The sequence below is a fragment of the Alloalcanivorax balearicus MACL04 genome (genome assembly GCF_025532145.1).
Classification (GTDB): Bacteria; Pseudomonadota; Gammaproteobacteria; order Pseudomonadales; family Alcanivoracaceae; genus Alloalcanivorax; species Alloalcanivorax balearicus.
Genome location: NZ_ARXS01000001.1, coordinates 287,805 through 345,475 on the forward strand (window position 1 = coordinate 287,805; position 57,671 = coordinate 345,475).

At 59.1% G+C, this 57,671-nt stretch carries 44 protein-coding genes (2 of these 44 cut by a window edge); 17 read left to right on the top strand and 27 right to left on the bottom strand.

Annotated features, from left to right (window positions below; translation table 11 throughout):
* On the bottom strand, nt 1-28 hold the 5' end (the start) of the coding sequence (gene rsmG / locus MA04_RS01350) for a 16S rRNA (guanine(527)-N(7))-methyltransferase RsmG (RefSeq protein ID WP_262459195.1). 590 nt of this gene lie to the left of the window's left edge; only the first 28 of its 618 coding nucleotides appear in the window; its start codon is at nt 26-28; its stop codon lies off the left edge, out of view.
* Nucleotides 25-1,911, bottom strand: a complete 1,887-nt coding sequence (gene mnmG, locus MA04_RS01355) for a tRNA uridine-5-carboxymethylaminomethyl(34) synthesis enzyme MnmG (RefSeq protein ID WP_163124888.1) — start codon at nt 1,909-1,911, stop codon at nt 25-27. The genes rsmG and mnmG overlap by 4 nt, the downstream gene beginning before the upstream one ends.
* A gap of 153 nt (nt 1,912-2,064) precedes the next feature.
* Between mnmG and MA04_RS01360 the strand changes: the two genes are divergently transcribed.
* The 3 genes from MA04_RS01360 to MA04_RS01370 all read left to right on the top strand — a co-directional run bounded on the left by MA04_RS01360 (nt 2,065) and on the right by MA04_RS01370 (nt 6,796).
* The gene (locus tag MA04_RS01360; RefSeq protein WP_240342711.1) at nt 2,065-3,771 is read left to right on the top strand and encodes a potassium/proton antiporter; all 1,707 of its coding nucleotides are present in this window, start codon (nt 2,065-2,067) and stop codon (nt 3,769-3,771) included.
* A 70-nt stretch (nt 3,772-3,841) separates the two neighbouring features.
* Entirely contained in the window at nt 3,842-4,651 is an 810-nt protein-coding gene (locus tag MA04_RS01365; protein ID WP_262459196.1) for an SDR family NAD(P)-dependent oxidoreductase, read from the top strand.
* Between the two features lie 330 nt (nt 4,652-4,981).
* Nucleotides 4,982-6,796, top strand: coding sequence for an acyl-CoA dehydrogenase C-terminal domain-containing protein (locus MA04_RS01370; protein ID WP_262459197.1), 1,815 nt, complete (start codon nt 4,982-4,984; stop codon nt 6,794-6,796).
* A 143-nt stretch (nt 6,797-6,939) separates the two neighbouring features.
* Here MA04_RS01370 and MA04_RS01375 read toward each other — a convergent pair whose 3' ends face one another.
* Together MA04_RS01375 and MA04_RS01380 are read right to left on the bottom strand one after the other, a co-directional pair.
* Nucleotides 6,940-7,521: an HAD family hydrolase gene (locus MA04_RS01375; protein WP_163124880.1), complete on the bottom strand. Its 582-nt coding sequence runs from the start codon at nt 7,519-7,521 to the stop codon at nt 6,940-6,942.
* 107 nt (nt 7,522-7,628) lie between these two features.
* On the bottom strand, nt 7,629-10,043 hold the full coding sequence (locus MA04_RS01380; RefSeq protein WP_262459198.1) for an ExeM/NucH family extracellular endonuclease: 2,415 nt from the start codon (nt 10,041-10,043) through the stop codon (nt 7,629-7,631).
* Between the two features lie 234 nt (nt 10,044-10,277).
* On the opposite strand from MA04_RS01380, the gene MA04_RS01385 reads away from it, so the two are divergent.
* From MA04_RS01385 to MA04_RS01395, 3 genes are all read left to right on the top strand, one after another.
* Nucleotides 10,278-11,651, top strand: a complete 1,374-nt coding sequence (locus MA04_RS01385; RefSeq protein ID WP_163124876.1) for a WS/DGAT/MGAT family O-acyltransferase — start codon at nt 10,278-10,280, stop codon at nt 11,649-11,651.
* A gap of 230 nt (nt 11,652-11,881) precedes the next feature.
* A complete protein-coding gene (cspE, locus tag MA04_RS01390; RefSeq protein WP_014996745.1) occupies nt 11,882-12,085 on the top strand; it encodes a transcription antiterminator/RNA stability regulator CspE in 204 nt (67 codons plus the stop codon).
* Between the two features lie 205 nt (nt 12,086-12,290).
* Nucleotides 12,291-13,388 carry a glutathione S-transferase N-terminal domain-containing protein gene (locus MA04_RS01395; protein WP_262459199.1) on the top strand — a complete coding sequence of 366 codons (1,098 nt, stop codon included), beginning with the start codon at nt 12,291-12,293 and terminating at the stop codon, nt 13,386-13,388.
* Between the two features lie 13 nt (nt 13,389-13,401).
* On the opposite strand, the gene gdhA is transcribed toward MA04_RS01395, so the two are convergent.
* From gdhA to MA04_RS01430, 7 genes are all read right to left on the bottom strand, one after another.
* The gene (gdhA, locus tag MA04_RS01400; protein ID WP_216636260.1) at nt 13,402-14,736 is read right to left on the bottom strand and encodes an NADP-specific glutamate dehydrogenase; all 1,335 of its coding nucleotides are present in this window, start codon (nt 14,734-14,736) and stop codon (nt 13,402-13,404) included.
* Between the two features lie 18 nt (nt 14,737-14,754).
* Nucleotides 14,755-15,417: a M48 family metallopeptidase gene (locus tag MA04_RS01405; RefSeq protein ID WP_262459200.1), complete on the bottom strand. Its 663-nt coding sequence runs from the start codon at nt 15,415-15,417 to the stop codon at nt 14,755-14,757.
* Between the two features lie 35 nt (nt 15,418-15,452).
* Nucleotides 15,453-18,554 (bottom strand): efflux RND transporter permease subunit, encoded by a 3,102-nt coding sequence (locus tag MA04_RS01410; protein ID WP_262459201.1) that lies wholly within the window; start codon nt 18,552-18,554, stop codon nt 15,453-15,455.
* Complete coding sequence (locus MA04_RS01415; protein ID WP_262459202.1) at nt 18,554-19,642, bottom strand: efflux RND transporter periplasmic adaptor subunit; 1,089 nt, start codon at nt 19,640-19,642, stop codon at nt 18,554-18,556. Before MA04_RS01415 ends, MA04_RS01410 begins: the two co-directional genes overlap by 1 nt.
* A gap of 310 nt (nt 19,643-19,952) precedes the next feature.
* A complete protein-coding gene (locus MA04_RS01420; protein ID WP_262459203.1) occupies nt 19,953-21,587 on the bottom strand; it encodes a fatty acid--CoA ligase in 1,635 nt (544 codons plus the stop codon).
* Nucleotides 21,588-21,793: 206 nt separating this feature from the next.
* Nucleotides 21,794-23,176: a class II fumarate hydratase gene (locus tag MA04_RS01425; RefSeq protein WP_262459204.1), complete on the bottom strand. Its 1,383-nt coding sequence runs from the start codon at nt 23,174-23,176 to the stop codon at nt 21,794-21,796.
* 105 nt (nt 23,177-23,281) lie between these two features.
* Complete coding sequence (locus MA04_RS01430; RefSeq protein WP_262459205.1) at nt 23,282-23,758, bottom strand: MaoC family dehydratase; 477 nt, start codon at nt 23,756-23,758, stop codon at nt 23,282-23,284.
* 120 nt (nt 23,759-23,878) lie between these two features.
* On the opposite strand from MA04_RS01430, the gene MA04_RS01435 reads away from it, so the two are divergent.
* The 4 genes from MA04_RS01435 to MA04_RS01450 all read left to right on the top strand — a co-directional run bounded on the left by MA04_RS01435 (nt 23,879) and on the right by MA04_RS01450 (nt 28,246).
* The gene (locus MA04_RS01435) at nt 23,879-25,132 is read left to right on the top strand and encodes a DUF2254 domain-containing protein (protein ID WP_262459206.1); all 1,254 of its coding nucleotides are present in this window, start codon (nt 23,879-23,881) and stop codon (nt 25,130-25,132) included.
* A gap of 537 nt (nt 25,133-25,669) precedes the next feature.
* Nucleotides 25,670-26,230: a hypothetical protein gene (locus tag MA04_RS01440; RefSeq protein ID WP_262459207.1), complete on the top strand. Its 561-nt coding sequence runs from the start codon at nt 25,670-25,672 to the stop codon at nt 26,228-26,230.
* Nucleotides 26,231-26,345: 115 nt separating this feature from the next.
* Nucleotides 26,346-26,798 (top strand): hypothetical protein, encoded by a 453-nt coding sequence (locus tag MA04_RS01445; protein WP_262459208.1) that lies wholly within the window; start codon nt 26,346-26,348, stop codon nt 26,796-26,798.
* 584 nt (nt 26,799-27,382) lie between these two features.
* On the top strand, nt 27,383-28,246 hold the full coding sequence (locus tag MA04_RS01450; RefSeq protein WP_262459209.1) for a phage integrase N-terminal domain-containing protein: 864 nt from the start codon (nt 27,383-27,385) through the stop codon (nt 28,244-28,246).
* A 78-nt stretch (nt 28,247-28,324) separates the two neighbouring features.
* Here the strand turns inward: MA04_RS01450 and MA04_RS01455 are convergent, their stop codons facing one another.
* The 10 genes from MA04_RS01455 to rpmH all read right to left on the bottom strand — a co-directional run bounded on the left by MA04_RS01455 (nt 28,325) and on the right by rpmH (nt 44,142).
* Nucleotides 28,325-30,400 (bottom strand): UvrD-helicase domain-containing protein, encoded by a 2,076-nt coding sequence (locus MA04_RS01455; protein ID WP_262459210.1) that lies wholly within the window; start codon nt 30,398-30,400, stop codon nt 28,325-28,327.
* A gap of 2 nt (nt 30,401-30,402) precedes the next feature.
* Nucleotides 30,403-31,392: a hypothetical protein gene (locus tag MA04_RS01460; RefSeq protein ID WP_262459211.1), complete on the bottom strand. Its 990-nt coding sequence runs from the start codon at nt 31,390-31,392 to the stop codon at nt 30,403-30,405.
* Nucleotides 31,392-34,322, bottom strand: a complete 2,931-nt coding sequence (locus tag MA04_RS01465; protein WP_262459212.1) for a site-specific DNA-methyltransferase — start codon at nt 34,320-34,322, stop codon at nt 31,392-31,394. The genes MA04_RS01460 and MA04_RS01465 overlap by 1 nt, the downstream gene beginning before the upstream one ends.
* A 1-nt stretch (nt 34,323) precedes the next feature.
* Nucleotides 34,324-37,467 carry a BPTD_3080 family restriction endonuclease gene (locus tag MA04_RS01470; protein WP_262459213.1) on the bottom strand — a complete coding sequence of 1,048 codons (3,144 nt, stop codon included), beginning with the start codon at nt 37,465-37,467 and terminating at the stop codon, nt 34,324-34,326.
* 136 nt (nt 37,468-37,603) lie between these two features.
* On the bottom strand, nt 37,604-38,662 hold the full coding sequence (locus MA04_RS01475; protein ID WP_262459214.1) for a Fic family protein: 1,059 nt from the start codon (nt 38,660-38,662) through the stop codon (nt 37,604-37,606).
* Nucleotides 38,663-38,967: 305 nt separating this feature from the next.
* Complete coding sequence (locus tag MA04_RS01480) at nt 38,968-40,173, bottom strand: tyrosine-type recombinase/integrase (RefSeq protein WP_262459215.1); 1,206 nt, start codon at nt 40,171-40,173, stop codon at nt 38,968-38,970.
* Nucleotides 40,174-40,357: 184 nt separating this feature from the next.
* Entirely contained in the window at nt 40,358-41,734 is a 1,377-nt protein-coding gene (gene mnmE, locus MA04_RS01485) for a tRNA uridine-5-carboxymethylaminomethyl(34) synthesis GTPase MnmE (RefSeq protein WP_262459216.1), read from the bottom strand.
* A gap of 54 nt (nt 41,735-41,788) precedes the next feature.
* Nucleotides 41,789-43,528 carry a membrane protein insertase YidC gene (gene yidC / locus MA04_RS01490; RefSeq protein ID WP_163124855.1) on the bottom strand — a complete coding sequence of 580 codons (1,740 nt, stop codon included), beginning with the start codon at nt 43,526-43,528 and terminating at the stop codon, nt 41,789-41,791.
* 40 nt (nt 43,529-43,568) lie between these two features.
* Nucleotides 43,569-43,961 carry a ribonuclease P protein component gene (gene rnpA, locus MA04_RS01495; protein ID WP_163124853.1) on the bottom strand — a complete coding sequence of 131 codons (393 nt, stop codon included), beginning with the start codon at nt 43,959-43,961 and terminating at the stop codon, nt 43,569-43,571.
* Between the two features lie 46 nt (nt 43,962-44,007).
* The gene (rpmH, locus tag MA04_RS01500; RefSeq protein WP_081586937.1) at nt 44,008-44,142 is read right to left on the bottom strand and encodes a 50S ribosomal protein L34; all 135 of its coding nucleotides are present in this window, start codon (nt 44,140-44,142) and stop codon (nt 44,008-44,010) included.
* Nucleotides 44,143-44,594: 452 nt separating this feature from the next.
* On the opposite strand from rpmH, the gene dnaA reads away from it, so the two are divergent.
* The 4 genes from dnaA to gyrB are packed head-to-tail and all read left to right on the top strand — an operon-like array spanning nt 44,595 to nt 50,709.
* Entirely contained in the window at nt 44,595-45,989 is a 1,395-nt protein-coding gene (dnaA, locus tag MA04_RS01505; RefSeq protein ID WP_163124851.1) for a chromosomal replication initiator protein DnaA, read from the top strand.
* Nucleotides 45,990-46,027: 38 nt separating this feature from the next.
* Complete coding sequence (gene dnaN, locus MA04_RS01510) at nt 46,028-47,128, top strand: DNA polymerase III subunit beta (protein ID WP_262459217.1); 1,101 nt, start codon at nt 46,028-46,030, stop codon at nt 47,126-47,128.
* 53 nt (nt 47,129-47,181) lie between these two features.
* Nucleotides 47,182-48,285, top strand: a complete 1,104-nt coding sequence (gene recF, locus MA04_RS01515) for a DNA replication/repair protein RecF (RefSeq protein ID WP_163124847.1) — start codon at nt 47,182-47,184, stop codon at nt 48,283-48,285.
* Nucleotides 48,286-48,294: 9 nt separating this feature from the next.
* Entirely contained in the window at nt 48,295-50,709 is a 2,415-nt protein-coding gene (gyrB, locus tag MA04_RS01520) for a DNA topoisomerase (ATP-hydrolyzing) subunit B (RefSeq protein ID WP_262459218.1), read from the top strand.
* A 100-nt stretch (nt 50,710-50,809) separates the two neighbouring features.
* Here gyrB and MA04_RS01525 read toward each other — a convergent pair whose 3' ends face one another.
* The 6 genes from MA04_RS01525 to MA04_RS01550 all read right to left on the bottom strand — a co-directional run bounded on the left by MA04_RS01525 (nt 50,810) and on the right by MA04_RS01550 (nt 54,765).
* Nucleotides 50,810-51,172, bottom strand: a complete 363-nt coding sequence (locus MA04_RS01525; RefSeq protein WP_063141337.1) for an H-NS histone family protein — start codon at nt 51,170-51,172, stop codon at nt 50,810-50,812.
* A 67-nt stretch (nt 51,173-51,239) separates the two neighbouring features.
* Complete coding sequence (locus tag MA04_RS01530; protein ID WP_262459219.1) at nt 51,240-51,947, bottom strand: lysophospholipid acyltransferase family protein; 708 nt, start codon at nt 51,945-51,947, stop codon at nt 51,240-51,242.
* A gap of 50 nt (nt 51,948-51,997) precedes the next feature.
* Nucleotides 51,998-52,549 (bottom strand): D-glycero-beta-D-manno-heptose 1,7-bisphosphate 7-phosphatase, encoded by a 552-nt coding sequence (gmhB, locus tag MA04_RS01535; protein WP_262459220.1) that lies wholly within the window; start codon nt 52,547-52,549, stop codon nt 51,998-52,000.
* A gap of 70 nt (nt 52,550-52,619) precedes the next feature.
* The gene (locus MA04_RS01540; RefSeq protein ID WP_163124839.1) at nt 52,620-53,387 is read right to left on the bottom strand and encodes a GntR family transcriptional regulator; all 768 of its coding nucleotides are present in this window, start codon (nt 53,385-53,387) and stop codon (nt 52,620-52,622) included.
* Nucleotides 53,384-54,307, bottom strand: coding sequence for a polysaccharide deacetylase family protein (locus MA04_RS01545; protein ID WP_262459221.1), 924 nt, complete (start codon nt 54,305-54,307; stop codon nt 53,384-53,386). Before MA04_RS01545 ends, MA04_RS01540 begins: the two co-directional genes overlap by 4 nt.
* Before the next feature lie 14 nt (nt 54,308-54,321).
* Nucleotides 54,322-54,765 (bottom strand): nuclear transport factor 2-like protein, encoded by a 444-nt coding sequence (locus MA04_RS01550; RefSeq protein WP_163124835.1) that lies wholly within the window; start codon nt 54,763-54,765, stop codon nt 54,322-54,324.
* Nucleotides 54,766-55,023: 258 nt separating this feature from the next.
* On the opposite strand from MA04_RS01550, the gene MA04_RS01555 reads away from it, so the two are divergent.
* The 3 genes in view from MA04_RS01555 to MA04_RS21825 are tightly spaced (at most 13 nt apart) and all read left to right on the top strand, a layout consistent with a single transcriptional unit that may run on beyond the window.
* Nucleotides 55,024-56,193, top strand: coding sequence for an ABC transporter substrate-binding protein (locus MA04_RS01555; RefSeq protein WP_262459222.1), 1,170 nt, complete (start codon nt 55,024-55,026; stop codon nt 56,191-56,193).
* A gap of 13 nt (nt 56,194-56,206) precedes the next feature.
* Nucleotides 56,207-57,091, top strand: coding sequence for a branched-chain amino acid ABC transporter permease (locus tag MA04_RS01560; RefSeq protein ID WP_205475388.1), 885 nt, complete (start codon nt 56,207-56,209; stop codon nt 57,089-57,091).
* On the top strand, nt 57,088-57,671 hold the 5' end (the start) of the coding sequence (locus MA04_RS21825; RefSeq protein WP_262459223.1) for an ATP-binding cassette domain-containing protein. The gene runs 1,915 nt beyond the window's last position; 584 of the gene's 2,499 nt are visible here — the first part of the coding sequence; the start codon lies at nt 57,088-57,090; its stop codon lies off the right edge, out of view. Before MA04_RS01560 ends, MA04_RS21825 begins: the two co-directional genes overlap by 4 nt.

Sequence of the window (57,671 nt, forward strand, 5' to 3'; positions counted from 1 at the left end):
GCGCCAGCCGCTGTTGATCTTCGGTCATGCCTGGCGGGCCGCCCGATGCTGGTGCTTTTTCAGATAGATCAGCAACAGGGAAATGGCCGCCGGCGTCACGCCGGGAATACGGCCGGCCTGGCCGATGGTCTCCGGGCGGACCTCGGCGAGCTTCTGCTTGACCTCATTGGACAGCCCCTGCACCTGGCCGAAGTCGAAGTCCGCCGGCAAACGCTGATGCTCGGCGGCGCGCAGCCGGGCAATCTCCGCCTCCTGACGGTCGATGTAACCCGCGTATTTGGCGAGGATTTCCATCTGTTCCACCACCGGCGGGGCCTCCGGTTCCAGCCCCATCGCCCCGATCAGGGCGTGGTAGTCGATTTCCGGGCGCTTGAGCAGATCCAGCAGGTTGTACTCGTGGGGCAGCGGCTTATCCACCAGGGCATTGATGCTGTCCGCCGCCGCCGTCCCCGGGCGCACCCAGGTGGCGCTCAGGCGCGTCTGTTCGCGCGCCATCCCTTCACGTTTGTCGTTGTAGGCAGCCCAGCGCTCATCGTCCACCAGCCCCAGCTCGCGGCCTTTTTCGGTCAGACGCAGGTCGGCGTTATCCTCACGCAGTAACAGGCGGTATTCGGCGCGGCTGGTGAACATACGGTACGGCTCGCGGGTGCCCATGGTGATCAGATCGTCCACCAGCACGCCCAGGTAGGCTTCGTCCCGGCGCGGCGTCCACGGCGCTTTCTCCTGGCTTATCAGGGCCGCGTTCAGACCCGCCAGCAAGCCCTGGGCACCGGCTTCTTCATAACCGGTGGTGCCGTTGATCTGGCCGGCGAAGAACAACCCCGGCATGTGCTTGGTCTCAAGGCTGTGCCGAAGATCCTGGGGATTGAAGAAATCGTACTCGATGGCGTAGCCCGGCCGGGTGATGTGCGCGTTCTCGAACCCGCGGATGGAACGTACCGCTGCCAGCTGGATATCGAACGGCAAACTGGTGGAAATGCCGTTGGGGTACAGCTCATGAGTGTTCAGCCCTTCCGGCTCCACGAACACCTGGTGGCTGGTCTTGTCCGGATAGCGGTTGACCTTGTCTTCCACGGACGGGCAATAGCGCGGCCCCACACCTTCGATGACCCCCGCGAACATCGGGCTGCGGTCAAAGCCGGAACGAATGATCTCGTGGGTGCGCTCGTTGGTATGGGTGACATGACAACACACCTGGCGCGGATGGTCCTCCACCCGGCCCAGGTAGCTCATCACCGGGGTCGGGCTGTCGCCCCACTGTTCCTCCATCACGGAGAAATCCACGCTTCTGCCGTCAATACGCGGCGGCGTGCCGGTTTTCAGCCGGTCGACACGAAACGGCAACTCACGCAGTCGGCGGGCCAGAGCATTGGAGGGCTGATCACCGGCCCGGCCACCCTGATGGTTTTCCATCCCCACATGGATGACCCCGCCGAGAAAAGTCCCCGCGGTCAGCACCACGGCATCAGCGTGGAAACGCAATCCCATGTTGGTCACCACCCCCACACAGCGGCCCTGCTCGACGATCAGATCATCGGCGGCCTGCTGGAACAGTGTGAGATGCGGCTGATTTTCCAGGACATGACGGATAGCGGCTTTATAAAGGATGCGATCGGCCTGGGCCCGAGTGGCGCGCACCGCCGGTCCCTTGCGGGCATTGAGTACCCGGAACTGGATGCCGGCCTGATCGGTGGCGCGGGCCATGGCCCCGCCCAGGGCATCGATCTCCCGCACCAGATGGCTCTTACCGATGCCGCCGATGGCCGGATTGCAACTCATCTGACCCAGAGTCTCGATATTATGAGTGAGCAACAGGGTTTCCACGCCCATGCGCGCCGCCGCCAGGGCGGCTTCGGTGCCGGCGTGGCCACCGCCAATCACGATCACGCCAAATCGCTGGGGAAAGTCCATGGAAATGTCTCGCTCAGAGTGCTGTACCCGATCAGGGCTGTGCAAAATATGATCAGTCCGGGCGCGCTAGTATAGTGCCATGGGAATTAAAAGAAAGGCCCGGCGGTCTGTTATGATGATCCTTGTCTTTATCCTCCCCCCGATATTCCAGGAGTGCATTTGGATTCGTTGAATCTGTTTCTGCTGATCGGCACCGGATTGATGTTCATCGGGCTGCTTTTGGGCTCCCTGAGCACCCGCATCGGCGTACCGTCCCTGTTGATGTTCCTGCTGGTGGGGATGGCCGCCGGCGAGGATGGCATCGGCGGTATTGAGTTCGACGATCTTTCCACCGCTTACGTCATCAGCAACATCGCCCTGGCGGTCATCCTCATGGATGGCGGCCTGCGCACCCGTATGGACACCTTTCGCCTGGCCCTGAAGCCGGCGCTGTCCCTGGCCAGCCTGGGCGTGGCCATCTCCGCCGCCCTGGTCGGCGCCTTCACTACCTGGCTGATGGGGGTGGACTGGCGCCTGGGGCTGCTGCTGGGCGGCATTATCGGCTCCACCGACGCGGCGGCGGTATTCAGCGTGATCAAAGGCGCCGGGGTCAATATCAATGAGCGGGTGGCCAGCACTCTGGAAATCGAATCCGGCCTCAACGACCCGATGGCGATCTTCATCACCCTGATGCTGGTCGGCGTGCTGGTGGAGCCGGACGCCGCCTTTGGCTTCGGCATGATCCTGACTCTGGTCCAGCAGTTTGGCCTGGGGGCGATCATCGGCCTGGGGCTGGGCGCGGTGCTCAGTGAAATCCTGTTGCGGGTGCGCAGCAACGAAGGCCTGCACGCCTTATTACTGTGCAGCGGCGGTGCCATGGTCTTCGCCCTCACCAACCTTGCCGGCGGCAGCGGCTTCCTGGCGATCTATCTGACCGGCCTGGTCGCCGGTAACCGCCGTGGCGGTACCGGCGACAACGTGCTGCGTTCCATGGACAGCATGGCCTGGCTGGCCCAATCCGGCATGTTCCTGATGCTCGGTCTGCTGATCACACCATCGGAACTGGGCCAGCACCTGCTGCCGGCACTGCTGGTGGCCTTGTTCCTGATGCTGGTGGCGCGGCCGGCGGCAGTATGGGTGAGCCTGATTCCCTTTATCTTCACCTGGCGCGAAAAGCTGTTCATCGCCTGGACCGGCCTGCGCGGGGCGGTGCCCATTGTCCTGGCGGTGTTCCCGCTGTTGGCGGGCGTGGGCGAGACCCGCCTGTTGTTCGATATCACCCTGGTGGTGGTATTGATTTCACTGCTGGCCCAGGGGGCCAGCCTGCGTTACATGGCACGATTGTTGAAAGTCTCGGTACCCGCCACGGCGGCGCCGAAGCAGATGGTGCCCATGGCGCACTCCGCCAACCGCTATCTGATGCAGTTCGAGGTGGAGGAAGGCGCCAAAGCCCAGGGCCAGCGGCTTGGCACCATCACCACCCAGCGCATTACCCCGATATTGATCATTCGGGACAAGACATTCCTCAATCTGTCCGAGGATCCGCAGATTGAAGCCGGGGACATGGTCAGTTGGTTGGCGCCGCTGAGCGAACAGGACTATCTGTCGGACATGTGCCACAAGATCACCGTGGCGGAAAGACGCTATTTCGGCGACTTCATCGTGCGTGGCAGCGTGCCGGTGGATCAGTTGGTGGCGGTATACGGTATCCATGAACTGGAGGAGCACCTGAAAGGCATGACCGTGGAAGCCGCCTTCGAGGACCACTTCGGTCAACACGCGGTGGTGGGTGACACCCTTAAACTGGGCGGCCTGAGACTGCGCGCCCGCACCGTGGAAAAAGGGCGGGTGATCATGGCGGGTATCAAACTGCCGCAATAATCCACTGTAAAATCAGGGATCGCAGGCCGTGGTATTGCGTTTAAGCGAGCAAAAACCCAGGAGGGATTCGATGCGATATTCAGGACACCGGGTTTTGATCACCGGCGCCGGGGCCGGTATTGGCCGGCTGATGGCGGAACGGATGGCAGGCCGTGGAGCGGAGGTGATCGTCACCGCCCGCCGCATCGACGCCGCCCGCGAGGTGGTGAAGCATATCGCCAACGCTGGCGGCACGGCCCACGCGTATACCCTGGATGTGGGGAAAATCAGCTCAATCGCCACCTTGCGTGACAAGATCCATGAGGAAGTCGGGCCGCTGACCATGCTGATCAACAATGCCGGCGTGGTGTTCGGCGGCGAATTCGAGCAAGTCTCCCTGGATCAGCATTTGCAGACCTTCAAGGTCAACAGCGAAGGTCTGATGGCCTGCACTCATGCCTTTCTTGACGATCTGATACAGGCGCAGCACGGCCATCTGGTGAACATCGCCAGCGCCTCCGCCTTTATCGGCCTGCCCTATGGCAGCAGCTACGCCGCCAGCAAATGGGCGGTGGTGGGTTTCTCCGAATCGTTGCGTCTGGAACTGGCCGAACGCGGCCTGCGTAATGTGAAAGTCACCACGGTCTGCCCCAGTTACATCGCCACCGGTATGTTCAAAGGGGTAAAAACACCGTTGTTCTCCCCCATGCTGACACCGGACAAGGTGGTCTCCAGCATTCTTAAGGGTATTGCCGCCGGTGAGCCCTTCGTGATCGAGCCGCCCATGGCCCGCTCCGTGGAGCTGCTCAAAGGCGTACTGCCACGCCGCCTTTGGGATCAGGTAGCCAAATACACCGGCGTATCCACCTCCATGTACAGCTGGAAGGGCAAGCAGGACTGACACTTCGCAGTCCACGGACCACCGCTGTCCCACAACTTTGGGCGGCTCCGGCGCTTGACCGCTGAATCCACAGCCGTGGCCAGTTCATCGGTCATGGAGATATGAATTCGCGCCGATTCGCCGGCAAGCCAGCTCCCACAGCGGCTTCGTAGCCCCGTTCTGTGGGACAGCGATGCTCCACGGACCGCGATTTGGTGCATAAACGTTCCCTAAAGACTCCTCACCTATTTACCCTAAAGCCGCCCCTTACACGCCTTCCCGTCAATGTCTGTCAACGACTGTTCGCCAACAATGCGGCATCCGGCCCGTTTGCCAACCGAAGGTGTGTTTATGCCGAGTTACAAGGCTCCCCTGCGCGATACGCGCTTTTTGATGAATGAAGTGTTTGATTTCGAAAGCCACTACAAGACGCTGCCCAACGGGGAAGAAGCCACCCCGGACATGGTGGAAGCGATCCTGTCGGAGATGGCCAAGCTGTGCGAGAACACCGTTGCCCCGCTGTATCAGAGCGGCGACGAGGAAGGCTGCCGCCTCGAGAACGGCCAGGTGTTTACACCAAAGGGCTACCCCGAAGCCTATAACGAATTCGTCGCCGGCGGCTGGCAAGGCCTGAGCCATCCGGTGGAGTATGGCGGCCAGGGCCTGCCCATGTCCCTGGGCCTGATCAAGCACGAGATGCTCGGCACCGCCAACTGGTCCTTCGCCATGTATCCGGGCCTGTCCCTGGGGGCGATGAACACTATCCAGATGCACGGCACCGACGAGCAGAAAGAAACCTATCTGACCAAGCTGACCGAAGGTACCTGGGCCGGCACCATGTGCCTGACTGAGCCGCAGTGCGGCACCGACCTGGGTCAGGTGAAAACCAAGGCCGAACCCCAGGACGGCGGCGCCTACAAGATCACCGGCACCAAGATCTTCATCTCCTCTGGTGACCACGATCTCACCGAGAACATCGTCCACATCGTGCTGGCGCGCCTGCCGGACGCCCCCGCCGGCACCAGGGGTATTTCTCTGTTTATCGTACCCAAGTATCTGCCCGGTCAGATCGGCGAGGACAACGGCGTAAGCTGCGGCGCCCTGGAAAAGAAAATGGGCATCAAGGCCTCCGCCACCTGCGTGATGAACTTCGATCAGGCCACCGGGTTTCTGATCGGCCCGCCCAACCAGGGCCTGGAGTGCATGTTCACCTTCATGAACAGCGCCCGTGTCGGCACCGCGATTCAAGGTGTGGCCCACGCCGAGCGCGCGTATCAGGCGTCCCTGCCCTACGCCAAGGAGCGCCGTTCCATGCGCGCCCTGTCCGGTAAAAAGGATCCGGAACAGGTCGCCGATGCCCTGATTCATCATGGCGACGTGCGCCGCATGCTGCTCAAGCAAAAAGCCTATGCCGAAGGCGGCCGCGCCATGGCGTACTTCACCGCCATGTACGCGGACCATATGATCGCCGGCATGCTGGAAAACGATCAGAAGAAGTACGACAAGTGGGACAGCGAACTGGGCTTTCTCACCCCGATCCTGAAGGGCTTCCTCACTGAAAAAGGCCTGGAAGCCGCCAACGAGGCCATGCAGGTATTCGGCGGTCACGGCTATATCAAGGAACACGGCATCGAGCAGATCGCCCGTGACGCGCGCATCGCCACTCTGTACGAAGGCACCACCGGCATCCAGGCATTGGATCTGCTCGGCCGCAAGGTGCTGCTGACCAGCCGCGGCAAGTGTGTGCGCAGCTTCTCCAGGAACCTGGTGGACTTCGGGCGGCAGAACCTCAAGGACGCCAGGCTACGCCCCTACGCCTGGAAGCTGCTGAAAATCGCCGCCGAGTGGAACTATCTGACCACCCGCATCATGCTGGCCGCCACCAAGGACCGGGACATCGTCTCCACCGCCAGTTACGACTACCTGATGTACTCCGGCTACGCCATGATGGCGTACTTCTGGGCGCTGCAAGCCGCCACCGCCCGTGACAAGCTGGAGAACGGTGGCAATGAGCCGGCGGAGTTCTACAAGGCGAAGCTGGCCACCGCGGAGTTCTATTTCGATCGCCTGCTGCCCGCCGCCAAAGGCCATGCCGACGCGGCGCTCAAACCCACTCGCAGCACCATGCAGATGAACGCGGAGCACTTCTCGTTCGACTACGAGTAAGCGTTTTCGCAACACATCGCGGTTAATCGACCGCTCCCACTGGAAGACTTGCGCTGTACCGGTGGGAGCGGTTCTCTTCATCCAGGAAAGAACCGCGATGATCTTTACGTCCGGCGTTGTTCGCGGTTTGCGCCATTGCCGGATTACAGCCAGTCCAGCACCTCGCCAAGGTGATCCAACACCAGATCCGCCTGGTCCTCGAAGTGTCGATTCTTCCCATTGCGCAACAATCCCGACGCCATACCGGCATTGCGGGCGGCCTGGAGATCGAAGACGAAGTCCCCGACGTACACCATGGTAGCCGGCCGCAATCCGAGGTGATCAGCGATCAACAGCAAACCCTCGGGGTGTGGCTTCGGAGCACAATCCTCGCGGGTCAGAATCAGGTCCACCGGCAACCCCAGCACGGCGTTGGTCCGTGCCACCGCCGCGCGGCTGTTACGGGTGAGAATCCCGGTGGGGACACCGTTTCGATGAAGCGTTTCCAAAACGTGCTGTGCCCCGTCGATCCAGGTGGCCGCCGACGCCCCTTCCATTTCATGGCGATCAATCACCGTACTCGCCCACGCTGCCTGCTCCGGGTCTTCCAGGGTCGCCAGATGCTCCAGCACGCCGATGCCTTCGGGAAACCCCAGCTCCCGCCGTAACACGGCAAAATCCAGACGGGTATCCACCAAGGTCCCGTCCAGATCAAACAACACCGCCGCAAACGGTCCCTCGGTCATAACAGCGGCCTCTCCACTAAACACGGATCCTCAATAATCCGGCATCACACCATGCCGGATTATTGGCACCCAGGACGGCACTGTAAAGCGACCGATATCGTCGTCATTCAACGGCGAATCCGGCGGCGCAGGCCCGCCAGTAACGCCAAGGTGATCATGCCCCCGAAGGCGCCGCCGCCTGAGCTGCCGGAGTCGCCGGGCTCGGGTTCCGGCTGGGGCTCTTCACCGCCGTCCAGGGCCAGGTCCACCCATACCGGGTCATGGTCGCTGGCGCGGTAGGCGTCGGCGGCGTAGAAGCTGTCGATCTGCCCTTCGCTCTTGTATTCGGTGTTGTAATCCAGGGCGCGGGGCTCGTCGGCATTGATATGCCATTCACCGGCGCCCAGGATCACGCTCTCCAGTCCCGCGTCCGCCAGGGCATGGTCCAGGTAACCGGTTTCGCCCATATAGACATAGCTGTAGGCGTCATCGCCGTTAAAGCGGGCCAGCAGGTTCTGGTAACCCGTCTCTTCCAGCGTACGGATCGGATCTTCCTTGGCGTAGGCGTTGAGGTCACCGATGATCAGGGTACCGGCGGCGGCTTCCTCCAGGCCGGTGGGGTTGTTCGCCAACCAGTCGGCAAGCATCCGCGCGGACTCGGTGCGTAGCGGGTTCCAGCAACCCTGGCCGTGTTCGGCGTTGGCGTCGCTGCCGTCTTCGGGACAGCTGCCCTTGGACTTGAGATGGTTCACCGACACCGTGACCACTTCCCCGCTGTTGAGATGACGAAAGCTCATCGCCAGCGGTTGCCGGCTTTTATCGGTGAAAGGCCCGCCTTCGAGCGTGGCCGGCTGGCCCACCGGTTCCACCACATCGGTGCGGTAGAGCATGCCCACGGCGATGGCATCGGTACCCAGTTGGTCCAGTCCGGGGTCAACAAAGGCCCAGGACGTTCCCAAAGCCTCCGTCAGTTCGGCGATGGCGGAGTCGGTCCCGTAGCCGTCGTTCTCGATTTCCATCAGTCCGATGACGTCGGCGTCCAGTTGCGACAGGGCGGTGAGAATCTTCGCTTTTTGCCGTTCGAATTCGGTCGGGTTATCGGCGCCCCGGTTGTCTGGATCATCAAACCCGCCGCCATTGCCGTCACCGTTGAAGAAGTTCAGTACGTTGAACGCCGCCACCCGCAGATTGCTGCCGGCGGTGCGGGTAGGCGCTTGCGGGCGCGGATTGGCGGCTTCGATCTGTACCGATACCGGCTGGATGCGCCAGTCATTGAAGCCGTAGCTGACAATGCCTTCCAGTTCGGTGACGGTATCCCCGACCCGCAGGGTATTGGTGGCGGACAGGCCGCCTTCGGGGTAGATCACCGGATCCGGATTCTGCGCGTTGCCAGCATCATCCAACAAAATCCGGTTGAGGGCATTGGCTTCGGCCACCGCGTTGGCGGCGTCTCCGGGTTCGGCCGCGTGGGTGGGAATCATGCGGCGACCGTGGCTGAGCATCACCGAGCCGTAGCGGGCCAGATCATAGACTTCGCTCACCGTCAGGGTTTGATCGCTCACTACCCACATCCCTTCCAGAGCTTCCAACTGATCCGCCTCGGTCAGCGGCAAAGTCAGTGTCGCCGGCGTCACCGCCACTTGAGCAGCGCACACCTCACCTTCACTCCAGGCAATCTGGGTTTGGCCGTTCTCCTCACTGATGGCACCACTGACACGGATCTGATTGCCCGCCTGCACCGAAACCTCGTTGTTGCCGGTATAGACGAACAGACCTTCGGAGGTCAGGTCATCCCCGTCACGGTCGGCGTCTTCCTCGATCACAAAGAAGCCGCTGAGGTCCGGGAAGACTCCGGTGACCACCGCTTCCACCACATGGGCCTCGCCGGCCAGCGGAGAAGCGTCTCCCTGCCCCTGGATTTGTGAGATCAGGGTGGCGGGATCGCCGCAGCTGCCCAGTTCCACCATCGGAGGTTCTTCTTCTTCCGTTACTTCTTCTCCGGGCAGGCCCAGACCGCTGAAGTCGTCAATGTCGGAGACGACCCATTGATCCGCGGGATCAAAGGCATCGTCGATGACGATATCCCCGGTGGTCACGGTTTCCCGACGTCTTAGCGTGCGGTCCTTGGTGGTGACGTCGCCGCTGGTCCAGGCGTCTCCGGGGTCTTCGCCGACACGGCCGAAGCTGTCCACCACGGTGTCGCCGTTGAACAGTACGTAGGCGTCGTCGCCGTTGTGGTTCACCACCGAGAGGAGTTCATCCGCCAGCGCCTTGAAGGTATCGTTCGCGCTGGGATTGACGATCACCCACACCTCGCCCGGTGCCAGGCTACCGCTCAGTGCCATGGAGGCATTGGGGCTGGCATTGCCGTTGGAATAGAGTTTCAGACTGTAATTGCTTAGGTCGAGAGCTACCTCACCGGTATTGTGCAACTCCAGGGCCTTGTTACTGGAACTGCCTTCCACGTACTCGCTGATCAATAAGTCCGCTGACGCGGCATTGGCCACCAGCACGGCGGTCAGACCGAGGAAAAGGCGTTTCATTTAATGCTCTCCCAATAGTTTGCCTTAGCCTGACGTGGATCAATGACCATCCCATGGCATCGGGATGGCAGGATTATTGCACTTATCTCATTGGCTCTCCGGGCATGACATCGCCCGGCTTTGGGCATCGCATCCACAACGGGTTTTAAGGCACTATCCTTAAGGCAGCACCAATGTTTTCATGCGGCATGGCCGCGCCTTTACCTGGCCCAGGTATAACAAAAAGGGGATGGCATGAAATCACTGAGTCCCGTGGACCAGCTCTTTCTGTGGCTGGAGAAACGCCAGCAACCCATGCATGTGGCCGGGTTGCAGTTGTTCTCGTTTCCCGAGGATGCCGGGCCCAAGTACGTCAGCGAACTGGCCCAGTCGATCCGCGACTATTGCTGCCCCGAGCCCCCGTTCAATCAGCGTCTTACCCGTCGTTTCGGCCAGTATTTCTGGACCGAGGACAAGCAGTTCGACATCGATCATCACTTCCGCCACGAAGCGCTGCCCAAGCCCGGCCGCATTCGTGAGCTGCTGTCGCTGGTGTCCGCCGAACACTCCAACCTGCTGGACCGGGAACGGCCGCTGTGGGAGGCCCATCTGATCGAAGGGATCCGCGGACGCCAGTTTGCCCTCTACACCAAGGTGCATCATTCCGTGGTCGATGGCATCTCCGCCATGCGCATGGGCATGCGGGCGCTGTCCAAGGATCCGGAAGAGCGGGACCTGCCGCCGGTGTGGGCCTATAAACCCGAGAAAAAACAACGCTCTCTGCCCAGCAATCCGGTGGACGCCATGAGCAGCCTGGCGCGCCTGACCGCTGGCGTGAGCAAGCAGGTGGCCACGGTGCCAGCGCTGGCGCGGGAACTGTACAAGGTCGGCCAGAAAGCCAAGACCGACCCGAACTACGTGTCCATCTTCCAGGCGCCGGATACCATGTTCAATCAGTGCATCACCGGCTCCCGTCGTTTCGCCGCGCAAAGCTTTGCCCTGCCCCGTCTGCGCAAGCTGGCCGGCACTTTCAGTTGCACCATCAACGACTTGGTATTGAGCATGTGCGGCCACGCACTGCGTGAGTACCTGATCAGCCAGAACGCCCTTCCGGACCAGCCGCTGATCGCCATGGTGCCGCTCTCCCTGCGCAAGGACGACAGCGCCGGGGGTAATCAGATTGCCCTGATTCTGGCCAATCTGGGCACTCATGTGTGTGATCCGGCCAACCGCCTGCGTATCGTCCAGGCCTCGGTAAAAGACGCCAAACGGCGCTTTGCCCAAATGAGCCCGGAGGAAATTCTCAACTTCACTGCTCTGAGCATGACCCCCACCGGCCTGAACCTGCTCACCGGTCTTGCACCAAAATGGCGCGCTTTCAATGTGATTATCTCCAATGTCCCCGGACCACGGGAGCCGTTGTATTGGAATGGTGCCCGCTTGCGCGGCATGTACCCGGTATCGGTGGTACTGGACCGGATCGCCCTCAATATCACCCTGACCAGCTACCAGGATCAGCTGGAATTCGGCCTGATCGCCTGTCGCCGGACCCTGCCCTCCATGCAGCGCCTGCTCGATTATCTGGAAAATTCGATACGGGAACTGGAGATCGCCGCCGGTTTCAAATAGGAACTGGCCCGGCCCCCATGACGGCCCGCTTTACCCACCGCGGACCACGGTTACAAAAAAATCAGTGGTGCCGGCTGGAAAAGGGGAGTAGAGTCGGAAGTGCTGCAGATTCAGGCAGTGGTGGTTTGTTTTGGTAGTTGCCTTCCCCCGCGCGAAGCTGAGAAGTCTCCGAACACCCTCCTCCGGTTTGCAAGCAAAACCCTATGTAAAGTTTTGAGGTATAGATTCACATGGCTACTGGTACCGTTAAATGGTTCAACGAGTCCAAGGGGTTCGGTTTCATCTCCCAGGACGACGGTGGTGCGGACGTATTCGTTCACTTCAGCGCGATCCAAGGCTCCGGGTTCCGTACCCTGGCTGAAGGTCAGAAAGTTTCCTTCGATATCCAGCAGGGCCCGAAAGGCCCGCAGGCAGCTAACGTAGAAGCCGGCTAAGGCTTCTTAGTACGCTGGAAAGCCCCGCCTCGCGCGGGGTTTTCATATTCAGGACTCAGGGCGACGGCGAAAGCCGGACCGTCGGATTCTTCTTTTTTGTCTCTCACCCCCTCCCTTGCTTCGGACACCCTGTCCGCCGCAACGTCTTGACGGCCCCCGCCACGTCTCCCTGTATCACCACAATCGACAAAGCCAGGCAGAGACCATGACAATTACCCTGTATGGCGGTGAAGTCAGCTACTTCACAGGCAAAGTCCGCGCCTACCTGCGCTGGGCGGATCTTCCGTTCGAGGAAGTGATCGCCAGTGCCGACGTTTACAGACAGATCATTCTCCCCTCCGTGGGCGTACCGGTGATTCCGGTACTGCGCACCCAAAGTGGTGAGATCCTGCAAGACACCACGGTCATCATCGAAGCCCTGGACCGGGACCGCACCAATGGCCCGCCTTCCGTCTATCCCGCCACCCCGATTCGCAAGCTGGTCGCTCTGATGCTGGAAACCTACGGGGATGAATGGCTGGTGATCCCCGCCATGCACTACCGCTGGCACTATGATCGCGAATGGGCGATGGGCGAATTCGGCGCCCTCAATGCCCCCCAGGCGTCCACCGAAGAGCAGTTCAAGATTGGCGGCAAGCTGGCCGTGCCTTTCTCCAACGCCGCGTCACTGTTGGGCGCCACACCGGACATGATGGACGCGGTGGAAAGGGCCTACGAAGCCTTGCTGGCGGAGCTGGATGCCCATTTCGCCTCATCTCCGGCCCTGCTTGGAACCCAGGCCACCATGGCCGACTTCGGCCTGATCGGTCCGCTCTATGCCCATCTCTACCGCGATCCCACACCGGGCGAACTGATGCGCCGACAGGCGCCGAACGTGGCACGCTGGGTGGAGGAGCTGCAGTTTCAGCCACGGCGACTGAGGAAACCGCTGGACGATGGCGATGACATCCCCGCCACGCTGCTGCCGATCCTGCGCCGCATGGCCCGGGAACAGCTGCCGCCCCTGGTGGACGCCGCCGGCAAGGTCAGCGCCTGGATGGCGGAGCATCCCGGCGAGTCTCTGCCCCGGACCCTCGGTAAACACGGGTTTGAGTTGGAGGGCCAGCGCGGGGAAAGGATCCTGCGCCCCTATAGTCTGTGGATGGTGCAGCGAATCCGTGATCACCTGAAAAGCCTGGAGCCGGCGGCCCGCTCCCGGGCCGATGCCTTTTTGCGTTCCATTGGCGCCAACGCCCTTATTGAATTTCCAGACCCGCCAAGACTGGCCCAGGACAAGCTGTCCGTGCGACCGGCCGGGAACTGACGGCCTCCGCCAATCAGACCACGCCCTGTCGCAACATCGCTTCCGCCACCCGCACGAAGCCGGCCACGCTGGCGCCCTGGACATAATCCGGGCGCTCGCCCTGTCCACCATATTCCAGGCACTTGTGGTGAATTCGCGACATGATGTCGTGCAGCCGCCGATCCACTTCTTCACGGCTCCAGGGGTGACGCAGGCTGTTCTGACTCATCTCCAGACCGCTTACCGCCACACCGCCGGCGTTGGCGGCCTTGCCGGGTCCGTAACCGACACCGTGGCTCACTAAATGGGCAATCGCCTCCGTGGTGGTGGGCATATTGGCGCCCTCCGCCACCCAGCGGCAGCCATTTTCCACCAGAACACGGGCGTCCTGTTCATCCAGTTCATTCTGGGTTGCACAGGGCAAGGCGATGTCACAGGGGAACCGCCAGGGCTTGATGCCGCTTTCGTAGGTCAGACCATCGTGGTGCTCCGGCAGTTGATGGAGGCGACCACCTTCCTCCTGGATCCGATCAAGGGTCTCCAGATGTTCCTGAGTCAGCCCGTTGGGAGCATGCAAGGCACCGCGGGAGTCGGACAAAGTGATGACCGTGGCGCCTTCCGCCAACGCCTTCTCCGCCGCGTAGCGGGCCACGTTACCAGCGCCGGACACCGCTATCCGCCGCCCCTCCAGGGACTCTTGCTGTTCCTGAAGCATGTATTGTAGGAAATACACCAACCCATAGCCGGTGGCTTCGGTACGCAGCAGGCTGCCACCGAAGACCGGCGATTTGCCGGTGATGGCACCGCTGTCATGGGAGCGGTTCAGTTTCCGGTACATACCAAACAAGTAGCCGATTTCCCGGGCCCCGACACCAATATCTCCGGCCGGGACGTCGACATCGGAACCGATATGATCGAACAGTTCCGCCATAAAGGCCTGGCAGAATCGCATGATCTCGCCATCGGAACGGCCATGGGGGTCAAAATCCGCTCCCCCTTTACCAGACCCCAGGGGCAGGTCGGTTAACGCATTCTTGATGGTCTGTTCCAGAGCCAGGAAACGCAGGACATCGAGATTTACCGACGGATGGAAGCGCAATCCGCCTTTATAAGGGCCGAGAGAACCGTTCATTTGCACACGAAAACCACGGTTCACCTGCACCCTCCCCTGATCATCCACCCAGGGAACACGGAAAATGATCACCCGCTCCGGCTCCAGCAGACGCGCGAACAAACTCGGATCCGCGTAGCGAGGCTGGTTCCGCAGGAACGGCGCCAACCCTTCAAGCAGACCACTGGCCGCCTGGTGGAAGTAGGTTTGATGGGGATCTTTTTCCCGCAGTCCATTGATCAGGGTATCGATGTCTATAGTCAAAGCCGTCTCCTTTTATTCAGGCAATACTTGATCCAATCGTTGTTTTCGACGCCGCCAGTCCGGCATGCGTCTATCCATAAGGTCATGGAATTGCGGTCCATGATGAGCGTACTCCAAGTGACAAAGTTCGTGCATTACCACGTAATCGATCACCTCAAGGTCATAGCGCATCAGCGCCAGATTCAGATTGATGTAGCCCCGCTGGGACAACGATCCCCAACGGGTGCGCATTTTCTTGATCCTCAGTACCGGCACGCCATGGCCTCGGGCGGCGAACCAGTGGAATTGCCGCTCGATGCTGCGTTGGAATTCGCCACGCGCCAGCCGCTGCCACCAGGCTTCCACCGCTTCCCGGACCGCTTCTTCCGACGCCGGCCGCGGCATCGTCACGGTCAGAGTATCGTGTTCCAACCCCACCCGGGTTCTGGCCGCTTCGACCAGATTCAGACGAACTGGCCGCCCCAGGTGGGACACTGTGTCGCCGTCGCGCCAATGCTGGCGCGGACGCGTGCGCCAATAATCCTGCTGGCGCCGAATCCAATCCTGATGTTCGCGCACGAAGTCATCAATATGCCGACGGCCAAGGCGCAACGGCGCGCGGACCTCTATCTGGCCGTCGGGCGCCACTCGTAAAGCCAGTGTGCGTCGCTTGGAGCGAACCAGTTGATAATCCATGTGAGTTGCCTGGAGATAGCGGATATAGGACGCGATCAGCGATCCGTTTCTTGCTGCATTTCCGACGCCAGTTGCTGAGCCACCGCATCCGCCGGTCGGGCGTAGGGAGCCAGCCACAGATAAAGCACCGGAATAATGAACAGGGTCAGAACAGTGGCGAACAGCAGGCCACCGAGAATCACCACGCCGATGGTCATGCGACTTTCCGCGCCGGCGCCGCTGGCCAGCACCAGAGGAACCGCGCCAAAGATGGTGGAAATGCCGGTCATCAACACCGGCCGGAAGCGCAGAATCGCGCCTTGATAAACCGCCTCACGCACCGCCAGCCCCTGGTCGCGCAACTGATTGGCGAATTCGACGATAAGAATACCGTTCTTTGCCATCAGCCCCACCAGCATCACCATGCCGATCTGACTGTAGATATTCAGGCTGTTGCCGGTCACACGCAATGCCAAAATGGCGCCGGCGATCGCCAGCGGCACCGTCAGCATGATGATCAGCGGATGGATCCAGCTTTCGAATTGCGCCGCCAGCACCAGGAAGACGATCACCAGAGCCAGCAGGAATGTTATCAGGATCGCCGCGGACGCCTCGGTGAATTCCTGGGCAATGCCTTTGTAGCTCAAACGCGCTTCCAGCGGCAGGGTCTCCCGCACCGTCTGCTCGATGAAATCCAACGCGCTGCCCAGGTCATAGCCCGGGGCCAGATTCGCCGAAAGCGTTATCGCCGGCAGACGGTCCAGCCTTCTCAGTTCCGGCGCCGCCCCCAGGGTGCGCAACTCCACCAGACTGGACAGCGGCACCAGGTCGCCGCTGGCGGTGCGAACATAAATCGAATTGATGTCGTCCGGGATGCGAGCATCCTGTTCCCGCGCTTCCAAAAGGACATCGTACTCACGGCCCCGGTCGATATAAGTCGAGGCCGTCAGGGTAGCGAACATCGCTTGCAGGGTCTGGCCCACTTCGGCGGCGGAAATGCCGAAGTCCGCCGCCCGGTCCCGATTGATCACCACTTCCACCTGCGGTTGGGTTTCCTCGTAATCGGTGTCCACGCTCAACAGATTGGGGTTGGCGGCCATGGCGGCGCGCAGGGTCTCGCTCCAGCCCACCACGGAATCGTAATCCTGCCCGCCGATCACCACTTCCAATTCCTGATCGAAGCCGCTTTGTCCCAGCCCCGGCGGGTTGACGGCAAACACGCGCAGGCCGGGCACGGTGGTGACTTCGCCGCGGATGTCGTTAACGATGTCTTGCTGGCTCCGGTTCCGGTCCTCCCAGGGCTCCAGCCGCACGATGCTGAAACCGCGCTCGACCTGTCCACGGAAACCGACAATGGACAACACCCGAACCGCCAGCCCGTCTTCGATCAGGGGCAGGAGCTTTTCTTCCACCTTCTGGATATGGTGACTGGCGTAAGCGGTGCTGGATCCCTGCGGGGCATTCGCCGACACGATGAACACGCCCCGGTCTTCCGTGGGGGCCAGCTCCCGGGATAACTGGCTGAATACCAGCCCCGCCGCCACGCAAATCAACACCGAGATCACCACAACGGGAGCAGGTCGCTTGAGGGTTTTCCCCAGTCGCGTTCCGTAAGCCCGGTTCAGCCCATTCAGCGCCCGGTTGAGCAGGTTGCTCTGTTCCTGCTTTTCCTCTTCCGGGGTATGCGCGTGCAGCCAGCGGGAACACAGCATCGGGGCCAGGGACAACGCCACTATGCTGGAAATGATCACCGCCACCGCCAGGGTAAAACCAAATTCACCGAACAGGCGCCCGACATCCCCGCCCATGAAAGAAATAGGCACGAATACCGCCACCAGAGTGGCGGTGGTGGCGATAACCGCGAAGGCCACCTGACGGGCTCCCAGGAAGGCGGCTACCAGACGGCTCTCGCCCTCATCGATGCGCCGCTGGATGTTTTCCAGCATGACAATGGCATCGTCCACCACCAGGCCAATGGCCAGGATCAGCGCCAACAACGTCAGCACATTGATGGAAAACCCTAGAATTCCCAGGCCAATAAACGCCCCGACGATGGACACCGGAATAGTGACCGCCGGAATCAGCGTGGCGCGCAGATTTCCCAGGAAAACGAAAATCACCAGAATCACCAACGTCACGCTCATCGCCAGCGTCACCAGCACTTCCCTGATGGAAGCGCGAATAAACAGAGACTCGTCGTGACTCACATCCAGGCGGATGTCATCGGGCAGGTTATTGCTCACCGCCTCGATTTCTTCACGGACGTTGTTGGAAACGGTGACGGTATTGGCCTTGGACTGGCGCACCACCCCGAGCCCGATGGCGGTCTGGCCGTTGGCTCGCAACACGGTGTCGTCGTTTTCCACACCCAGCGCCACCCGCGCCACATCCCCCAGCCGCAACAGATAATCGCCCTGGCGATGCACCACCATGTGGTTGAACTCTTCCACCGAGCCGAGCCGGCTGTCAGCGCGAACGGTGAAGCTGCGGCTATCGGAATCGAGACGGCCGGCCGGTAATTCCACGTTGTTGGCGCGCAGAGCGTTATGGATATCGGTGACCGTGACATCGTTGGCGGCCATGCGCTGACGATCCAGCCATACCCGCATGGCATAGCGGCGTTCACCGCCGATGATGACTTCGGAAACCCCGCCCAGAACGGCGAAACGGTCCACCAGGGAGCGTTCAGCGAAATCGGTAAGCTCCTGCGGCGCCAGGCTGTCACTGCTGAGCGTGACCCACATGATGGGTCGGGCATCGGCGTCGGTCTTGGCGATCACCGGCGCTTCCGCTTCCTCCGGCAGGCGATTAAGTACCCGCGACACCGCGTCGCGAACATCGTTGGCGGCGACGTCCAGATCCCGGTCCAGGTTGAATTCCACCGAGGTGCGGGCGGAACCCCGGCGGGAACGGGATTCGATGCGGCGCACGCCTTCCACGCCGGCGATGGCCCCTTCGATGACTTGAATGATCTGGGTATCGATGACCTCCGGTGCCGCCCCCGGGTACTCCACCGCCACCGATACCTCGGGGGGATCAATGTCCGGATACTCCCGCACCGGCAGCTTCATCAAGGCACTGATGCCGAACACCACGATCAGCAGACTGATCACGGTGGCGAACACCGGACGCTTGATGGAGACATCGCTGAGGATCATCAGGCACTGGTCTCCAGCAGAACCCGCTGAGACGGCAGCAGCGCCCCTTCATCCTCGACCACCTTCACCGGCGCGCCGCTGCCAAGCCGGCTGTGGCCGTTAACGATCACCGCGTCGTCATCGCTGAGTCCCTGAACCACTTCGACCCAGCCGTCCCGGCGCCCACCCAGCTCCACCGGCAACCGCAAAGCCGTATTGTTTTCAGCCACCACGAACACGAAATTCTGGGCGCCCTGGGCGACAATCGCCTGTTCCGGTACCAGCAAGGCCTGATGCTGGCTGAGCAGGATATCGATTTGCAGCAGTTGCCCCGGCCGCAGCAGCCCATCACTGTTGTCCAGACTGCCTTTCACCGACAGCGTCCGGCTGGCGGCGTTGACGCGGGAGTCCAGCAACGTGACCTTGCCCTGGAAAAGGCGCTCCGGATAGCTGTCGCTGGACACCATCAATACCAGCCCCGGCTTCACCCGGGCCAGATATCGCTCCGGCACCTCGAAGGTCACTTCCAGATTACGCACGCTGTCCAGGGTGACCACCGATGTACCCGGCTGCAGATAAGCACCGGGGTCGACCTGACGCAACCCCACCACGCCTTCGAAAGGTGCGCGGATCTTATGCTTTTCATAGGTGGCCTGAGCCACCCGCAAAGCCGCCCGGGCCGCTTCCATGCCGTTCTTGAGGTTGTCCACCTCGGCCTGGGAAATGGCACGGCTGTCGATCAGACGGGAAGCACGCTGGTAATCGGACAGCGCCCTCTGGTATTCGGCGCGCAGCCGGTCCCGCTCCCCTTCGGCCTGGCGATCATCCAGCTCCACCAGCAGGTCTCCGGCGTCAACGGCCTGGCCTTCCTGAAAATGCACTTGCATCACCCGGCCTTCCACCTCCGCCGACAGTACCACGGCGCGGGTGGCTCGGGCGTTGCCCACCACCTCCACTTTTTCCGTCAGAGGACGTACCAGAGCTGAAATCACATTGACCGTGGTCGCCGGCCGGGTTCCGGCGGCCGCCGGCTCTTCAGCCCGCCACCACCAGAACAGCGCAACCGCCGCTACCACTATCACCACCACAAAGGCGCCCACACGCACCATCTTGTTCTCCGAGCAACAACACCGTCACGGAGGGAACCGTGACCGGCGGCTCCCATAAAAAGATCAGGCAACCGAAGGTACCGGCATTGTCACAGGCCGGTAAGAAAGGATTGTTCTGTATTCCGTAATGATCGCCCTTGGCCTTCCAAGGCTTGAGCGTTATTCCGTGGATCGGACCCGGGAACCCACCTGGGGTTCAAAGGTGCTTACATTTAATACAACAGACCACGGAGTATGACACCGCATTGTGCAGTCATTATGTGACAGGGGGAAGGGCAAGCCGGCGGGAGGGCTCCCGCCGGCCGGGGGGTCAGACCAGCTCCGCGCGCATCTTCTTCTTGTCCAGTTTGCCCACGGAGGTGCGCGGCAGCTCCTCCACGAACACCACGCGATCCGGGATACCATAGCGGCTGATCATGCCCTTCTCGGCGTAATCGGCCACCATGTCGATGATCGCCTGCGCTTCCACATCCGCGCCCTTGACCACCAGCGCCACCGGACGCTCACCCCATTTCTCGTCCGGCACGCCTACAACCGCGCACTCGCGCACGGCGTCGTGCTGAAGAATCAGGCTCTCCAGATCCAGGGAGGATACCCATTCACCGCCGGTCTTGATCACGTCCTTGATACGGTCGGTGATTTTCAGCCAGCCGTCGGTGTCGATCACCCCGATATCCCCGGTGTGCATCCAGCCGCCGCGCCACAACTCTTGAGAGTTGGACTCGTCCTTCAGGTATCCCTGGGTCAGCCAGGGGGCGCGCAGCACCAGCTCACCCTGGGACTTGCCGTCGTGGGGCACATCGTTCATATCACCGTCGACGATGCGCCACTGCACCATCGGGACCGGGCGGCCAGTGCGGGTGCGGTAATCCGCCTGGGTTTCCAGATCGGCCTGCTCCAGTTCCGGCGTCAGCAGCGCCAGGGAGATCAGCGGGCAGGTCTCACTCATGCCATAGCCGCTGTAGATATCAATACCACGCTCCAGAGCTCCCTTGGCCAAGGGCTTGGGCAACGCGGAACCGCCAATGATCACCTTCCAGCCGCTCAGATCGATGCTCTTCACCGCTTCCGATTGCAACAGCATCTGAATGATGGTGGGCACGCAGTGGGAGAAGGTCACCTTTTCAGTGACCAGCAGCTTGAGCAGGGTTTCCGGCACATAACGGCCCGGATAAACCTGCTTCACGCCGAGCAAAGTGGCGACGAACGGCACACCCCAGGCGTGCACGTGGAACATCGGCGTGATCGGCATGTACACGTCGTTCTGATTGAAACGGCCGTGACCGGTACCGGTCAGAGCGGCGCGGCCGGCAAAGGTGTGCAGCACCAGTTGCCGGTGGGAGAAGTACACGCCTTTGGGCAGGCCAGTGGTCCCCGTGGTGTAGAAGGTGGTGGCACGGGTATTCTCATCCAGCTCCGGGAAATCGAATTGGGCGGAAGCCTGGGCCACCAGCGCCTCGTACTCACCGGCCAGATCGATGGCGGTGCCGGTGTCACCGCCTTCGTCATCCAGCAGGATGTAAGTCTTGACCGTCTCGATGCGGTCCTTGATCTGATCCAGCACCGGCAAAAACTCCCGGTTCACCAGAATCACATCATCCTCGGCGTGGTTGATGGTGTAGAGAATCTGCTCCGGACTCAGACGCACGTTCACGGTGTGCAGTACCGCGCCCATCATCGGTACGGCGAAGAACGCTTCCAGATAGCGATGGGTGTCCCAGTCCATCACCGCCACGGTATCACCAGGCTTCACCCCTTGTTGCTGCAAAGCGCTGGCGAGACGAGCAACCCGCTCCCCCATTTCCCGATAGGTCATCCGCCGCTGATCGGCGTAGACGATTTCCTGATTGGGAGCGTTGCGAACGCCGGCCTCCAGGATACTGTTGATCAAGAGCGGCGACTCCACGGCTTCCGCGGTACGCTGGATGGTCAGATCGTTGCTCATCGGTTACTACTCTCCACGTTTTTATTGTGACAGTGGCGAATTCGGAATATAGGCGCCACGCCTAGCTTCCCCAGGAACAATCGCCGGGAGCGATTCTTGACGTTGCCTTGGCAACGGCCTGGAGGGTGACCGCCAGGGAGGTGGTCACAAAAGCCCGGCGCCAAGCCTGTCACAGCTGATCGTCGAGGTCACGACCGGCGACTGACTCAAGAGTCAGAGGCCGCCGGATGAGTCAGTTTGAGCGGGTCGAGTAAAGCGGTGAGTTGCTCCACCGAAAGGTCGGTCTGCTCCGCCGCCACATCGATCACCGGTCGGCCGCTGGCGAACGCCTGTTTGGCGATGGCCGCCGCCTTCTCATAGCCGATCACCGGGTTCAGAGCGGTGACCAGGATCGGATTGCGCCCCACGCCCTCGGCCAGATGCTCACGGTTGTAAGTCAGCCCGGCGATAGCCTGATCCGCCAGATTCCGGCAGCTGTTGGCCAGCCACTCCACCATATCCAGGAGGTTGGCGGCCACCAGCGGCAACATGACATTCAACTGAAAGTTACCGCTCTGCGCCGCCACCGTGTTGGCCTGATCGAGACCGATCACCTGAGCGGCGACCATGGTGGCGGATTCGCAGATCACCGGATTGACCTTCCCCGGCATGATCGACGACCCCGGCTGGGTGGCCGGCAGTTGTATTTCCGCCAGACCGTGAATCGGGCCGGAGTTCATCCAGCGCAGGTCATTGCTGATTTTCATCAATACCACCGCCAGGCCGCGCAACGCCGATGACAGAGCCAGTGGTGCGTCCACGGCACTCTGCGCCACGGCCGGGTACGGCATGGCGGTAAACGGATGCCCGGTTTCATCGGACAACGCATCGACGAAGCGCTCGGCGAACTCGGCATGGGCGTTGATACCGGTTCCCACCGCGGTACCGCCCTGTGGCAAGGCATGCAACTCATCCCTGGCAGCCGCCAGACGCTGGCTGGCGGCCTGCAGTTGCAGTACCCAGGTGCGCAACTCCTGTTCCACCGTCACCGGCATGGCGTCCATCAGGTGAGTGCGGCCGGTTTTGACCAGGTCCTTACCTTCTCCAGCCTTCGATCCCAGCGTGGTGATCAAAAGCTCAATAGCGGGCATCAGCTGCTCGTTGACGGCCATCGCCGACGACACGTGAATGGCGGTGGGAATGGTGTCATTGCTGCTCTGGCCGAGATTGACGTGATCGTTGGGATGCACGTCCACGCCCTGGGTCTGGCACAGATGGGCCACCACCTCGTTGACGTTCATATTGGTGCTGGTACCGGAACCGGTCTGGAACACGTCCACCGGGAACTGATCCCGATGCTCGCCGTTGATCAGCGCTTCGCAGACGGAACGGATAGCGTCACCCCGCTCCTCGGACAGCAGCTCCAGATCCACGTTCACCGAGGCCGCGCAACGCTTGATCCGGGCCACCGCCTGAATGAAACGGAACGGCAGCCGCCGGCCGCTGATCGGGAAATTGTTCACCGCGCGCTGAGTCTGCGCGCCCCACAACGCCGCCTTTGGTACCGCCACTTCGCCCAGGGAATCCTTCTCCACCCGTGTGTCGTTCATGACCGTTCTCCTCAGCCGGGAAGTGAAAGGTCAGTATCGGCAAGGCCCGGTTGGACGTCCAGGGTGACGCAGGCAATTCCAGCCATAGTCATGACCGATACAGCGTCAAACCGACCGCTTGAGAATCAACCCCATGCCTTTGAAACTCGCCACCACGTCGCCATGCTGATTGACGCCTTCCATCAACGAGTAGATGAGGCCGCGATCGGGCTTGGAGCGGGACGGGCGCGCCTCCAGGACAGTGGCGCGCATGGACAGCCGGTCACCAGGGCGTACCGGTTTGTGCCAACGCACCTCATCCACCCCGGGGGAAGCCAGCCCCGCCACGGTGGAAACATAGTTATCCACCATCAGCCTCATCATCAGGCTGAGGGTGTGCCAGCCACTGGCGATCAGCCCCTGGAAGGGGCCGGCCGCGGCGGCCTCGGGGTCGGTGTGCATCTTCTGAGGGTCGAAACGGCGGGCGAAAGAAAGCACCTCTTCCTCCTCCACCTCAATGGAACCCAGGTCATAGGTCGTACCCACCTGGTAGTCTTCAAAATAGCGGTCGTCCTGAGGCCTGCTGAAGTTCGTTATTGTCATCGTGTTCTCCCGCGCAAACGAAAGATCCGATCATAACGCCGACCGGATACCAATAACGACCCCCATCCCCCCACGTCTCTGAGGTATTCTGGAGCCATCGTCAGGGCAAGGAGTGCAAGGATGTTTTCAAAATGGCAATGGCTGCTGGTCCAGTTCTCCCGCGCCCTCTGGGTACGGGCCACCGCGTTCGCCATTCTTGCCGTGGCCACGTCTTTGCTGGCCATTATCGGCCAGCGCTGGCTGCCACCGGATATACCGGTAAGCATTGGCGCCGAAGCCGTGGACACCATTCTCAATGTGCTGGCTTCCAGCATGCTGGCGGTCACCACCTTTTCCCTCAGTGTCATGGTCAGTGCCTACAGCGCCGCCACCACCAACGTGACTCCCCGGGCCACCCGGTTGCTGATGCAAGACACCACCACTCAGAACGTCTTGGCCACTTTCATTGGTTCCTTCCTGTTCAGCCTGGTCGGGTTGGTGGCCCTCAGCACCGGTGCCTACGGCGAAGGGGGCCGTGTGATTCTGTTTCTGGTCACGCTGGTGGTGATCGTTGTTATCGTCGTCACTATTTTGCGCTGGATTGAACATCTGTCGCGCCTCGGCCGGGTTGGAGAAACCACCGACCGGGTGGAACAGGCCACTTGCGCGGCCATTGTGCAGCGTGCCGCCAACCCGGCTCTGGGCGGCAAACCTTTCTCCCCTGACCAGCCGATCCCGGACCAGGCTCTTCCCGTCTACCCGACATTGGTGGGTTACATTCAACATGTGGACGTGGAAGCGCTCGCCCAGTGGGCGGAACAGAACGATGCCGAGATTTACCTGACCGCCCTTCCCGGCGGTTTTGTGCATCCGGCCCGGCCGGTTGTCTGGCTGATCGGCGCCACCGACGACGGCGCCTCTTCCGTGCGGGAGCATTTCACCGTGGATGACGAACGATCCTTCGACCAGGATCCCCGCTTCGGCCTGGTGGTACTTTCAGAAATTGCGTCGCGGGCGTTGTCTCCGGCGGTCAATGACCCCGGCACCGCCATTGATGTGATCGGACGGGCGGTGCGGGTTCTGCATCACTGGCATACCCAACGTGGTGAAGCGGATGATACCGTGCGCTGGCCCCGGATCCGGGTTCCCTTGCTCGACGAAAGGGAATTTTTCGACGATCTGTTCAACCCCATCGCCCGGGACGGCGCGGCCTTATTGGAAGTGCAGATTCGCCTGCAGAAGACCTTCGAGGTCTTGGCCTCTTACGGCGGCTCCTTTCGCGCCAGCGCCCGGCTTCATGCCCGGTTGGCACTGGCGCGGGCGGAGCAGGCATTAGCCTTGGAGCGGGACCGGGCGGAACTGCGGGAGCTGGCCCGCTGGATGGAGCAGGATTGAACCGGGTTATTTCCCGATACAGAAGGGCAATTTACGCCACAAAAGATTGATTTTTAATGATTTTTATTAAAGGTCTCGGGTCACTTGGACCTATTCTTGGACCTGGAACTTCTAAGTTTACCGGGTTGGCTCCCTATGGACGTCCATAGCACCTAAGCTGCTATAGATATCAGCGTGATGATGGCAGAAATTGATGCAGTGAATCACGCCTCTTGTCTATCAGCGTCTTCTGGAGTCAGTTACTTGCCTGTTTCCCTTCTGAGCCCCGAATAGTATGTTTTTTTGCCCAGAAACAGCCTAAAAAATTGGGTGAGCTGCGGTTCCTATTCTTTGCTGTTACCCAGCCATTCCTGCGATGACATAAGCACTCCCATGGCCACTGCGCCAATCACGATAGGAGTTCACTTATGTCGCACTCAACTCACCCTTTCCCCTCCGTGCAGGTGCCTGGCTCCCTGCTGCAGGATCATCGCCTCACCCCGCTGGAACGCAATGCCTGGATGTTGCTGCGTTCCTTGGCAGGTAACGACGGCCACTGTGATCGCCAGTTACGAGTCCCTGCGCGAATACCTGCCCTGTGCGCCAGGTGGCCGCAAGGCTTCCCACGAAACCGTCTCCAAGGTCATGCTGTGCCTGCGGCTGTCCACCTGGATGGTACTGGTTGAACATCGTCGTGATCCAGTGACCGGTTACATCAAGGCCAGCCGCTATGCGGTGCGCAGCGAACCCATCAGCTTTGTGCAGGCCTGTCGGGAAGACAAGGAATACCTGCTGCAGTTCGAGCGTGCCCTGGAACATTCCGCCGCCAATGTGCGCCAGCTTGCCCGCTGTATTCTCGATGAGGCTATGGTGAATGAAGACCTGGAATGCCTTTCAGAAGAGGTGAATGATCGTATTGGCGCATTGTGGGAGAAGGCCCATGGCAGGGATACTGACAACTCCAATGAACCACCTTCCTCGGGAGGTTTCCCTGTGGATAATATTGCTGCAGCCCATAGCGATGATCCGAAGCCATCCCCGCCATTTCCTGGAACAGTACGTACTGTACAAAATAAAGTATTAAATAAACTACATACGTATACGTACTGTACTGATTAGTGAAGAGAAATCCGAAGCACCGATTTCAGGCGATCTGTCCAACGAAGCAGCCACCCGGCGTTTTCAGCGTTTGCCATTGAGTGATCAGCGCTGTCTGACCCAACGACTTCGTGGTTTGTCGCTGCAACAGCGCCAGGACGTGCTCAACGAATGGCACTGTCGCTGTACTGCCGGTTATGTGAAGAACGCCATCGCCTACCTGTATGGGTTGATCAAGAAGGCGGTGGCGGGCCAGTTCCGGCTGTGGGCGGCACGTGAGCCGATGGGGACGACGTCAAGTGAACAAGTGGTCAGTGCTGAGGTGGTGACAGCTTCGCCTGAACCCCAGCTCCGGGCACTGAACCCGGTACCGCAGCCCATTACCGCCCAGGTGGTGCGTCAGGCAGAGGAACCTGAAAGGCTGGCAGCGCGAGCGAAAGGCCAGGCACATCTGGCTCAGCTCAGGGCCATGTTCGACAAGCCCCGGTCGGCCAGCCAGGTGCTGGGTGAGCTGGAACGCAGCGGCCTGTTCTGCAACCCGCACGACGATGACATCGGGATGGATTACGGGCTGCTTGGCGCAACCTGATGTGGGTGGGGATGTAGAGAAGGTTGATTGGCTGTTGCAGCCAATTTTGCCCCACTGCTGCAGATAATCCAGGCTACCGGGCCGTCACTGCCCGCCGCAGTGACGGCCCGAAGCACTGCAGCAACAATGCGGTCTGGCGCAAATCCTATTTCGTGCGGCATACATGATGATGCCCTGCGAGACTGATCCTGCAACAACCTGCCGGTGGGTGTGAACACCGGCATCCAGGCACGCCCCGGCTCACACCGCGTGCCGACCTCATCGAGGTTGAGCTTGTATTGTCTGCCGCAACCCCTGGCTCTTACACCCAGCCTTTGTCAGGCACTTTTGTCCCACCACCACACAGAAGGAACTCATCCCAACAATCCAACTTATCTCCATCGCTTCCCCATAAGCGGTGCGTCGTCCCTTGACTATCCCGCCCGGTCTTCCCGCAGGAAGCACGGCGGGCGCCTCATGTGAGGCAACAGGTGAACTGAGCACCTGGCCCTTGCCCTTCGGGGATCTCGCTCCGGCGAGTTGGCACTAACACTGATCAAGACAGCACTCAGAGCGGCAATCCGAACATAGAACCGGAGACCACCATGGACGACCTGACCTACAGCCTGCGCCAGCTCTGCCAGCGCAACCGCGACGGCAGCCATGCCACCCAGGCCGACCGGCAACGCTCGCTGAGCTTGACGGCCCGACAACTGCGGGAATCCGGATTCCGTCAGATGAAAGCCGGCTCGCTCAAGGGCAAACACATTGAGGCGCTGCTGCAACGTTGGCAGGGAGAAGGCCTGTCCACCGGCACTCTAAAAAACCGGCTGTCCCACCTGCGTTGGTGGGCGGAGAAGGTGGGCAAGGCCGGTATCCTGCCGGCGGACAACCGCCTGCTGGGTATTCCCGAGCGTAATTACATCGGCAATCAGAACAAAGCCCAACGGTTGGATAGGGCACAGGACAAAATCAGCGACCCTCATGTCCAGATGAGCCTGCGCCTGCAAGCTGCCTTCGGATTGCGGCGGGAAGAAGCCATCAAGTTCCAGCTCAGCTACGCTGACCGGGGCGACCATATCGCCCTCAAAGGTTCCTGGACCAAAGGTGGCCGTGAGCGCACCGTGCCTATCACCACACCGGAGCAGCGTACCGTACTCAACGATGCCCGAAGCCTGGCGGGTAATGGCTCGCTGATTCCAGCGCACAGAACCTACATCCAGCAACGGCATGTCTACGACGGGCAATGCAAAGCCGCCGGATTGAGCAATATGCATGGGTTGCGACATCAGTATGCGCAGATGCGGTATGAGACATTGACGGGCTGGAAGTCACCGGCAGCAGGCGGGCCTGGCACGGATCAACTTGATCTATCACGACGTTTGGTCGACCATCAAGCCCGGCAGCAGATCAGTCGTGAACTCGGGCACGAGCGGGTGAAGGTAACAGTGGTCTATCTGGGAAGCTAAAGTCGCACACTGGGCAAGCGCCTGGGGCAACAGTCTATACAACGTCGTCTCCACCTGACGAACCCAAGACGCGCATAGCTATTTTTGCAGCAAGTCCCCCAGAAACTCCGACTCCGGCTTCACCGCAGAAACATACAATTGATCGCGGGCGCGGGTGCAAGCCACATATAGCAACTGGCGCTCGGTGTTGTAGATTTCTGTCAGCTCGGCCTCGTCAGCAGCAGTGTCGATGCGCACCTGTGAAGGAATGATTTCATCATCGCAAGCCATCACCGCGACCACACGGAATTCCATGCCCTTAGCCAAATGCATGGTGGTGATGCTAACAAAGCCCTCTTCTGTTGCCATGTCCTTGCCAAGCACGCGCCCCTGCAGTCCAGCAGCCTTTACTGCCGCCTGTGCGCGAGATAGTTCGCTTTCTGATCGGACGAAGACACCGATTTCCTGCGGCAGCACGCCACTGCTATTGCATTGCTTCAACCATGTACCGACGGCTTGGATTTCCGCCTCGGCATGGGTATAGCTGTAGATGATCGGCTCCGGCCCATTGAACACGGAAATGGTGCCCTTGCGACTTTCGATGTTTCCGTCCACATCGGACACCTCAGGGCCGAGCAGAAGGTCGGCCTGCGAGCGAATCTGATGTGAGGTGCGGTAGTTGATCTTGAGCGTGCGCGAACGGCCACGGACTTCCACACCCTGGGATTTCCACGAGAACGGCGTTTGGAAGATGCGTTGGCCGAGATCACCGGCGAAGAAGAGTGCATTGGCGCGGTTACCCGCAATCGCTGCGAGGAAACGCAATTGTTGTACGGTGATATCCTGTGCTTCGTCGACCACGATGTAATCGAATACCGGATGTTTGCGTTTGGACATAGCCTCGGCAAGCCTGGCGAACATTTCGGCAGTAGTAATCTTGCCGGCCTGTTTCAATTGCGCCTGTACTTGGGCAAATGCCTGCCAATACAAAGCGCGTTGTGCTTCCGCCAGGCGCGTCTTGCGGCCCAGCCGCCTGGCGTCCCGGTAAGTCTCCCAATCATCGATCTGCCAAGCATCCACGACATCCTCCCATTCGGACATCAGGAATGCCGCGTTAGCTTTCAGGCCATCTACCTGCATCGCAGCTGTCTTCAGCAGTTCGGAAATTTCATCTCGGCTAGCGAATACCGGTTTGCCGAATTCCGCCGAATACAAGCGAATGCCGATGGCCTCCATAGCGGCCACGTCAATACGTTCGCCGAGCTTGGGAGTGTTCCAGATAAGCCGATAGAGGTTGCCGCGTAGGGCATTGGCCAAGGTGTCCGAAAACGTGGACAACAGAACCCGCGCATCTTCGTCCTCCTGCGCCAGATGTACGGCCCGGTGCAAGGCGACCACGGTCTTGCCGGTGCCAGCCGAGCCAGACACACGCGCCGCACCGTTATAATAACGCTCAACCAGTTGGCGCTGCGCCGGATGGAGGAACACCGTCCACTTGTCCCACGGGTATTCCAGGGCGCGGATCAGTTCGTCCACATCAGACATGACACGGAAGCGGCGTTGCGCATCCGGGTGCTGGAATGGATCTGTTCCTTCGCCCGCCACTTCCGGCAATGTCGGCGTGCCGCCGGTCGCCAGTTCGAGCAGAGCTTCAGATGCTTCGGCAGGGAGGTGGTCAGACAGCTCTAGCAGCACATCTTCATCGGCCGCTTTTACATCGGCAAGCCATTCCTGCGGCACACCATAAGCCAACAGTTGCGAGTCGTCGTATTGTGAGAACAGTTTTGGCTTCTGCGCGGCCGGTGTGTTGTCTTCAACATATTTGGGAACGAGGTTTTCTTCGACACGTTCGCGGATTTCGACGAGTTGTGCTGCGCCGGTGGTTGGATGCACTTCCAGCTTGCGGCGCTCCGCCCATTGGTAGGCCTTGTCGTGATGATCGACATAGCACAACAACAGGCTGCCTGCCGTCTTGTGAACGATCAGACGGATATCGCGACTGACACGTACCGACCAGAAATTAGGGTCTTTGGCTCTATCGAGCTTGTGAAAACTCATACCCTTGCCGGTGGGATCAACCTGCAAGTCGAATACGGTTGTCTTGGCCGCTTTTTGTTCATCGCCGGTCAGGCGGGCCAGACTGGTAGTGAAGGTGTCGGCGATGCGGAATTCCATACTCAAGTCTTCCTCTTCGGACCATCGCCGATGGTGGCCGATATTCTTTGGGTAAGTTGGTTTTTCAACTCATCAATATCTTTCCACGCGATATGGTTGTATTGGCGCGTGTCAAAGTGAACATTGCTCAGCGCATCAGCACGGCAAGTGAAAATCACTGGCATATTGAGACCATGAGCAAAACCCGCCTCGTAATAGACCCCGCCGCGTGCACCGCTATCTCCTTGCGTGAAGTCCGCGACAACGAAACGCGACCTCTTTATCTCCGCGATGATTTCGTCGTCAATTTTGTTGTTGTGATTTTTCTGATCTATCCGCATTGGCTCGTAGCCAGCATCTAGAATGGCCGGGGCAATGCCTTTTTCATACGCTTCGTTCATAGACGGGTCGAACCACATGGCAACGAATGCTTGACTCGATGCCGCACCGCTGCCATCTAGGGTTGCCATACGGGCATACCCAGGCGGCCGGAGCATCAGTTCATGAGTGTCGCTAACCTCGCTGAGAGTTCTCGGATTTTCGACGCGATGCTCAATCCATTTTTCAGAATGGGCATATTCTGCGAGGGTAATCACCTCGGAAAGTTTCCGGGAGGCCGTCCATGCCATCAGTGCATTGCCATCATCCGGCCTGCTTGTTTTTTCAGGCACACAAAACCTGACGACAGTTCCGAGTAGCTCGCTCCTGCTTGCTAGATAGCGCAACAGGTCGTCTGCCCTCTCGTGAACGACTGGGAAGCTCCAGCTCTTCAAGTCTTCAAGAGTTTGGCTGGAAATCTCTGGTCGGATGACTCCAAGCCGATGTTGCCTGACCAGCCAAGAGGTCAGAAGAACCTTTCCCTTGTCGTCCAGGTTGGCAAGCATGGCGTTCGCTGTGCCAGAGATGAAGAACTCTCCACCAGCCCTCGGTGAATCAACGGCGATGCCATCATGCCCGCCCACATCAGTAGGTGTGGCCGTGGTTCCCCAAATCGGACAAGTTGTATTCACCATCACTGCACCTTGAACACTTTCATCACCTCATCCCCCAGGTGATTGATGACCTTCACTGCAAACCGGCCGTTGCTGGGTTTTGGAAACGGGCGCGAGATATCGGAGTTGAGGGTTGCCCATGCGTCGGGATCAATTTCAGCCTTGAGGGTGGTCTTCAGCGCCTTGTACGGGTCGTTCGCACCGAGGAAGTAGGCATGGCGGACGAAGAAGGATTCTTCGTTGTAATCGGTGTCCAGGAACCAGCAGGCAATTCCGTCCGCGCCGTCGCTGCGGACTTCGCCGGTGCTGGGGTGGAATACGTCCACGCCGTTGATGCGCACCACCAGTTGTCCATCGGCGGGTACCTCGATGACGTCGCGCTTGCCGTCGTATTTGCGGATGCTGCGGCCCTGGGTGTCCAGCACGTCCACATCCGGCTCACCGAAAATGACAAACAGATTGCCCTTGCCGGTGTTCTTCAGGTCTTCGGCCATATGCAGGTCGGCGTTCATGCGTGCCTTGAGCACGTTGATGCGGCCCAATTTGCTGAATTCACTGGCCGGTGCGTCGTAGTTGAAGGCGCAAGCGATGAGGACGTCGAAATTGGCATCACCAGCCTCGCGGGCGGCATCGACCAGGTCTGCGCGGGTGACGGTGCCGAATTCCGGGCCGATAAAGATGGCAGCGCGTTTGAGTGCGCCGGTCTCGTCCTGATAGCTGCCCTCAGCGCAAACCAGTTCCCCAGGCCACGGCACCAGCGCGGTGAATTCGATCTTGTCGGCCTTGTGCGCCTGCTGCACACCAGCGGTGCGGAGGTTGGCCAGGATCAGGCTGGCGAAGTCTTGGCCGTATTCTTCTTGGGCCTCGGCCACATGGTCGATCAGGTTATCTTCCTCGTCCACGCCCAGCACGCGATGCGGTGACAGCGATTCAACAGTGAAGGGCCCGGCTACGCGTACCTTCTTCTTATCCTCATACGGCTTGTCGTAGAGATATTCGAAATTGGCCTTGGCGGCGATGGAGGTATCAATTTCTTGCTGCCGGGCGATACGTTGCTGCCACCAGTCGGTGTGTAGCGCTTTCGCGGTATCGCTCCACTCGGTATCGGCTTCACGCGGAATTTCCCATTCCTGCCACTGTTCACCGGTTTCCTTATTGAGTTTTTCGCGCAGTGGCTCCAGCACGGTCAGGAAGTTATCCCAGATAACGTCGATCTCGGTGTTGTTGGCGATGGATTTGAGGGTGATATGTGGCACGCGCTCATAGACAAAGCCGTGGGCGATATTGCCGTAAGTGGGTTGGCTGGATGGCGCGCTGCGGGTGACCTCGGCTTCCTTCTGCTGACCTTCTTTACTGTCAGCGAGCAGATAGTACGGATAACGCGCACCCATAATGCGAGCACGGGCCAGCGCCAGAGCGACGCGACTGGTGTCGACGGTGATCCAGCGGCGGCCCCATTGTTCGGCGACATAGGCGGTGGTGCCGGAGCCACAGGTGGGGTCCAGCACGAGATCGCCAGGGTCGGTTGCCATCAGAATGCAGCGTTGGATAATTCGAGAGACTGTTTGAACGACATAAACCTTATCGCGCTCGGCAGTTCCCATTGTATCGGTCCACATATTAGTGACTGGCGTGGCAGCAAAGTCATCTAGAAAGAGGCGATAGTTGGCAAAAGTCCTGGTGAGAAAAATCCGTCCTGCTTTGCCGGTTCGGTTTAGGCCCTCTAGTGTCGTTTTCCAGTGTTGATTAGGCTTATGGTTGAGTGTTCGATTCTCAAACGTGAACGAAAACGGATTTGTCGGAGCTCCATCTGATGTCAATGGAGCGCCGAGGAACAAGCGTGCTCCTTCGGGGAGCTGGAGATTGCCTTCATCATCTGAAAATTTGGATGAAGGAACGGCCTCACCATTAGGAAGCAAGCATGACTTGTATCTTTCCCCTGATCCTTCTCCATAGACTTTTTGCTCGAATAATGCGCGATATTTTAAGGAAGCTTTCTTCTTTGCATACCAAACAACATAGTCACAAATTGAAGCAACTGAACTCGCATCAAAGCCCCCGGTTTTTTTAAACTGAATTAGAGCAACAAAATTTTCGTCGCCGAAAACTTCGTCCATCACCGCCCTAACGCGATGCACATTCTCATCGCCGATCTGCACGAAGATCGACCCGGATTCGGTCAACAAATCCCGCGCCACTATCAGCCGGTCGCGCAAATAAGTCAGATACGAATGAATGCCGTCGCGCCAAGTATCCCGGAACGCCTTCACCTGTTCCGGCTCGCGAGTGATATGTGTAGCATTGCCGTCCTTCACATCTCGGCTGGTGGTTGACCACTGGAAATTGCTGTTGAATTTGATGCCGTACGGCGGATCGAAATAAATGCACTGCACCTTGCCGCGCAAACCCTCGCGCTCGGCCAGGCTGCCCATCACTTGCAAGGAATCGCCCAGGATCATCCGGTTCTGCCAGTGCCCCTCGTGCTGGTAGAACTCCGTGCGGTCTGCGCCTTCTGGCAGGCCGTTGAAGTCGCCGAACAAATCGAGCGAGTCCTGTTGCGGCGCGGCAGCTTCGCGTTGCTCTTCGGTCTGACGGCGCAGGTCGTCGATCAGTGCCTTGGGTTTAACCTTCTCCTGGATATAGAGCGGCGGTGCGTTGACGACTAGATCTGACCAGTCCTGCTGGTCCTTGCCGCGCCAGATGAGTTGCGGGTCAAGATCGCGGTTAAGCCGCTGCTGGAATTCCGGGGAAGCCTTTCCCGCGTTATGCAGAGTGCACAGCTCCTCCAGCCATTGCCGATTGGCCCGTGGGTAGGCTACCTGCACCGGCGCCTGTTCATGCTGCTGCATCACCGACTGATGCTCCACGGTCGGAATGTTTTTGCGTTTGGCCCCAGTGTGTGTGATCTGTTCGATACTCTTGGCCGGCTTCTGTTTTTTCTTAGCTGCCATCTCAGTTTTCCTTGTTTCCCGGCGCGGGCACAGCCGCTTCAATCATTTGGTTGAATTTCGCCTCGACCTCTTTGGCGAAGTCTTCCTGCATTTCGTACACGTCGCCAAACTCGGCGAAGGCCCAGCGCCCGTGTGTGCCAAGGTGGTTCACGCCGGGAATCCAGTAGGTATCCATGGTGGACTTTTTCTCTTTTGCGTCTTCGCCTCGGTAGCCCTTGATCTCAACGATCAGGTTCAGTGGGTCGCCCTTGCAGTGACCATCATCCACTTGCACGATGAAGTCCGGGATGTAGAGGCGATTGGCCGAGCCAAAGCGGTAAGGCACTTCCAGCCCGAGGTTGTGGTTCTTTGTGTAGCCCAGCACCCTGGGGTGCGATTCGGCAACGCGGCAAAACTCACCTTCCCAGCCACTGTCCAGGATCACCCAGTTGACCTGATTCTTCGGCTGGTTCTCCACGCCGAGGGTTTCCCAGCGTTCATTGCCCGGGCGCGAGGTGTTGAAGCGTACGTGCGCGGTACTGCCTGTCGGGTTGAATGGATCGAGGATGGCCTTGACCTGCCGACCCTTTTTCAGTTCCTTCGCGGTGATGCCCTTGGTGATGCGCTGGCAGGCCATGTCAGCCAGCTCGCGGTACATCAACTGCGCCGGGTAGGTGCCTCCCTTACATTCCAGGCACTCGTCCAGCCACTGGCGCACGATGCGCTTGAGCTGACCGAACAGGGCAATCGGCGCCTCCTCACCTTGATCACGCCATTGCTGAAACAGCAGATGCTTGGTCAGTTCCATCAGCAGGGTGGACTGACGTACGTCTCCCAGATGCTTGATATCCAGCTCCACCGCTTCGCCGATGATACCGGCGTTGTGGGTCTTGGTCGCACCGACCATGTCCGGTGTCAGGGCGAGGTGGTGGTCGTTGTTGAATTCGGCTTCGAGTTGTTCTTCCGGCAGCTCAACGCGATAGCCCTGCACACGAGGAAAGCGGATTTCCAAATGATCGCGTTCCGGGCGCAGCGCCTTGACCATGACGGTTTCGCGAGGTTTGGGCGGCGTGACGATGACTGGCTTGGCCGTGAAGTCGAAGGGAATGCCGAATACGTCGGCGTACTCCACGTCGAAGAGACCTTGTTCGTTCAATTCATAGGACTGACGGCGCAAGGCACGGCCAATCACCTGTTCGCACAACAACTGGGTGCCGAACGCACGCACCCCGAGGATGTGGGTAACGGTATTGGCATCCCAACCTTCCGTGAGCATGGACACCGACACCACGCAGCGAATTTGTTCGCCCAAGCGGCCCTGCTTGCCAACGGTATTCATTACCTCGCGCAGCAAGTCGCTGTCGCTCAGGTTCTCAGCCTGGCGGCGATTACCCGTGCGCTCAATAATCTCTCGCTTGAAGCGTTCGATCTCGTCGGCGGCCATGCCCCGGAAGTTATCATCCAGCGCCTCGCCAGATTCTAGCTGCTCGCTATCGATCAGCAAGGTGTTCGGGCGCGCCAGCGGCTCACCATGCTCGTCGAAGTTGCGGAACAGCTCCAACCGGCCAGGCACACGCGTGATGGAGCCATCTTCATTCGTGCGCTCAAAACCCGAGATGTAGTCAAACACCAACTTGGACGTTGCGGTATTGTTACACACCACGATGAAGCATGGCGGCACATGAATGCCTGCCTGCTTCCAGGCTTCAAAGGTTTTGAGGTAGTGGCCGTACAGGGCTTCCAGCGCCGTCTGCAATTCCACCGGGATGGCCAAGGGATCGAGCTGGGCGTTCTTGCGACGTCCCTTCTTCGGCATCTTCTTGCCGATGTGCTTCCAGAGTTCGCGGTAGATGGGCATTTCCGCACCGGGGATGTTGTCGGCCACCGGCACGCGCGGCAATTTGACGATGCCGCATTCGATGGCGTCCATCAGCGAGAAGTCGCTCATCGTCCAGGGAAACAACGTGCCTTCCACATAGCCGGAACCGGCCAGAAAGAAAGGCGTGGCCGACAGGTCGATCACCTGCTGCAGACCAAGCTTGCGGTTTACCGCATCCAGGCCGGAAATCCACAGGCGCGCGGCTTCGTTCTCGTCCTTGACGTGTTCCTTGGCGGCTTTCAGGTCATCACCGGTCAGCGGATTGCCCTTATCGTCGATGAAATCGTCATCGGAAGCGGGTTTTTCCCGGTAGCAGTGATGCGCCTCGTCGTTGATAACGAGGATGTTCTTCAACCCCATCAGTTCCGGCATGACCCGCTGGAGCATCTGGCCTTCGGTTTCCAGCGTGTTCAAGTCGTCTCCGGTACGGCCCTTGAGCAGAGCTCGTCCCGCAGGTTTTAGGGCATTTTTGCCGTCGCTTCCGGCAAATAATTTTTCACGCAGCTTGAACGCGTGGTAGTTGGTGATGACGACCTTGGCCTTGTCCAGATCGGCCAGCATGTCGCGCGGCACGATCTCGCGGCTGGCATAGTAACTATCCGCATCATTGGGTAGCAGCACGCGCAGGCGATCCTTGATGGTCAGGCCGGGAGCAACCAGCAGGAAACCACGGGTGAATTTCTTGCTTTGTGGGTGACGCACGGCATTGACCGTCTGCCACGCGATAAGCATGGCCATGACCGTGGTCTTACCAGCACCAGTGGCCAGCTTCAACGCCAGGCGCATCAGGCCGGGATTAGCTTCGTTGCTCGCTTTCTTCAGGTGATCGAGGAAGCGCTCACCATTCTTGCCTAGCTGCGGGGCGACTTCGGTCAGCCAGATGGCAGTCTCGGCCGCTTCGACCTGGCAGAAGAACGGGCGTATTCCGGCGAACTTGTGGTTGCGCCAGTGCTCCAGCAGGCGGGCCGTTTCGGGGCTGACGCGCCAATGTGACGGTGGCAGCTTACGCCAGGCGTCCACCTCCTGCCGGACAGCATTGATGATGGCGGTGTGGTCATAAGCCTGTTCATCAGTGGACAGGCCCTTGCCCTCATCAAACAACAGCCCAGTCTGCTCTTGCTCGCCTTTCTTCTTGCGCGGTTTGGGGATTGGCGTGATGAAGTCGGCACGGCGGCGGCTGGGAACAATTTTCTGTGTCGGCTGGCCGCTGTCATCCAGTTCCCAATGCTGGGCCGGATATTCATACGGCGAGTTCAGAATGGGTTGGGCGAAAAACTGATCACTCACTTCTTTAGTCCCCTGATATTTAGGCTGTTTTGAGGCAATTCAAAGCATGAAGCCGCGATCCTCAGCCGTGCCCCTGGCCGGACGGTTTGCTTCAGGTCGTCACCTGGCGAGCGACGGATGTCGTTGATCAACTCCCTCATAATCCCCTCACACCTGCTTTGACCCATTTCGCCCCCCGTCCTTTGCCTGTTGACTCTATTAACCCTTCTGATTTCATCGCCCGCAGCACCAGCCTCACCATGTCTCGACTCACGCCCGGGCAGGCTTCCTCGATCTCGGAAATAGAGAACGGTAGAGTGCGTCCCAGGACTTCCGCCCGCACCCGGTCACCTTTGCTGCCTCGTCCCTGCTCGATGGTGCCGACACGTTCCTCGAACTCACGGTAGGCCCGCAGCAAGGTACCCCAGAAATAGTCAAGCCAGGGCTTGACGTCGTGCTGCCCCTGATGCCATCCCTGCGAACTGGCTTCCAGCGTCTCGTAATAGCCTTCCTTGGTTTCCTCGAAGATGCGTTCAAGGCTGATGTAACGGCCCACGGCATAGTCGAAGTGGTAGAGCAGCAACAGGGTCAGCAGGCGGGACATGCGACCGTTGCCATCCGAAAAGGGATGGATGCACAGGAAGTCGAGCATCGCCAGCGGCACCAGCACCAGCGGGTCCGCCAGGTGCTGGTCCAGCGCGGTAGCGTAGCGCCCGGTCAGATCGGCCATGGCCATCGGCGTCAGATGCGCGGCGACCGGCTGGAAGCGCAGACGCGAGGTGCCATCCGGGTGACGTTCGATGATGTCGTTGTTGGTGGCCTTCCAGCGTCCGCCTGCCTGTGGCATATAGCGGTAAAGCAGGGTGTGCAGTTGCAGCACTACACCCTCATTGAATGGCATGTGCGCAGCGGACTCGTGGATTAGTGCCAAAGCATCACGGTAGCCAGTGATCTCTTGCTCAGAGCGGTTTTTCGGCGCCGCATTGCGGATGACCAGGGACTTCAGCCGTGAGGGAGCCACGACAACGCCTTCCAGGCGATTGGACGACTCGGTGGATTCCACCACCGCAATCTGGAGTAAGCCTTTTAGTGCTTCAGGCGACTGCGCGGCATAGAGCTGTTGCTTGCCCTGGTACTCGCCCAGTGAGCGCAACGTGGCCGCCTGGTTGCCATCGAAGCGAAGTGCGGTGAGGTATTCGGGTGTGAGCGAGTGCATGAAAATGTAAGCCTAGCTGTCTAAATGGGGTAATCGTATCTTTTAAACAGGGTATTTTCTACAAAAATACCTCATTACTATTGGTTAACTACCCCATTTATTGGACATAAGGCAGTTCATGAAGGGCAGGCGGGGGAAGAGAATGGGCGACTGGAATCTTGAGAAAATAGGTAATTAAAGAAAAATTACCCTATTTAATCCATTCATTACCCTATTTCCAGCGTCCAGCCTTCGGTAAAGGCAAATGGCAAGGGAATGGCCACTTAATGGTCAAAGGCCTACCCGGAAAAGGAAAAAGGCCTCCATCACACCCTCTCCAGATCAACCACCAGATTGCTGGTCGGTGCCAACCCATCAATGAAATCCGCCCAGGCCTGCAGCATCTCTTTCCGCTGTTCCGCATACTCCGCCCGGTTGTAAACCCCGCGCACGCCGCCAATGGTGTGGTTGAGGGCTTTTTCCACTACGTCGGACGGCCAACCCTGTTCGTGCAGCAGGGTGGAGGCGGTGCGGCGCAGGTCGTGGATGGTGAAGGCGGGGATGTCCTGGTCCTGCAGGGAGACCTTGAGGGCGGAGTTCAAGGCGTTGTGGGCAAAGGGTTTGCTGAGGGTGCCGCGGCCGGGCATGACCCAGTCGCTGGTGCTGGCCAGGGTTTTGAGTTCGCGGAACAGCATGGCCGCCTGGGTGGACAGGTAGACGATGTGCGGTTTGCCGGTTTTGGAGTTTTCCACCGGGATGTGCCATTCATGCTGGTCCAGATGCACGTCTTTCCACTGGGCCTGTAGCAGTTCGGATTTGCGCACCAGGGTCATGAGGATCAGTTGCAGGGCGATCTTGAACTGGCGGCGGATGTTGGACTGTTGCATGGCGCGCAGGAAGCGGCGGATTTCGTCTTCGGTCAAGGCGCGTTCGCGGGCCTGGGCGCGGTAGACGTGGCGCATGGGCAGGGCCATGACGGGGTTGGCCTGGATCAGGCCGCAGGTGAGGGCGTAGTCCAGCATGCGTTTGAGCAGGCCGCGAATCTGGCCGGCGGCGGCGTCGAAGCCCTGATCCTTTTTGCGCCAGATAACGCTGCGCATGTCCTCGGCGGTGATGTCCTTGATCGGTTTGCTGCCGATGTGGGGGAGGATGTCCTTGTCCAGGTAGCGGCGGGGGATGGTGGTGTTCTTGCGGTCGCGCTGCTGGATGTCCCTGAAGAAGCGTTCGGCGAATTCGGCGACGGTGGTGTTCTCGCCGCCGGCGACTTTGGCCTGTTGTTTCTTTTTGGCTGGGGATTCACCCATGGCCACCAGTTGGGCGGCTTCGTCGCGTTTGAGGCGGGCGTTTTTGAGGGTGAGGTCCGGGTATTTGCCCAGGGTGAGCTTTTCCCGTTTGCCATTCAGCCGGTAGCGATAGCGCCAAACGATGCTGCCGGTGGTCAGCACCTCGACATAGAGCCCCCGGTCATCGGTGACGGTGTAGGGCGCTTCCTTGGGTTTGAGCGCCTTGAGTGCGGTGTCGGTCAGAGCCATGGTCCCACCTTTTGGGTCCATGAAAGCTCAACTGCCTTGCTTTTCGGGTTATTTGGACCCATTCATGGACCCGAAAAGTGTTGGATCTGACTATAACACCAAATTGCTCAATAGAACAAAAATGCTTTATTTGTAGGGTAAAATGGATTTTGGAAGACTTTGGTGGAACTCACTGGAACCCGAATTACTTCCCGATGCAGAACGACGAGAAAATCCGCCCCAGAAGATCGTCGGCGGTAAAGACCCCGGTGATGTCTTCAAGGGCTTTCTGCGCGGAGCGCAGGTCCTCGGCAAGCAATTCGCCAGCAGCATGGTCGCCCAGCTGGCGCTGGCCTTTATCGAGCGCGGCCAGGGCCTGCTCCAGGGCGGTGATGTGGCGGCGGCGGGCGGAAAACGGGCTTTCGTCGGTACTCTGGTAACCGGCCACGGCTTTCAAGTGATCGCGCAGTGCGTCCAGCCCCTCTCCCGAGGTGGCGGAAATCACAAAGGTGTCCGGGTTGCCCGCCAGGGGGCCGGGCTCCAGCCCGCTGAGATCGGCCTTGTTGAGGACGATGGTGACCGGCAGTTCCAGATTTTCCAGTTGTTTCTGACTGTCTGGCAGCAGCAGGGCGGGCTCCTTCAGGGATTCGGTTCCGGTTTGCGAATCCACCACCACCAGCAGCCGGTCCGCCTTGCGCATCTCCTCGTACGCCCGGCGAATCCCCTCTTGCTCCACCCGGTCCGGACTTTCACGCAGCCCGGCGGTGTCGATCACATTCAACGGCAGGCCGTCGATCTGGATCGATTCACGCAGCACATCCCGGGTGGTGCCGGGCACTTCGGTAACGATGGCGGCATCGAAACCGGCCAGGCGGTTCATTAGGGAAGATTTGCCGGCATTGGGACGCCCGGCGATGACCAGGGTCAGCCCTTCACGGACCAGGCGCCCCTGGCGGGCGGTGGCGAGTACCCGGTTCACTTGCGCCAACAATGTCCGCAGGTCGGCGGCCACCCTCCCATCGGAGAGAAAGTCAATCTCCTCCTCGGGAAAATCGATGGCGGCTTCCACATAGATGCGCAGTTGAATCAACTGCTCCACCAACCGATTCACTTCCTCGGAGAACGCCCCTTGAAGGGAGCGCAGAGCGGCGCGAGCCGAAGCCTGGGTGCCGGCATCGACCAGATCGGCGATGGCTTCCGCCTGGGCCAGGTCCAGTTTGTCGTTCAAGAACGCCCGCTGTGAGAATTCACCGGGCCGGGCCTGACGGGCCCCATGGTAAAGGCAAGCACGTACCAGCATATCCAGCACTACCGGGCCGCCATGCCCCTGGAATTCCACCACGTCTTCTCCGGTGAAGGAGCCGGGGCCGGGGAACGATAACACCAGCCCCTCATCGATGACCTCTCCCCGTTCATCTCGAAAACGGCGGAAATGAGCCTGACGCGGCTGTAATGGCCGGTCGCCGACCACGCCAGCGGCGATTTCCAACGCGCGATCACCGGAAAGCCGCACCACACCAACACCGCCACGGCCAGGGGCAGTGGCGATGGCGACGATGGTATCGGAATCAGTGGCGGACATGGCGTACTTACCCGGAACCGGAATCACAAAGGGGGCCAACGGCCCCCTTTGTCATCACTCCCGCTCGATTCGGCGGGTAATGATGTATTGCTGGCCGATGGACAACAGGTTGTTGGTCAGCCAGTAGAGTACCAGACCCGCCGGGAACCACAGCATGAAGACCGAGAAGATCACCGGCATCCATTTCATTACCTGGGCCTGGGTGGGGTCCGCCGGCGTCGGATTCAGACGGGTCTGCAGGAACATGGACGCGCCCATCAGAATCGGCAAGACGAAGTACGGGTCCATGACCGACAAATCCTGGATCCACAGGAAGAACGGCGCCTGACGCAACTCCACGGATTCCAGCAGCACATAGTACAGGGCGATGAACACCGGCATCTGCACCAGAATCGGCAAGCAACCGCCGAGCGGGTTGATCTTTTCCCGCTGGAACAGCTTCATGGTCTCCATTTGCTGTTTCTGCTTGTCGCTCTTGTGCTCTTCACGGATGCGCTGCATCTCCGGGGCCACCTTCCGCATCTTGGCCATGGAGCGGTAGCTGGTGGCACTGAGCTTGAAGAACAGCGCCTTGATGACGAAGGTCAGCAGGATAATCGCCACACCCCAGTTGCCCACACCGGCGCCAATATCCATATTCAGACCGAAGATGGAGAGCTTGCCGCTTTGCAGGAACACCAGCAGAGCAAAGATTGGCTGGGACAGGAACCACAACCAGCCGTAGTCCACGGTCATGTTCAACCCGGGGCTGATGGCTTCCAGGTGATCCTGGATTTTCGGGCCGGCATAGAACTCGGCGTACATTTGTCCGGTTTCGCCAGGCGCCACTTTCTGGCCCTGGGACACGAAACGCAGCAGGTACTGATCCCGGTTCTTCTGGTACACCGTGGAATAGCTCTGCTGCAGTTGCGGATCAGGAATCCAGGCGGACAGGAAGTAGTGCTGAACCATGGCGATCCAGCCGCCTTCCTGCGTGGTGCTCAGGGCGGATTCTTCCATATCGCCGAATTTCAGCTTGTTGTACGGCTTTTCGCTGGACCAGTAGGCGGCGCCCAGATAGGTGGGCATGGGCGCGAACCCCTGCTTGGACAAGCCCGGATCGTCACCACCATCCCGTTTGATTTGGCCGTAGAGCTGGCCGCTCCAGGTTTCTCCGCTGTTGTTCTCGACAATGTGGGTTACCCGTACCAGGTAACTGCCACGCTCGAATGTGTAGCGCTTGGTGATCTTGGCGCCATTGTCCTGGGTCAGCGTCAGATCCACGTTCAGTTCATGAGCGTCGCCCATCTGGTAGCTCTGCTCGGCACTGCTCCACACCGGACGGCCGGAAGCGGAATCGGTGCCATTGGCGCCGATCAGACCTGTCTGAGCCACGTAGGTGCGTGAGGAGGTGTTCTCCAGCAGCACAAACGGCTGATCCGGCGTGTCGGCGTGGCGAGGATAAGCCGGCAGGCTCAAGCGTACGATGTCGCCGCCACGGGGATCGATTTCCAGGTTCAGCACATCGGTGGCGACATGAATGGCACCGCCACTTTGCGCTTTGTTGTCCGGAATGCTGTCGCTCACTTCTCCGCCGGGAATGGAGGATGCCGTCGGGTCGGTATGCTCCTGCGGATCGGGCACCAGGTCGTTACCCGTGGTATTGGCGTTGGCATCGGTGTTATTGCCCGCCACTTGCTCGCTGATTTGCGGCTCGACGGTGTCCGGGGCGGCGTAGTCTCGCTGCCAGGCCTGAATCATCAGGTAGGAGACAACGGCAATGCCCGTAATGACAAGGGCTCGGGGGATATCCATAGCTTTGTATTCGGCTGGCGGAAAAGCGGGGGGCAGTTTCTCAGTCTTGCCTACGCTTGGCAAGCAGCTTGTCGAACAGCCGCGCCAACTGAGGGGTCCAGTTTTCCTTTCCGGCTGGCAGGGGCCCTCGCATCAATACCACGATATCGAGGCCGCTCAATTCGTGCTGGCGCAGACGAAATTGTTCCCGGATCCGGCGTTTCACGGCACCCCGGTCCACAGCGCGGCGAATGCGACGTTTCGCGATCACCAGACCCAGACGTGGAAAAGGTTGGTCGGTTTCCCGAGCCAACAACAGAAAACATTGCTGACCAGTGCGCCAGTCGGCTTGATCGAACACGGCCTGAAAGGCCTTGCCGTCAAGCAGCCGAAGATCACGGGAGAACCCGAATCGGGGAGAGGTATTGCTGGAGAGAGGTACTGATGGGCTCACCGTGTCTGATACCCCGGTGATGCCACCAGAAGAAACAGCGATTGGCTTATACAGCCAACCGCTTACGACCTTTGGCGCGACGAGCCGCCAGTATCTTACGTCCGTTTTTGGTAGCCATGCGAGCGCGGAAGCCGTGGTTACGTTTACGCTTCAGATTGCTCGGCTGGAATGTGCGTTTCATGGCGGCATCCCCGCTGTGGAAGTCTTAAGAGGGCGCGGATGTTAGCTCTGGCTCGTCTTCCTGTCAAGCGCTTTGCTGGGTGGGCGGGTTTGCCTATCAATATCTTTAAATATTTATTTTCTTATTTAGTGATAGTAGTTCTTATAGGCAAAGCCAATTCTGGGGATAAGCTAGAAAAGTATAAGTAGATCAGTGTGTTGCGGTGTGAGTAACCGACGTATAACTGTGTGTAACTCCTGGTGACTAAGCTGGGACAAGCTGTCCGGAATTGTGGGAGAAATGGGTTCAACCGGTTATCCCCATACTTATACGTGCCCTTGCCAACAGGCTTTCGGACGTAGTTATCCACAGCGGAAGACGGGAAAAAAAAGACCGGCTGTGCTGTGGATAGTTACACGCTCAGAGGTATAGAATGGCCCGTTCAAATTCACGGTTTCTGGCAAGGCGGGGATGTGTCCAAAACGCTTTGGAATCGCTGTTTGACGCGACTTGAGGACGAGTTGCCGTCACAGCAGTTCAATATGTGGATTCGCCCTTTGCAGGTGTCGGTGTCCGCCGATGGCGCGGAGATGACGCTGTTCGCGCCTAATCGTTTCGTGGTGGATTGGGTGCGCGACAAGTATATGGAGCGTATCGGCGAGGTCATGGGGGAGATGGAACAAGGCCCCTTGCCCCAGTTGCGTCTGGAGGTTGGCAGTTCCCGGGTGACTGAGATTATCCCCAAACGCCAGGCGCCAGAGCCTCGCCCCGCGGCAGTTCAAACGACGGAAACGCGTCCGCCACCGCCAGCTCCTCCCTCTGAGGTGGGGTTGGCGGCCAAGCACCGCAGTAACCTCAATACCGGCTTCACTTTCCCGACCTTCGTTGAGGGTAAGTCCAATCGCATGGCCTGTGCCGCTGCCCAGCAGGTGGCGGAGAACCCGGCCAGCCATGGCTATAACCCTTTGCTGCTCTACGGTGGTGTGGGGCTGGGCAAGACGCACTTGATGCATGCGGTGGGAAACGAGTTGTTGCGGCGTAATCCCAATGCCAAGGTGGTTTATCTGCATTCCGAGCGCTTTGTTGCGGATATGATTTCCGCGTTACGGAACAAGACCATCAACGAATTCAAACGGTTCTACCGATCCGTGGATGCGCTCCTGATAGATGATATTCAGTTTTTTGCTGGAAAGGAGCAGTCCCAGGAAGAATTCTTCCATACCTTCAACGCTCTGTTGGAGAATGGGCAGCAGATCATCCTGACTTGCGATAAATTTCCCAAGGAGGTGGATGGTCTGGAAGAGCGCCTCAAGAGCCGGTTCGGCTGGGGATTATCACAGCCCCTGGAGCCGCCGGAGCTGGAAACCCGGGTGGCGATCTTGAAGAAGAAGGCGGAAGAAGCCCGCATTGAGTTACCTAACGACGCGGCCTTCTTTATCGCCCAGCGTATTCGTTCCAATGTGCGGGAACTGGAAGGGGCCCTGCGCCGGGTTATTGCCCATGTGCGGTTTACCGGGGCGCAGATTGATATCGGTTTGATCAAGGAAGCCTTGAAGGATCTGATTGCGCTGCAGGCGCGGCAGATCAGTATCGATAACATTCAGCGCACCGTGGCGGAGTATTACAAGATCAAGATTCCGGATCTGCACTCGCCACGCCGCACCCGCTCGGTGGCGCGGCCAAGGCAGGTCGCCATGGCGTTGTCGAAGGAATTGACCAGCCACAGTTTGCCGGAGATTGGCGCCAGTTTTGGCGGGCGTGATCACACCACGGTGTTGCATGCTTGTCGAAAAGTGAATGAACTTCGGGAAACCAGCCCCGAAATTGAGGAAGATTACCAAAATTTGCTGAGAACTCTCACGTCTTGACGGCGCTGGGGTCGGCTCATCGATGACGGGAAAGGGACATGAAATTTTCGATCAACCGTGAACAGGTGCTTAAGCCGCTGCAGCAGGTAGCGGCGGTAGTTGAGAAGCGGCAGACGCTGCCCGTACTCTCCAATGTGCTGGTGGAAGTCAGCGATGGCTGGCTGGCACTGACGGGCACCGACCTGGAATTGGAGCTGGTGGCTCGCCTGCCGCTGGAGGGGGAAAACCAGAGCGGCGAGACTACTGTCCCTGCTCGTAAGTTGGTTGATATTGTCAAGAGTTTACCAGCGGAAGCCGAGATCCGTTTTGAGGTGGATGGCGAGCGAATGCTGGTGAAATCCGGCCGTAGCCGATTTTCTCTGTCTACTTTGCCGGCATCGGAGTTTCCCAGCCAGGAAGAGGACAAGGCCGCGTCTGGATTTGACATCGCGCCGGGTGTTTTGCGCGGCTTAATCGATCGCACTGCCTTTTCCATGGCGCAGCAGGATGTGCGTTATTACCTGAACGGTATGTTGTTCGAGCTGCGCACCGGAGCATTACGCGCGGTGGCCACCGACGGCCACCGTCTGGCTTTGTGCGATGCGGAGCTGGAAGGCCCGGATCAGGAAGCCTCAGTGATTCTTCCGCGTAAAGGGGTTATGGAGTTGTCTCGTATTCTGGCGGACGCTGGTGAGATGGTGCGTCTGACCCTGGGCCGCAATCATGTTCGCATCGTCGCTGGGGCGATCACCTTCACGTCCAAACTGGTGGATGGTAAGTTCCCTGAATACGAGCGGGTCATTCCGAAAGATGGGCATCGCCGGATTCTTGCGGATCGCGAGACTCTGCGGCAGGCCTTGGCCCGTGTGGCGATTCTCTCCAATGAAAAATACCGGGGGGTTCGGGTGCAGTTGTCCGAGGGTAGCTTGAGAGTGGTGGCAAACAACCCCGAGCAAGAAGAAGCTGAAGAGGAGGTGTCCGTTGACTTCAATGGCTCTCCATTGGAGATTGGCTTCAATGTCAGCTATCTGTTGGATGTGTTGACCACACTGAACGGCCCTCAGGCGGATCTGGAGTTGGGAGACAGTAATAGCAGTGCTCTGATTACCGACCCAGAAGATAAAGCGGCGGTGTACGTCGTCATGCCAATGCGCCTCTGACGCCGGCGCGTGGGCCTCGAACACTCGAGGCCCTTGCTTCCCCCTCCCTCCTTATGCTTACCGAACTCCGCCTCTCAGACTTCCGAAATTACCATCAGACGGATTTTCTGCCCTCTCCTGGGTTGAATCTCATTTTTGGTGAGAATGGCAGCGGCAAGACCAGCTTGCTGGAGGCCATCTATTTTATCGGCAGTGGTGGGCGGTCTTTTCGTGGAGGGCGGCTGTCTCGCCTGGTTCGGGATGGCGCGTCCGCGGCCACATTGTTTGCGGTGGTTGATCAGCCATCCGGAAAGCAGGACAGGTTAGGGGTCAGAAGAGCCTTGTCCGGCATTGAGTCATTAAAGCTCAATGGCCAAACTCCCCCGGCACTGAGTGATGTGGCCACTCTGCTTCCCGTACTGGCATTACACCCCCAATCCGTGGATTTAATATTTGGCGCTTCTTCTGTCCGTCGGCGATTCCTGGATTGGGGAATGTTCCACGTGGAACATTCTTTTTTATCGGCCTGGAAGGAGGCGAATTCCCTGCTCAAGCAACGCAATGCGCTGCTGAGGGCCGGAAAAGCTTCGCAAAGGGAGCTGCGTTATTGGGACCAGAAACTGGCGGCCAGTTCTGCTACTATTGAAGGGTTGCGCAGACCGTATCTGGCTCGGCTGAAAGCGGAATGGCGAAAGATTCTGGAGATGTTGTCTCCCGATCTGAAAGTTAATCTGGAACTGCATAACGGTTTGCGCCCTGGTGAAGACTATCTCCAGGCGCTGATTCGAACCGAGGAAGAGGACCGGCGTCGAGGTTTTACACACACGGGCTTCCATCGGGCGGATGTCAGAATCACGAAAGATGGTGTGGTGGCCCGGGATCGTGTCTCCCGTGGGCAAGCAAAGATTTTGTCTTATGCCCTGGTACTCTCTCAGCTCCCCATGATCTCGGAAGCAAACAAGGTCTGTACGCTCCTTGTGGATGATTTGGGCTCTGAGCTGGATCAGACTCACCGGGATACCCTGTTGCGCTATCTGACCATGGGGAACCATCAGACATTGATCACGGCGGTGGACGCGGACCATTTGGGGCGCGCCACCGTTGAAAACAGCGGTGCTGCCGCCCGAATGTTCCACGTGGAACATGGACGGATTCAGCGGATATCGAACGACTCGTAAGGGAAGAAAATGGCGGAAAACAGCTACGATTCATCCAGCATCAAGGTTCTCAAGGGCCTGGATGCCGTTCGCAAGCGGCCCGGCATGTATATTGGCGATACGGATGACGGCACCGGCTTGCATCATATGGTCTTCGAAGTCGTGGATAATTCCATCGATGAGGCCCTGGCCGGCTACTGTAGCGAGATCAAAGTCATCATTCATCCCGATGAATCCGTTTCAGTCACGGATAATGGGCGCGGTATTCCTGTTGATGTCCACTCGGAGGAAGGTATCAGTGCGGCCGAAGTGATTATGACGGTGCTGCACGCCGGTGGAAAATTTGATGACAACTCCTACAAAGTGTCCGGTGGACTTCACGGGGTGGGGGTTTCAGTAGTGAATGCCCTGTCCGAAACCCTGAAACTGACTATTCGTCGTCATGGCAAAGTGCATGAGCAGGTATACCATGACGGGGTTCCGGAAAAGCCCCTGGACGTGGTGGGGAGTACGGAAAGCAGCGGTACCACCATTCGTTTCCGGCCTTCTCCCGCCACCTTCAATAATATCCAGTTTCATTACGATATCCTGGCTAAACGCCTGCGAGAACTGAGTTTCCTTAATTCCGGTGTTCGCATCCATCTTCTGGACGAGCGTAGCGGTGATGAGGATGTATTCGAGTATGAAGGTGGTCTCAGTGCCTTCGTTACTTATCTGAATCAGAACAAGAGCTCGCTGAATCAGGTGTTTCACTTCCAGGTGGATCGTGAAGATGGCATCGGCGTGGAAGTGGCGATGCAGTGGAACGACTCCTATCAGGAGAACATCTACTGCTACACCAATAATATCCCCCAGCGGGACGGCGGTACCCATCTGGCTGGATTTAGAGCGGCCCTGACCCGAACCTTGAATACCTATATGGAGAAAGAAGGCTTCCTGAAGCGGGAGAAGGCCAATCCTTCCGGTGATGATGCCAGGGAAGGACTGACCGCGGTTATTTCGGTGAAGGTGCCTGACCCCAAGTTCTCCAGCCAAACCAAGGACAAACTGGTGTCCTCGGAGGTGAAAAGCGCCGTCGAACAGACCATGACGGAGCGTTTTCAGGACTTTTTGCTGGAGCATCCGGTCGAATCCAAGAACATCGTTCAGAAGATTATCGATGCTGCCCGGGCCCGGGATGCCGCACGTAAGGCCAGGGAAATGACCCGCCGTAAAGGGGCTCTGGATATCGCCGGGCTGCCCGGGAAGCTGGCGGATTGCCAGGAGAAAGACCCCGCCCTATCCGAGTTGTACATCGTGGAGGGTGATTCCGCGGGCGGTTCCGCCAAACAGGGCCGGGACCGTAAGTATCAGGCTATCCTTCCGTTGAAGGGTAAGATCCTGAACGTGGAGAAAGCCCGCTTTGACAAGATGCTCTCATCCCAGGAGGTGGCGACGCTGATCACGGCGTTGGGCTGTGGAATCGGCCGGGATGAGTATGATGCGGATAAGCTTCGCTATCATCGCATTATCATCATGACGGATGCGGACGTGGACGGTTCTCACATCCGTACCCTGCTTTTGACGTTCTTCTTCCGGCAGATGCCGGAACTGATTGTCCGTGGCCACATTTATATTGCCCAGCCTCCTCTCTATAAGGTGAAAAAGGGTAAGCAGGAAACCTATATCAAGGATGATCCGGCCCTGGATGAGTATCTGACCACCCTGGCTCTGGATAAGGCCGCGCTCTACCCCGGCAACGAGGCGCCGCCGATCAGTGGGGAGCCTCTGTCCAATCTGATTGGCGAATACCGGAAAGTCATGAAGCTTGTGGAGCGTCAGTCACGGGTGTTCCCGGCTCAGGTGTTGGAGGAGATGATTTATCTGCCCAGCATCGATGAAGGCAAGTTGGAAGATGAGGCTTTCATGGTGGACTGGTGCGCTAAATTGCAAGCGCGCCTGGCAAATCTGGGGAATAACATCCAGAAGTTCACCATCAGCGCCGAGAAAGATATGGAGCGAGGCTTGTTCTTGCCACGTGTGCGAGTACTCGCTCACGGTATAGTCCGCGAGTATCAAGTCACCCTGGATTTTCTGGAGTCGCCGGACTATCAAAGCATCGCGAGGCTGGGGGAAACACTGGAAGGCCTGCTGGCCGATGACGCCAAGGTGGTGAGGGGTGAGGCGAGTCGTCCGATTCGGGATTTCGCCGAGGCGATGCTATGGCTGATGCAACAAGCCCGTCGCGGTATTAACGTACAGCGCTATAAAGGCCTGGGTGAAATGAACGCTGATCAATTGTGGGAAACCACCATGGATCCGGAGTCCCGTCGCATGTTGCAGGTAACAGTGGAAGACGCCATCGCGGCGGATCAGATCTTCACTACCCTGATGGGCGACGATGTGGACCCCCGGCGTCAATTCATCGAGTCCAACGCTTTGTACGTATCCAACCTGGATATCTGACCGGCCGGCGGGGTTGATGGCCCTTGCTTCCGCGGATACCAACGAAAAGGGCTCCCAATGGGAGCCCTTGCCGTGTCAGAAGGTGCCTGCTGGTGAGAAATCAGACCTCGTAGTCTTCCAGCTTGCCGCCTTTTTCCAACGCCTCTCGCAGCCATACAGGGCGCTTGCCGCGGCCGGTCCAGGTCTGAGAGCTGTCCGCCGGATTGCGGTATTTAATCTTGGCCGGCTTACGGACAGCCGCCTTGGTTTTCTTACGAGTGGCTTTGCGAGCGGCCTTTTTACGACCGGTGGTTTTATCGTCCAGAAGATCTTCAACGGAGACGCCCAGGTCCTTGGCGATCTTCTCGATTTCCGCCTGAGCGTTTTTCACTGCTTCCCGGCGTTTCCTCTCCAGCTTTCTTTCCGCCTGCTTGATCAGCTTTTCCAATTCAGCGACGGAAAGGTCGTCGATATTAATAGTCATTCTTGGCGTTCCTTCTTGGTTAAATCAACTCAGCCAGGACTTTAAATACTCTACAATTGAAACGCAATTAATCGTTATCCATTTTGTCCAATTCTCCCGGGTAATTCGTCACAATCCAGTGTTTTACCTCCCGGGTAACGGTTTTAGCGTCTTTATTCCGGGTATCCATCGGCGGACTCACTCGAAGGGTAATAGTGCCAGGTAATCGCAGCCAAGAGCGGGCTGGCCAGCAGTCGCCGCTATTATGGCTGACCGCTATCACCGGAAAACCGGAACGGCTGGCCAGCAGCGCGCCGCCACTGTTGAAGTGTCCGATATGTCCTGGTGGTTGCCGTGACCCCTCGGGGTAAATAACCACGGGTATGTTGGAGCGCAGACGGTCTTCTCCTTGCTGCACTACCGCCTTCAGAGCCGCCCTGCCCTTTCTCCGATCTATTTTGATGGGTTTTAGCAATGCCAGAGCCCAACCAAAAAAGGGAAGCCACAACAGTTCTCTTTTCAGTACCGTGGCTTGAGGTCCCACCAATAGCTGCAGATAAAACGTTTCCCAACTGCTCTGGTGGTTGCTGATAATCACCGCGGCCTGGCCTTGCAGGTGTTCCCGCCCCTCTACCTTGAAGCGTACTCCATTGAGCCTCTGCAGCAGCCACATGGCGAATCGGGTCCAGAGGTTAACCAGGACATGCCTTTTCTTGAAAGACAGAAACGGGCCGATCAATACACAGATAACGCTGTGAATAATACCGGCGAGGTTATAGAGCAGGAAAAACAACAAGCTGCGTACCCGGATATTCCAGGTTACCCGGGCATTACGCGGAAATCCGCTCATTCAGGGTCCTTGAGAAAATGGTCGACGAAGTGGGCCAGGGAGTCGTACACCTCCACCGTGCCCAGCTCGGGGGGCAGGCCTTTTGCCTGAGTGCTCCGTCCCTTTCCGGTGAGCACCAGAACTGGCCGGCAGCCACGGGTCACTCCGGCCTGCAGGTCTCTAAGGCTATCACCGACCAGGGGCACTGAGGTGACATCGCCATAATCGGCAACAATTTGGTCGATCAGCCCCGGGAGAGGCTTACGGCAATCGCAACCGTCGTCGGGGCCGTGGGGGCAAAAGTAGATGCCGTCCAAATGGGCACCGAGGTCGGACAGATGCGCTGTCATACGTTGATGAATGGCCTCCAGGGTGGTCAAATCGTAATAGCCTCGCGCTACGCCGGATTGGTTGGTGGCGACGACCACCCGATAGCCGGCGCGATTCAGACGGGCGATGGCCTCGGCGCTGCCGACGATTGGAATCCATTCCCCGGGGGTTTTGATGTAGGCGTCGGAATCTTCATTGATAACGCCGTCCCGGTCGAGAATGATCAGCTTGTTGGTCATTGAGGCCTACCCGTAAAAGGGCCCCAGTGTAGAAAGCTCCCGGCGCAGCGACAAGGTATGGGAAGGAGGATTACTCCGCGGCCAGGCCAAGTATGTCCGCCAGGCTCTGATCCGTGCTTTCTTCCACCAGACGAATATGGTGTTCCAGATCGATGAGGTGCCGCTTCATTTCCCTTTGTGCGGCGCGGACATTGCCCTGTTCCAGGTAATCCACCACCCGGACATGTTCCTCATGTTCGCAGGTGGCGTTGCCCGGCGGCTGAAATAACGCCACCACCAGCGAACAGCGGGAAATGATCTCCGATAAATAGCGATAGAGGATCGGGTTGCCGGACAGCTCCCCCAGGCGCAGATGGAAGGCGCTGGCAAGGCCTGCCCATTGCGTCTGTGCATAACGATGCATGGCCTTGTGCTCTTCGCGCAACTGTCGCCGCAGAGAAGCGTAGTCGGCACGGGCTGCGCGCTCCGCCACCAGTGGCAGTACCGAGGCTTCCAGGGCACGTCGGGCCTCGAACAGCTGGCCTACTTCCTCCGGTGAAGGCATGGCGACAATGGCGCCGCGATTGGGGCGAAGCTGTACCACGTGGTCGTGGGCCAGTCTTTGCAGTACCTTTTGCACCAGCGACCGGCCGACTCCGAATAATTCGCACAGCGCCAGTTCCGGTAGCTTGGTGCCGGGTTTCAATCTCTGCCCCATGACACTGGCGACGATGGCGTCATAGATGTCCTGTTCCTTTTCCGCGGCGGAGGCCCGAGCCGATGGCTTGCGGTTACCGAGAACAGAGGGCCGCACCTTGGGACGCCCGCGGCCGTTCGATTTGGTGGCGGTTGAACTCATTCCCTTTCCTGATCCCTTTCCTGGTCCGGGGGCATGATCGTGTCCATATGATCGCAGATTCGTCCCGGCGTGGTCATCCAGATCGCCTCGCGATGACGCTGTATATGTTCCAGAGCGCGGCGCAGATGGCGCAGACGATAGGGTTGTCCGACCAAATAGGGATGCAGTGCGATGCCCATTACCAGTGGTTGCTGATCGGACTGCCGAAGCATCTCGTCGAACTGGTCGATGATCATTTGGGCGAACGGGCTGCCGTCCAGTTTGCGGGCGATGATCATCGGGATGTCATTGACCTCCTGCGGATACGGCACCGCCCAAAGATGCCCGCCGTTACGGGTACGCATTGGCACGGGCTGATCATCATGGCTCCAATTCAGGGTGTAGCGGTAACCGGTTTCCTTCAACAGATCCGGGGTCAGATGCGACTCCCCGATCCAGGGCGATAGCCAGCCCGTGGGGAGCTGGCCGGATTCTTTTTCGATGCGCTGCCGGCAATGCAACAACAGTGCCGCTTCCTGCTCTTCATTCAAGGTGCCTTGGTGATAGGCGTTACTGTGGCCGTGGGCGATGATCTCATCGCCTCGACACTGGAAAGCTCGCAGCAGATCGGGACAATGATCGTACAGGGCAGTGTTGGCGATCAGGCCGGTGGGCATTTCGAGCTGATCGAACAGTTCCAGGCAGCGCCAGGCACCCACCCGGTTGCCGTACTCGCGCCAGGAGTAGTTGAGCACGTCCGGCTCGTTGAAAGCCGCTCCGAGTTTGGCACCGAGTCCTTCCCCAAAAGCAAAATGCTCGACATTAAAACCGATGTACACCGCCAGCCGTTTGCCTTCGGGCCAGTGGAAATCACGGCGTTGGGTGATGGCCGAATAAGGAAAGCGCCCATGGTGGGACAGCGGAGCGAAAGCAGAATCCATGGTGGTGTCCCGTTTCACAGTTCCGCCAGTCCAGCACGTACCAGCAGCCATTCGGCGCTGTCGTTCCAAACATCCATCTCGGTAATCAGCCCATCGCGAATCACATACCGGTCCACGTAGCGATTATTTTCGAACGGGGTGCCATCCGGCCATTCCCCATAGAGCGTGCCCCGGTTGTATACCACCGCGTACTGTAACGTCCCGCCGCTCATCACCTCGGTGGCTTCAAAGCGTTTTTTTACCCAGGCATAACGCCCTTTGTTGAAGGCGGTTGTGTCCATTGGGTCGGTCATCGGGCGGTTGCCGGTGAAGCGAATACTCAGTTCCGGGGAAACGAAGCGGCGGGCGCTATCCGGATCCGGTTTCATCAGGATAATCAGGTAGGCGTCCACGAGCCCGGCAGGATCGGAAAGATCGAGATGCTTGATCTCTTTGTCCCAGTTTGGTGCGTCGGTCATGTTTTCTCCCTCTTTTTGCGCAGGCATGGCCTGTGTCCAGCGGTGATTCGGTAGCTTGAATGACACGATGTCGGCCGCTTCAGGCCTCATGGATCGTCGCCATTCTTCCTTATTTTTTGTCGTCAATTAATGACTTAGGTGACGACAAAAAATAAAGCAATATGCATGCCCAACCTGAGCGGCGAGTAAAATGGCATGCCCTTTGCGTTGTTAGCGGTGTCGGGCGGAACCGCCCTAACTCAGCAAAAGGGGGAAGCCATGCTTCGTGCAGTAAAGAAATGGGCCGCATTGGTACTGTGCCTGATGGCCGGTGGTACTTTGGCGAATGAGCCGGTAAAGATCGGATTGATCACCGCTTTGTCCGGACAGTCCGCCCAGGCCGGTGAATCGATCACCCGTGGTTTGCAGGTGGCTATTGATGAGATCAATGCTTCCGGTGGCGTACTTGATGGCCGACCGTTGGTGTTGGTGCGCCGGGATGATGAGGCCAATCCCGCCAAAGGCGTGGTGGCGGCGCGTGAACTGATCCATAAGGAGAAGGTGGCGGTCTTGTTCGGTGGCCTGGACACCCCGGTATCGATGGCCATAGTGCCCTTGGTCAACCAGGCGAAAATGCCCTTTGTGGGGCCCTGGGCCGCGGGCACGCCGATCACCAAAAACGGCGCGGATCCCAACTTCGTGTTCCGGGTTTCGGCGATGGACGAGATCGTTGACATTGCCATGGTGGAGTACGCACAGAAAAATTTCGGCGCGCGGAAGTTCGGCCTGATGATGGTGAACAACCCCTGGGGAGAGTCCAATCAAAAGGGGCTGGTGGCCGCGCTCAAGGATAAAGGTCTGGAACCGGCGGCCAGCGAGAAATTCGATGGCGATCAAGTGGACCTGGTGCCACAGCTGACCCGTCTGCGTGACGCCGGTGTCGATACTATCTGCCTGGTCGGCAACGTCGGACCTTCCGCTCAAGTGGTGAAATCCCTGCGCCGCATGGGCTGGGATGTGCCGGTGGTGTCTCACTGGGGCCCCGCCGGTGGCCGTTTCACCGAACTGGCTGGGCCGGGTTCTGAAAAAGTGCATTTTATCCAAACCTACAGCTTCTTCGGTGACCAATCCCCAGCGGGAGAAAAAGTCATCGCCGCACTGAAAGCAAAATACAAGGACATCAGTGGCCCGGAAGACATTACTCCGGCGGTGGGGGTGGCTAATGCCTACGACGCCCTGCATCTGGCCGCTCTAGCCATCAACGAGGCCGGTTCCACCGAGGGGGAAGCGATCCGGGAAGGTTTCTTCAAGATCAAGGAATACCAAGGACTGATTAAGAGCTACCAGCAACCCTTCTCCCCTGAAGTTCATGATGCCTTGAGCGCCGACGACTACGTCTGGGCCCGGTTCATCGACAACCGGATCGTTCCGGTGGTGTTGTCGCAGTAAGCAAGGGACGAACATGGATATTCAGCTGGTATCGGCGCTGATCAGTGGCCTTGGCATGGGCAGCATGTATGGCCTGATGGCGCTGGGTTTTTACATCACCTACGCGGTATCGGGGACGGTCAACTTCGCTCAGGGCAGCTCCATGATGCTCGGCGCGGTGTTGTGCTTCACCTTTTCCCAGACCCTGCAATGGCCGCTGGTGCCGGCGGTGGCGATGGCGCTGCTGTGCTGCGCATTCTACGGTTTGGTGGTGGAGTTTCTCGCGGTACGGCCGTTTACCCGGCGCGGCTCTGACGCCTGGCTGATGTCCACCGTGGCGTTGGGCATCGTTCTGGATAACCTGGTCATGCACACTTTCGGCCGTGAGCCGCGCAGCCTGCCCTCCTCGCTGGCGATTACGCCGCTGGAGGTGGCGGGGGTGAATCTGGCGGTGTATCCGTTGCAATTGATCATTCCGTTGGTGGGGCTGTCGCTGGCGCTGGTGCTGCACGGGGTAGCACGCTATACCCGTTGGGGAACGGCGTTGCTGGCCACCGAGCAGAACAAGGATGCGGCGCGTCTGATGGGAATTCCCATCGGGAGGGCCATCGCGGGGGCTTTTGCCTTGTCCACTTTGCTGGCCGGGGTGGCGGGCATGATGATCGCGCCGCTGTCCAATGTGAATTCCGACATGGGGACATTGTTCGGTCTCAAGGCGTTTTCAGTGGCTATTCTCGGCGGTATCGGCAGTCCCTGGGGCGTCATGGTCGCCGGTCTGCTGTTCGGTGTGGCCGAGAGTCTGATCACGGTGACGCTGGGCTCCGGCTACACCCACATCATTACCTTTGCCTTGGTGATCGTGGCGCTGGCGCTGAGGCCCAACGGTTTGTTCGGGCGGGCCGGGGTGAAGAAAGTATGAAGTACCCACATGTGATGCTGCTGGCTGCCCTGGTGGCGGTGGCTATGGTTTGCACTTTCTCCTTGAACAGCTATTACGTGTTCGTGCTGGCCAATGTGGCTCTGATCACCATTGTAGGCGTTGGTCTGAACATTCTGTTGGGTTTGAGTGGGCAGATTTCTTTCGGCCACGTGGGATTCTATGCCATTGGCGCCTACACGGTGGCGGTGCTCACCACACAGGCGGGCTGGTCGTTCTGGCCGGCCTGGCTGGTAGGGGCGTTGTTTTCCGGCATCGCCGGGGCTCTGGTGGCGTTGCCGGCATTGCGGGCCAAAGGGCCATATCTGGCGATGATCACTATCGCCTTCAGCTTTATCGTTCAGCATGCCGTAATCGAAATGGAAGGGGTCACCGGTGGTCAGAACGGCATCATGGGGGTGACGGCGCCTGTTCTTCATAAAGACTGGAGCCCCGAGCAGAACATCGCGGTACTTGCCGTGCTGACGGCGGCGGCAATGTTGCTGGTTTACGCTTTGATTTCCCGCGGCACCTGGGGTGCGGCCATGCGGGCGGTCAAGGACAGCGAGGTGGCGGCGGAATC

Coding starts and splice junctions, on each gene's coding strand:
- mnmG (WP_163124888.1), bottom strand. CDS start 1,911: ATGGACTTTCCCCAGCGATTTGGCGTGATCGTGATTGGCGGTGGCCAC.
- MA04_RS01365 (WP_262459196.1), top strand. CDS start 3,842: ATGCGATATTCAGGACACCGGGTTTTGATCACCGGCGCCGGGGCCGGT.
- MA04_RS01370 (WP_262459197.1), top strand. CDS start 4,982: ATGCCGAGTTACAAGGCTCCCCTGCGCGATACGCGCTTTTTGATGAAT.
- MA04_RS01375 (WP_163124880.1), bottom strand. CDS start 7,521: ATGACCGAGGGACCGTTTGCGGCGGTGTTGTTTGATCTGGACGGGACC.
- MA04_RS01380 (WP_262459198.1), bottom strand. CDS start 10,043: ATGAAACGCCTTTTCCTCGGTCTGACCGCCGTGCTGGTGGCCAATGCC.
- MA04_RS01385 (WP_163124876.1), top strand. CDS start 10,278: ATGAAATCACTGAGTCCCGTGGACCAGCTCTTTCTGTGGCTGGAGAAA.
- cspE (WP_014996745.1), top strand. CDS start 11,882: ATGGCTACTGGTACCGTTAAATGGTTCAACGAGTCCAAGGGGTTCGGT.
- MA04_RS01395 (WP_262459199.1), top strand. CDS start 12,291: ATGACAATTACCCTGTATGGCGGTGAAGTCAGCTACTTCACAGGCAAA.
- MA04_RS01405 (WP_262459200.1), bottom strand. CDS start 15,417: ATGGATTATCAACTGGTTCGCTCCAAGCGACGCACACTGGCTTTACGA.
- MA04_RS01410 (WP_262459201.1), bottom strand. CDS start 18,554: ATGATCCTCAGCGATGTCTCCATCAAGCGTCCGGTGTTCGCCACCGTG.
- MA04_RS01415 (WP_262459202.1), bottom strand. CDS start 19,642: ATGGTGCGTGTGGGCGCCTTTGTGGTGGTGATAGTGGTAGCGGCGGTT.
- MA04_RS01420 (WP_262459203.1), bottom strand. CDS start 21,587: ATGAGCAACGATCTGACCATCCAGCGTACCGCGGAAGCCGTGGAGTCG.
- MA04_RS01425 (WP_262459204.1), bottom strand. CDS start 23,176: ATGAACGACACACGGGTGGAGAAGGATTCCCTGGGCGAAGTGGCGGTA.
- MA04_RS01430 (WP_262459205.1), bottom strand. CDS start 23,758: ATGACAATAACGAACTTCAGCAGGCCTCAGGACGACCGCTATTTTGAA.
- MA04_RS01435 (WP_262459206.1), top strand. CDS start 23,879: ATGTTTTCAAAATGGCAATGGCTGCTGGTCCAGTTCTCCCGCGCCCTC.
- MA04_RS01450 (WP_262459209.1), top strand. CDS start 27,383: ATGGACGACCTGACCTACAGCCTGCGCCAGCTCTGCCAGCGCAACCGC.
- MA04_RS01455 (WP_262459210.1), bottom strand. CDS start 30,400: ATGGAATTCCGCATCGCCGACACCTTCACTACCAGTCTGGCCCGCCTG.
- MA04_RS01460 (WP_262459211.1), bottom strand. CDS start 31,392: ATGGTGAATACAACTTGTCCGATTTGGGGAACCACGGCCACACCTACT.
- MA04_RS01465 (WP_262459212.1), bottom strand. CDS start 34,322: ATGGCAGCTAAGAAAAAACAGAAGCCGGCCAAGAGTATCGAACAGATC.
- MA04_RS01475 (WP_262459214.1), bottom strand. CDS start 38,662: ATGCACTCGCTCACACCCGAATACCTCACCGCACTTCGCTTCGATGGC.
- MA04_RS01480 (WP_262459215.1), bottom strand. CDS start 40,173: ATGGCTCTGACCGACACCGCACTCAAGGCGCTCAAACCCAAGGAAGCG.
- mnmE (WP_262459216.1), bottom strand. CDS start 41,734: ATGTCCGCCACTGATTCCGATACCATCGTCGCCATCGCCACTGCCCCT.
- yidC (WP_163124855.1), bottom strand. CDS start 43,528: ATGGATATCCCCCGAGCCCTTGTCATTACGGGCATTGCCGTTGTCTCC.
- rpmH (WP_081586937.1), bottom strand. CDS start 44,142: ATGAAACGCACATTCCAGCCGAGCAATCTGAAGCGTAAACGTAACCAC.
- dnaN (WP_262459217.1), top strand. CDS start 46,028: ATGAAATTTTCGATCAACCGTGAACAGGTGCTTAAGCCGCTGCAGCAG.
- recF (WP_163124847.1), top strand. CDS start 47,182: ATGCTTACCGAACTCCGCCTCTCAGACTTCCGAAATTACCATCAGACG.
- gyrB (WP_262459218.1), top strand. CDS start 48,295: ATGGCGGAAAACAGCTACGATTCATCCAGCATCAAGGTTCTCAAGGGC.
- MA04_RS01525 (WP_063141337.1), bottom strand. CDS start 51,172: ATGACTATTAATATCGACGACCTTTCCGTCGCTGAATTGGAAAAGCTG.
- gmhB (WP_262459220.1), bottom strand. CDS start 52,549: ATGACCAACAAGCTGATCATTCTCGACCGGGACGGCGTTATCAATGAA.
- MA04_RS01540 (WP_163124839.1), bottom strand. CDS start 53,387: ATGAGTTCAACCGCCACCAAATCGAACGGCCGCGGGCGTCCCAAGGTG.
- MA04_RS01545 (WP_262459221.1), bottom strand. CDS start 54,307: ATGGATTCTGCTTTCGCTCCGCTGTCCCACCATGGGCGCTTTCCTTAT.
- MA04_RS01550 (WP_163124835.1), bottom strand. CDS start 54,765: ATGACCGACGCACCAAACTGGGACAAAGAGATCAAGCATCTCGATCTT.
- MA04_RS01555 (WP_262459222.1), top strand. CDS start 55,024: ATGCTTCGTGCAGTAAAGAAATGGGCCGCATTGGTACTGTGCCTGATG.
- MA04_RS01560 (WP_205475388.1), top strand. CDS start 56,207: ATGGATATTCAGCTGGTATCGGCGCTGATCAGTGGCCTTGGCATGGGC.